The 55,218-nt window shown below is 68.1% G+C and carries 61 protein-coding genes; 24 read left to right on the forward strand and 37 right to left on the reverse strand.

Annotated features, from left to right (window positions below; all coding sequences use genetic code 11):
• The 15 genes from KME80_RS52710 to KME80_RS14440 all read right to left on the reverse strand — a co-directional run.
• A partial coding sequence (locus KME80_RS52710; protein ID WP_219505221.1) for a tetratricopeptide repeat protein occupies positions 1-2,385 on the reverse strand: 2,385 nt, incomplete at its 3' end.
• On the reverse strand, positions 2,382-2,852 hold the full coding sequence (locus KME80_RS14375) for a hypothetical protein (protein ID WP_219505223.1): 471 nt from the start codon (positions 2,850-2,852) through the stop codon (positions 2,382-2,384). The genes KME80_RS52710 and KME80_RS14375, both read right to left, overlap by 4 nt.
• 529 nt (positions 2,853-3,381) lie before the next feature.
• Entirely contained in the window at positions 3,382-3,588 is a 207-nt protein-coding gene (locus tag KME80_RS14380) for a hypothetical protein (protein ID WP_219505225.1), read from the reverse strand.
• 72 nt (positions 3,589-3,660) lie between these two features.
• Positions 3,661-4,278, reverse strand: coding sequence for a hypothetical protein (locus KME80_RS14385; protein WP_219505227.1), 618 nt, complete (start codon positions 4,276-4,278; stop codon positions 3,661-3,663).
• Positions 4,275-4,598, reverse strand: a complete 324-nt coding sequence (locus KME80_RS14390; RefSeq protein WP_219505229.1) for a DUF6011 domain-containing protein — start codon at positions 4,596-4,598, stop codon at positions 4,275-4,277. The genes KME80_RS14385 and KME80_RS14390 overlap by 4 nt, the downstream gene beginning before the upstream one ends.
• An 891-nt stretch (positions 4,599-5,489) precedes the next feature.
• A complete protein-coding gene (locus tag KME80_RS14395) occupies positions 5,490-5,903 on the reverse strand; it encodes a hypothetical protein (protein ID WP_219505230.1) in 414 nt (137 codons plus the stop codon).
• Positions 5,904-6,097: 194 nt separating this feature from the next.
• Positions 6,098-6,283, reverse strand: coding sequence for a hypothetical protein (locus KME80_RS14400; protein WP_219505233.1), 186 nt, complete (start codon positions 6,281-6,283; stop codon positions 6,098-6,100).
• A 157-nt stretch (positions 6,284-6,440) separates the two neighbouring features.
• Positions 6,441-7,511 (reverse strand): bifunctional DNA primase/polymerase, encoded by a 1,071-nt coding sequence (locus tag KME80_RS14405; protein WP_219505234.1) that lies wholly within the window; start codon positions 7,509-7,511, stop codon positions 6,441-6,443.
• A gap of 79 nt (positions 7,512-7,590) precedes the next feature.
• A complete protein-coding gene (locus KME80_RS14410; protein WP_219505236.1) occupies positions 7,591-9,480 on the reverse strand; it encodes a hypothetical protein in 1,890 nt (629 codons plus the stop codon).
• The gene (locus tag KME80_RS14415; RefSeq protein ID WP_219505238.1) at positions 9,477-10,433 is read right to left on the reverse strand and encodes an AAA family ATPase; all 957 of its coding nucleotides are present in this window, start codon (positions 10,431-10,433) and stop codon (positions 9,477-9,479) included. Before KME80_RS14415 ends, KME80_RS14410 begins: the two co-directional genes overlap by 4 nt.
• 49 nt (positions 10,434-10,482) lie before the next feature.
• The gene (locus tag KME80_RS14420) at positions 10,483-10,875 is read right to left on the reverse strand and encodes a WGR domain-containing protein (protein WP_219505240.1); all 393 of its coding nucleotides are present in this window, start codon (positions 10,873-10,875) and stop codon (positions 10,483-10,485) included.
• Between the two features lie 83 nt (positions 10,876-10,958).
• The gene (locus KME80_RS14425; RefSeq protein ID WP_219505241.1) at positions 10,959-11,996 is read right to left on the reverse strand and encodes a hypothetical protein; all 1,038 of its coding nucleotides are present in this window, start codon (positions 11,994-11,996) and stop codon (positions 10,959-10,961) included.
• Positions 11,993-12,793 carry a hypothetical protein gene (locus tag KME80_RS14430; RefSeq protein ID WP_219505243.1) on the reverse strand — a complete coding sequence of 267 codons (801 nt, stop codon included), beginning with the start codon at positions 12,791-12,793 and terminating at the stop codon, positions 11,993-11,995. Before KME80_RS14430 ends, KME80_RS14425 begins: the two co-directional genes overlap by 4 nt.
• Positions 12,790-13,236 (reverse strand): hypothetical protein, encoded by a 447-nt coding sequence (locus KME80_RS14435; RefSeq protein ID WP_219505245.1) that lies wholly within the window; start codon positions 13,234-13,236, stop codon positions 12,790-12,792. Before KME80_RS14435 ends, KME80_RS14430 begins: the two co-directional genes overlap by 4 nt.
• 481 nt (positions 13,237-13,717) lie before the next feature.
• On the reverse strand, positions 13,718-15,343 hold the full coding sequence (locus KME80_RS14440) for a hypothetical protein (protein WP_219505247.1): 1,626 nt from the start codon (positions 15,341-15,343) through the stop codon (positions 13,718-13,720).
• Positions 15,344-16,229: 886 nt separating this feature from the next.
• Between KME80_RS14440 and KME80_RS50280 the strand changes: the two genes are divergently transcribed.
• Together KME80_RS50280 and KME80_RS50285 are read left to right on the forward strand one after the other, a co-directional pair.
• On the forward strand, positions 16,230-16,430 hold the full coding sequence (locus tag KME80_RS50280; protein WP_246644966.1) for an ASCH domain-containing protein: 201 nt from the start codon (positions 16,230-16,232) through the stop codon (positions 16,428-16,430).
• A gap of 23 nt (positions 16,431-16,453) precedes the next feature.
• Positions 16,454-16,603: an ASCH domain-containing protein gene (locus tag KME80_RS50285; RefSeq protein WP_246644967.1), complete on the forward strand. Its 150-nt coding sequence runs from the start codon at positions 16,454-16,456 to the stop codon at positions 16,601-16,603.
• Positions 16,604-17,318: 715 nt separating this feature from the next.
• On the opposite strand, the gene KME80_RS14450 is transcribed toward KME80_RS50285, so the two are convergent.
• From KME80_RS14450 to KME80_RS14465, 4 genes are all read right to left on the reverse strand, one after another.
• Entirely contained in the window at positions 17,319-18,122 is an 804-nt protein-coding gene (locus KME80_RS14450; protein ID WP_219505249.1) for a hypothetical protein, read from the reverse strand.
• Between the two features lie 710 nt (positions 18,123-18,832).
• Positions 18,833-19,327 (reverse strand): single-stranded DNA-binding protein, encoded by a 495-nt coding sequence (locus KME80_RS14455; RefSeq protein ID WP_219505251.1) that lies wholly within the window; start codon positions 19,325-19,327, stop codon positions 18,833-18,835.
• 325 nt (positions 19,328-19,652) lie between these two features.
• Positions 19,653-22,745: an amino acid adenylation domain-containing protein gene (locus KME80_RS14460; RefSeq protein ID WP_219505252.1), complete on the reverse strand. Its 3,093-nt coding sequence runs from the start codon at positions 22,743-22,745 to the stop codon at positions 19,653-19,655.
• 6 nt (positions 22,746-22,751) lie between these two features.
• Positions 22,752-23,048 (reverse strand): hypothetical protein, encoded by a 297-nt coding sequence (locus KME80_RS14465; RefSeq protein WP_219505253.1) that lies wholly within the window; start codon positions 23,046-23,048, stop codon positions 22,752-22,754.
• Between the two features lie 65 nt (positions 23,049-23,113).
• Here KME80_RS14465 and KME80_RS14470 point away from each other — a divergent pair, with 65 nt between their 5' ends.
• Positions 23,114-23,284 (forward strand): hypothetical protein, encoded by a 171-nt coding sequence (locus KME80_RS14470; RefSeq protein WP_219505254.1) that lies wholly within the window; start codon positions 23,114-23,116, stop codon positions 23,282-23,284.
• Positions 23,285-23,558: 274 nt separating this feature from the next.
• Positions 23,559-23,870 carry an aminoglycoside phosphotransferase family protein gene (locus tag KME80_RS14475; protein WP_219505255.1) on the forward strand — a complete coding sequence of 104 codons (312 nt, stop codon included), beginning with the start codon at positions 23,559-23,561 and terminating at the stop codon, positions 23,868-23,870.
• 174 nt (positions 23,871-24,044) lie between these two features.
• On the opposite strand, the gene KME80_RS14480 is transcribed toward KME80_RS14475, so the two are convergent.
• Together KME80_RS14480 and KME80_RS14485 are read right to left on the reverse strand one after the other, a co-directional pair.
• Positions 24,045-24,323, reverse strand: coding sequence for a hypothetical protein (locus KME80_RS14480; RefSeq protein WP_219505256.1), 279 nt, complete (start codon positions 24,321-24,323; stop codon positions 24,045-24,047).
• 123 nt (positions 24,324-24,446) lie between these two features.
• Complete coding sequence (locus tag KME80_RS14485; protein ID WP_219505257.1) at positions 24,447-25,793, reverse strand: hypothetical protein; 1,347 nt, start codon at positions 25,791-25,793, stop codon at positions 24,447-24,449.
• A 24-nt stretch (positions 25,794-25,817) separates the two neighbouring features.
• Here KME80_RS14485 and KME80_RS50290 point away from each other — a divergent pair, with 24 nt between their 5' ends.
• From KME80_RS50290 to KME80_RS14500, 3 genes are read left to right on the forward strand one after another with little or no spacing between them, the layout of a single operon-like run.
• Positions 25,818-26,453 carry a tyrosine-type recombinase/integrase gene (locus tag KME80_RS50290; protein WP_219505258.1) on the forward strand — a complete coding sequence of 212 codons (636 nt, stop codon included), beginning with the start codon at positions 25,818-25,820 and terminating at the stop codon, positions 26,451-26,453.
• Positions 26,450-26,782: a helix-turn-helix domain-containing protein gene (locus KME80_RS14495; protein WP_219505259.1), complete on the forward strand. Its 333-nt coding sequence runs from the start codon at positions 26,450-26,452 to the stop codon at positions 26,780-26,782. Before KME80_RS50290 ends, KME80_RS14495 begins: the two co-directional genes overlap by 4 nt.
• Positions 26,779-27,450, forward strand: coding sequence for a hypothetical protein (locus tag KME80_RS14500; protein ID WP_219505261.1), 672 nt, complete (start codon positions 26,779-26,781; stop codon positions 27,448-27,450). The genes KME80_RS14495 and KME80_RS14500 overlap by 4 nt, the downstream gene beginning before the upstream one ends.
• 612 nt (positions 27,451-28,062) lie before the next feature.
• Here KME80_RS14500 and KME80_RS14505 read toward each other — a convergent pair.
• From KME80_RS14505 to KME80_RS14515, 3 genes are all read right to left on the reverse strand, one after another.
• Positions 28,063-28,209 carry a hypothetical protein gene (locus KME80_RS14505; RefSeq protein ID WP_219505263.1) on the reverse strand — a complete coding sequence of 49 codons (147 nt, stop codon included), beginning with the start codon at positions 28,207-28,209 and terminating at the stop codon, positions 28,063-28,065.
• 359 nt (positions 28,210-28,568) lie between these two features.
• On the reverse strand, positions 28,569-29,537 hold the full coding sequence (locus tag KME80_RS14510) for an SUMF1/EgtB/PvdO family nonheme iron enzyme (RefSeq protein ID WP_219505274.1): 969 nt from the start codon (positions 29,535-29,537) through the stop codon (positions 28,569-28,571).
• A 48-nt stretch (positions 29,538-29,585) separates the two neighbouring features.
• Positions 29,586-30,365, reverse strand: a complete 780-nt coding sequence (locus KME80_RS14515) for an aminotransferase class IV family protein (protein ID WP_219505276.1) — start codon at positions 30,363-30,365, stop codon at positions 29,586-29,588.
• A 117-nt stretch (positions 30,366-30,482) separates the two neighbouring features.
• On the opposite strand from KME80_RS14515, the gene KME80_RS14520 reads away from it, so the two are divergent.
• The 9 genes from KME80_RS14520 to KME80_RS14555 all read left to right on the forward strand — a co-directional run bounded on the left by KME80_RS14520 (position 30,483) and on the right by KME80_RS14555 (position 35,531).
• Positions 30,483-31,325 (forward strand): SAM-dependent methyltransferase, encoded by an 843-nt coding sequence (locus tag KME80_RS14520; protein WP_219505279.1) that lies wholly within the window; start codon positions 30,483-30,485, stop codon positions 31,323-31,325.
• Between the two features lie 187 nt (positions 31,326-31,512).
• Positions 31,513-31,812, forward strand: coding sequence for a hypothetical protein (locus KME80_RS14525; protein ID WP_219505280.1), 300 nt, complete (start codon positions 31,513-31,515; stop codon positions 31,810-31,812).
• A 247-nt stretch (positions 31,813-32,059) separates the two neighbouring features.
• On the forward strand, positions 32,060-32,194 hold the full coding sequence (locus KME80_RS51815; protein WP_281426999.1) for a hypothetical protein: 135 nt from the start codon (positions 32,060-32,062) through the stop codon (positions 32,192-32,194).
• Positions 32,187-32,552 carry a hypothetical protein gene (locus tag KME80_RS14530; protein WP_219505282.1) on the forward strand — a complete coding sequence of 122 codons (366 nt, stop codon included), beginning with the start codon at positions 32,187-32,189 and terminating at the stop codon, positions 32,550-32,552. Before KME80_RS51815 ends, KME80_RS14530 begins: the two co-directional genes overlap by 8 nt.
• Before the next feature lie 23 nt (positions 32,553-32,575).
• On the forward strand, positions 32,576-33,319 hold the full coding sequence (locus KME80_RS14535) for a hypothetical protein (protein WP_219505284.1): 744 nt from the start codon (positions 32,576-32,578) through the stop codon (positions 33,317-33,319).
• Positions 33,316-34,074, forward strand: a complete 759-nt coding sequence (locus tag KME80_RS14540) for an aKG-HExxH-type peptide beta-hydroxylase (protein ID WP_219505286.1) — start codon at positions 33,316-33,318, stop codon at positions 34,072-34,074. Before KME80_RS14535 ends, KME80_RS14540 begins: the two co-directional genes overlap by 4 nt.
• Positions 34,071-34,739, forward strand: coding sequence for a TIGR02466 family protein (locus tag KME80_RS14545; protein WP_219505288.1), 669 nt, complete (start codon positions 34,071-34,073; stop codon positions 34,737-34,739). The genes KME80_RS14540 and KME80_RS14545 overlap by 4 nt, the downstream gene beginning before the upstream one ends.
• Positions 34,736-35,311, forward strand: a complete 576-nt coding sequence (locus KME80_RS14550; protein ID WP_219505290.1) for a hypothetical protein — start codon at positions 34,736-34,738, stop codon at positions 35,309-35,311. The genes KME80_RS14545 and KME80_RS14550 overlap by 4 nt, the downstream gene beginning before the upstream one ends.
• A gap of 34 nt (positions 35,312-35,345) precedes the next feature.
• Positions 35,346-35,531, forward strand: a complete 186-nt coding sequence (locus tag KME80_RS14555; protein ID WP_219505291.1) for a hypothetical protein — start codon at positions 35,346-35,348, stop codon at positions 35,529-35,531.
• Between the two features lie 85 nt (positions 35,532-35,616).
• On the opposite strand, the gene KME80_RS14560 is transcribed toward KME80_RS14555, so the two are convergent.
• The 3 genes from KME80_RS14560 to KME80_RS14570 form a co-directional block, all read right to left on the reverse strand.
• The gene (locus KME80_RS14560) at positions 35,617-35,961 is read right to left on the reverse strand and encodes a DUF6300 family protein (protein ID WP_219505292.1); all 345 of its coding nucleotides are present in this window, start codon (positions 35,959-35,961) and stop codon (positions 35,617-35,619) included.
• Positions 35,958-39,512, reverse strand: a complete 3,555-nt coding sequence (dnaE, locus tag KME80_RS14565) for a DNA polymerase III subunit alpha (protein WP_219505293.1) — start codon at positions 39,510-39,512, stop codon at positions 35,958-35,960. The genes KME80_RS14560 and dnaE overlap by 4 nt, the downstream gene beginning before the upstream one ends.
• Positions 39,513-39,692: 180 nt before the next feature.
• On the reverse strand, positions 39,693-40,049 hold the full coding sequence (locus tag KME80_RS14570; RefSeq protein WP_219505294.1) for a hypothetical protein: 357 nt from the start codon (positions 40,047-40,049) through the stop codon (positions 39,693-39,695).
• Between the two features lie 44 nt (positions 40,050-40,093).
• On the opposite strand from KME80_RS14570, the gene KME80_RS50295 reads away from it, so the two are divergent.
• Both KME80_RS50295 and KME80_RS14585 read left to right on the forward strand, forming a co-directional pair.
• Positions 40,094-41,227 (forward strand): DUF6545 domain-containing protein, encoded by a 1,134-nt coding sequence (locus KME80_RS50295; protein ID WP_246644969.1) that lies wholly within the window; start codon positions 40,094-40,096, stop codon positions 41,225-41,227.
• Between the two features lie 374 nt (positions 41,228-41,601).
• Positions 41,602-41,886, forward strand: a complete 285-nt coding sequence (locus KME80_RS14585; protein ID WP_219505296.1) for a hypothetical protein — start codon at positions 41,602-41,604, stop codon at positions 41,884-41,886.
• 708 nt (positions 41,887-42,594) lie between these two features.
• Here KME80_RS14585 and KME80_RS14590 read toward each other — a convergent pair.
• A complete protein-coding gene (locus KME80_RS14590) occupies positions 42,595-43,458 on the reverse strand; it encodes a hypothetical protein (protein ID WP_219505297.1) in 864 nt (287 codons plus the stop codon).
• A 312-nt stretch (positions 43,459-43,770) separates the two neighbouring features.
• On the opposite strand from KME80_RS14590, the gene KME80_RS14595 reads away from it, so the two are divergent.
• Positions 43,771-44,310, forward strand: coding sequence for a hypothetical protein (locus KME80_RS14595; RefSeq protein ID WP_219505298.1), 540 nt, complete (start codon positions 43,771-43,773; stop codon positions 44,308-44,310).
• Positions 44,311-44,374: 64 nt separating this feature from the next.
• Here KME80_RS14595 and KME80_RS14600 read toward each other — a convergent pair whose 3' ends face one another.
• Both KME80_RS14600 and KME80_RS14605 read right to left on the reverse strand, forming a co-directional pair.
• A complete protein-coding gene (locus KME80_RS14600; protein ID WP_219505300.1) occupies positions 44,375-44,560 on the reverse strand; it encodes a hypothetical protein in 186 nt (61 codons plus the stop codon).
• Positions 44,557-44,913 carry a hypothetical protein gene (locus KME80_RS14605; RefSeq protein WP_219505303.1) on the reverse strand — a complete coding sequence of 119 codons (357 nt, stop codon included), beginning with the start codon at positions 44,911-44,913 and terminating at the stop codon, positions 44,557-44,559. The genes KME80_RS14600 and KME80_RS14605 overlap by 4 nt, the downstream gene beginning before the upstream one ends.
• Before the next feature lie 45 nt (positions 44,914-44,958).
• Between KME80_RS14605 and KME80_RS14610 the strand changes: the two genes are divergently transcribed.
• Positions 44,959-45,342: an NUDIX domain-containing protein gene (locus KME80_RS14610; RefSeq protein WP_246644970.1), complete on the forward strand. Its 384-nt coding sequence runs from the start codon at positions 44,959-44,961 to the stop codon at positions 45,340-45,342.
• A 328-nt stretch (positions 45,343-45,670) separates the two neighbouring features.
• Here the strand turns inward: KME80_RS14610 and KME80_RS14615 are convergent, their stop codons facing one another.
• Positions 45,671-45,976 carry a DUF4365 domain-containing protein gene (locus KME80_RS14615; protein ID WP_219505305.1) on the reverse strand — a complete coding sequence of 102 codons (306 nt, stop codon included), beginning with the start codon at positions 45,974-45,976 and terminating at the stop codon, positions 45,671-45,673.
• Positions 45,977-46,261: 285 nt separating this feature from the next.
• On the opposite strand from KME80_RS14615, the gene KME80_RS14620 reads away from it, so the two are divergent.
• Positions 46,262-46,549, forward strand: a complete 288-nt coding sequence (locus tag KME80_RS14620) for a hypothetical protein (protein WP_219505306.1) — start codon at positions 46,262-46,264, stop codon at positions 46,547-46,549.
• A 494-nt stretch (positions 46,550-47,043) separates the two neighbouring features.
• On the opposite strand, the gene KME80_RS14625 is transcribed toward KME80_RS14620, so the two are convergent.
• Positions 47,044-47,262 (reverse strand): hypothetical protein, encoded by a 219-nt coding sequence (locus KME80_RS14625; RefSeq protein WP_219505308.1) that lies wholly within the window; start codon positions 47,260-47,262, stop codon positions 47,044-47,046.
• 354 nt (positions 47,263-47,616) lie between these two features.
• On the opposite strand from KME80_RS14625, the gene KME80_RS14630 reads away from it, so the two are divergent.
• The gene (locus KME80_RS14630; protein ID WP_219505311.1) at positions 47,617-47,964 is read left to right on the forward strand and encodes a hypothetical protein; all 348 of its coding nucleotides are present in this window, start codon (positions 47,617-47,619) and stop codon (positions 47,962-47,964) included.
• Between the two features lie 132 nt (positions 47,965-48,096).
• Here the strand turns inward: KME80_RS14630 and KME80_RS14635 are convergent, their stop codons facing one another.
• From KME80_RS14635 to KME80_RS14645, 3 genes are all read right to left on the reverse strand, one after another.
• On the reverse strand, positions 48,097-48,438 hold the full coding sequence (locus KME80_RS14635; RefSeq protein ID WP_219505313.1) for a hypothetical protein: 342 nt from the start codon (positions 48,436-48,438) through the stop codon (positions 48,097-48,099).
• 193 nt (positions 48,439-48,631) lie between these two features.
• Positions 48,632-48,832 (reverse strand): hypothetical protein, encoded by a 201-nt coding sequence (locus KME80_RS14640; RefSeq protein ID WP_219505315.1) that lies wholly within the window; start codon positions 48,830-48,832, stop codon positions 48,632-48,634.
• A 244-nt stretch (positions 48,833-49,076) separates the two neighbouring features.
• Positions 49,077-49,838, reverse strand: coding sequence for a hypothetical protein (locus KME80_RS14645; RefSeq protein WP_219505316.1), 762 nt, complete (start codon positions 49,836-49,838; stop codon positions 49,077-49,079).
• Positions 49,839-50,361: 523 nt separating this feature from the next.
• Here KME80_RS14645 and KME80_RS14650 point away from each other — a divergent pair.
• A complete protein-coding gene (locus tag KME80_RS14650) occupies positions 50,362-50,523 on the forward strand; it encodes a hypothetical protein (protein ID WP_219505318.1) in 162 nt (53 codons plus the stop codon).
• A 511-nt stretch (positions 50,524-51,034) separates the two neighbouring features.
• Here KME80_RS14650 and KME80_RS14655 read toward each other — a convergent pair.
• Complete coding sequence (locus KME80_RS14655) at positions 51,035-51,355, reverse strand: hypothetical protein (protein WP_219505320.1); 321 nt, start codon at positions 51,353-51,355, stop codon at positions 51,035-51,037.
• Positions 51,356-52,147: 792 nt separating this feature from the next.
• Positions 52,148-52,627: a hypothetical protein gene (locus KME80_RS14660; RefSeq protein ID WP_219505322.1), complete on the reverse strand. Its 480-nt coding sequence runs from the start codon at positions 52,625-52,627 to the stop codon at positions 52,148-52,150.
• Positions 52,628-54,086: 1,459 nt separating this feature from the next.
• Between KME80_RS14660 and KME80_RS14665 the strand changes: the two genes are divergently transcribed.
• Positions 54,087-54,788, forward strand: coding sequence for an NPP1 family protein (locus KME80_RS14665; protein ID WP_308125758.1), 702 nt, complete (start codon positions 54,087-54,089; stop codon positions 54,786-54,788).
• Positions 54,789-55,218 lie beyond the last annotated feature (430 nt).

The raw sequence follows: 55,218 nt of genomic DNA on the forward strand, positions 1-55,218 counted from the left end.
CACTCCCGCCAGTCCGGTGGCGTGGTTGGTCATCGAGGCGGCCAGGCCAGGAAGATAGGCATCCCGGTTCAGCTCCACCAACTCCCGGTAGATGTCAACGGCTTCCTTGCTGACCCGCGCCGCGTCCTCACCTCGGCCCACTCCCGCCAGTCCGGTGGCGTGGTTGGTCATCGAGGCGGCCAGGCCAGGAAGATAGGCATCCCGGTTCAGCTCCACCAACTCCCGGTAGATGTCAACGGCTTCCTTGCTGACCCGCGCCGCGTCCTCGCGCCTGCCCACCTCCCCCAACCGGATGGCGTGATTGCTCACCGACATCGCCAGGTCGGACAGGTAGGCATCCCGGTTCAGCTCCACCAACTCCCGGCACAGGCGCACGGCTTCCTCGCCGACCGGCACCGCGTCCTCGCGCCTGCCCACCTCCCCCAACCGGATGGCGTGATTGCTCACCGAGGCGGCCAGGCCAGGGAGATAGACATCCCGGTTCAGCTCCACCAACTCCCGGCACAGGCGCACGGCTTCCTCGCTGGCCGGCACCGCGTCCTCGCGCCTGCCCACCTCCGCCAACAAGGTGGCGTGATTGGTCGCCGACATCGCCAGGCCAGGCAGATAGGCGTCCCGGCTGGCTTCGGCTAGAGAACGCCAGAGCTCGAGGGCGGTACGGTTCTCCTCCAGCGCGCGGACGTGCAGTCCGGCGTAGGACAGACGGAGAGCCAGCGAGCCGTAGATGCGGGCGCGACCAGCGGGGTCGGTGACAGTAGCCAGCCGATGCTCGGAAAGCCGGACGGCCACTGCGGCGATCCCGATGTCCAGATCGATGTGCCGGTGGGCGGGCAGCACCGATTCGATCCTCTCCAGCAGTCCCGGATCGATACCGTCCAGGCTGGCCAGCGTGGCCAGCGCGGCACCTCCGGCGTGCAGGGCCAGGCCGGGGTGGGCCGTCAGCAGTGGATACAACTGCAGCCGGGCCAGGTGCGGCCAGCGCCGGGATGCCTCGATCAGCGTGGTCAGCCCGTGCCGGGCCCACACCGGCACACCGCCGCCACTGCCGGCGGCTGGCACGCTCGCGTCGCCGGGTGTGGTCAGGAGCCGGGCGGGGGCGTCCGCGGCCCAGGGATCGGCCGGGAAATCGTAGGAGTGACCGGGGCTGGACAACGCGAGGAAGTCTTCCCCCAGCCGGTCGGGATACAGCGGCTCCAGCACCGTAACCTCACCACCTCCTGACGCCTGCGGTGCGGGCGGAGTGGCGCTGCCAGTCGCGGAGGGCGGGTAACAGACCGCGTGATCTTTCAGGAGCTGTCCGGGGTGTTCACGCGACTCGATCGCAGCGCTTCGTACTGCAGCTCCGCCGTCGGCGTAGCCGAGGCGGCCGGTCACCGTGGCCGTGTAAACGAGCTGGCCCATCGCGTCCGGCGAGGTCGCCAAGGGCCGCTCCCGGCGATCGTGCAGCGCCTCCCAGTGGTCGCGTTCGCGGGCCAGCAGCAACTGCGAGACCTGCACCGGATCGGTGGGCGGGTCCTGGCCACTGCCGGCGGTCAGGACCGCGGCCAGAGCGGCCATCTGCACGCTCAGCACCAGCCGGTAAGCCTCGTGCCGCTCCAACGCCGCCGGCGGTGCCACCTGCCGTGCGGCAGGGCGTTGCAGCAGGTCGGCGAACCGGTCGCGGGCGGCGGCGAACAGGCTCTGGCGGGTGATGCCCGCCTCGCTCTCCAGCGGTTTCAGCTCGCGCGAGGTCGCCGTCACACCCAGGTCGCGCTGGATGCGGCCGTGCAGGCTCTGCCACCAGGTGCCCGAAGGGCGGGCCAGCAGCAGCACTCGCACCGGCAGCCGCCCGCGGATCAGCGTGTCACCCAGCAAGGTCAGCAGATCGGCGGTGTCCCACCGCTCGGCGTAGTCCACCACCACCAGCACCCCGGCCGCCCGCTCCATGTCTGGGACGGCGAAAGACTTGGCGGCCGAGCGGTCACGCCGGTGGTGAGCCGACAACACGACCCACCCCTCGCCCTGCCACAGCTCGGCCAGCCTTCCGGCCACGCGGGTCTTGCCCTGCCCGCCCGGCCCGTGGATCAGCTCGACCGCGACCTCGTCCCGCCCGGCCGTCCCCGGCCCGGCCCCGTCCCGCCAGGCCCGCAGTTCCTCCAGGAGGGCGGTGCGGCCGGTGAAACTGACCACCGCTCTGGCCGCCCGCAGCAACTCGCTCGGCTGCCTCCACACCGGCGCCGCCTCTGCTGCCTGGACAGCCGGAGCCTCCGGCGCGGGCCAGGACGTCCACCGGTACGGCTCCCCGCCCTCGTACACGATCATGTCCCCGGCGGCCTGGAAGATCTGGGCCAGCCCCGTCGCGTGCGCGTGCTGGGACGGCGTACGCGGCCGCCAGGCCGCACTCACCGCCCGCTCCCGTCACCGTCAGCGGCGGCGTCGGTGGCGTCGTCAGCGTCGGCGGCGGCGTCCGCGATGACGTCCCGGCCGCCCTGACGCACCTGACTCCCATCGTCGGCTCTGGCCTGCTGCCGCACAGGGCGCGAGCCCTCACGATCCGCGCCGTCGGAGTCCAGGCCGCCGTCGCCCGCCCCCGGCCCGGGCCGCAGCGACGGGCGTTGGATGAGATCGCGGCCAGCCTGGAACGTCCGGCTGTTCCCCCTGGCCTTGGCCACCTGCCGAACGCTGCCGCCCCCGGGCCCGCCCCACAACCCGAAGATCGCCACCCCGAGCCCCGCCACCGCCACGAACAAGCCCAGCACGCTGGCCAACTGATCAGCCTGCGCCAGCCCCACCTCCGCGAAGTAGACGCCAAGCCCCGCCAGCCCGGCCACCGCGACCACGGCCCCGCCCCATACCAGCCCACGCCTGCGCATACCGGCATCTTCGACCAGCGGGTAAGGCCACGCAATGCGCTTGCGGGATCACGCACCGAACGTGCCTGAACGTCCGGAAAGGGGCCCGCTCCGGACCCATGACAGGGTGTGCTTGAGGACCCGAGCACGCCTGAAGCTCATGAGACATCGTCGGCCTGGCCAGATAGAGCCGGAACTTCCCGGCCATAGATTTGCGGATCGTACAGATCTGGACGATCCAGAGCGGGCGAACGGTTGTGTTGTGCTCGCTCAGGACGGGGTCGGCTGGACCCTTCGGGGGTGTGAGCGAGGGCCTGCCCTGTGGCCTGGTGCCGTACGGCGAGCCGCCGCCGGTCCTCCTTATCGGGGATTGGTTCGTGGCCAGGTTGTCTAGTGCGAGTGTGGGGTGGGGCGGCGACCACGATGGGGACGGTCTCGGCGGCGGGCCGGTGGCTGAGAGCGTTCATGGGGTGGTGACCTCCTCTCGGGGCGGAGGTCGGGGCTCGGTGTCATGCCGTCAGGTCGTGGGCGAAGCGGTGCCCGAGGTAGCTCATGGAGCGCCGGCAGCGGCCCAGTCGTCGATTTCGTCGGCCGTTTCGCGTTCCGCCTGGGCGGTGTCGGCGAGAATGCTGGCCGATTGGGCGAACCCCTGGTTGCTGATCAGGGATGTGTCCGCTCCTGTTGCGTGGCTGGCGCGCGCGGTTTCTGCCGCCTCGGACATGGCCTCGGCGTGGCGCCGGAGCGCGTTGGTGATCACATGCTGCCGTTGGTGAGCAGATGGTGGGCGCGCTGGGCCTGGGCAGCCATTCGGGGTCGATGTCGAGCGGGGTCATGACACCGCTCCCAGGTCGAAGGCTCGCGTGCATTCTTCTGCGATCAGGCGAGCCGTGTACTTCGGCCGAAGCCCGCCGAGAAGCACGGTTGGCGCCGGCCAGTCGGGGTCGACGTCGCGGGTGTATCGCCACGCCACCTCGCCGGCGTTCTGGCTGAAGGTGTAGGTGCGGTGGTGATAGGCCTCCGCGTACGACTCGAACCCGGCGCGCACCACCTCGTTGAGGACCTCGCACACGGCAGTCAGTCGCGACCTCGGCACGTTTTCCAGGGTCAGCGTGTAATCGGCGAGGTGGGTGTAGGGGTGGTCGGCCGGGAGGGTTACCCCGATTCGGCCCTTGGCGGCCACGTCGTAGCGCGGCAAGGCCACCTCGTGGGGCTCGCGCCACGGCACCAGTTCCGACCCGCGATCGTTGACGGTGCAGAACGTGTCGCCGACCTTGTAGCCCCGGCCGATCGGATTGAGTGCGTGACTGGTGAGGGCGACCGTGAGCCAGGGCAGGCCGTGCTGCGCGGGCTCGATCTTCGTGACCTTGACTTGGACGGCGCGCCGCGAATGCTGGGGGTTGAGCAGATAGCCAACAAGGTCTCCGACGTTGACCTCGCCGGGGATCATCGCGCGCCTCGCATCGTGCGCAGGTTGGCCAGGCACACGGGCCCGATGCCCTTCGCGACGGATTCGGGATCGCTCAGCGCCCGCCCACAGCAGGCGCAGATGCCGTGCTCGTGACCGAACGCGGCGGCCTGCTCCTCGGTGATCGCGTTGGATGAGGACAGATCCTCGACGCGAATGGGGGAGGGGCGGCGGCGCAGCTTGCCGCGCGACACCTCCAGCCTCTTGATGGTGAGCGAACCGGCGAAGCGGCGGCTCTGCTTCACTTCGTATACCTGGCCGTCCTTGGTGTAGACGCCGGGTTCCACGGTGGTGGTGGGCATGCTTGTTCCTTTATTGGTCGGGTGTCAGGGGTGACGACCCCGGGAGGGAGCCGACCGGCAACGGTGCAAGGGCGGCCGGTTCCTGCGGGACGAGCCCGGGGGCGTCGTCGAGCCGGGTAGCCGGACAGTGCGGTTGCGGGCCGTCACGCTGGTGGGGGGTCGAGGTCGTTTGGCGGGGAGTGCCTCGGCTCGCTCAGGACGGGGTCGTGGGGCGCCCCGGATCAGGAGAGGAGCCTGATCCGGGTCCCTCTCGGGCCGCGTGGTTGCGGCGAGGAGGTGTTCGGCGGCCGCGCAAGCGGCAGCACGCTGCTCGTCGGCGAAGTGCTCTGGGCACATTTCGCCGGTGCGGCGGCAGTCGGGGCATCCGCTGCGATCGCGGTACTCCGCCACGGCAGCGCGCAGTCCGGCGATGACGACGTCCAGGAGGGCCTGTGGCAGCAGGAGAGGACGCAGCCGGTCCGAGGGCGGTGAAGGCGGAAGTCTCCGTCAGAGTGGGGGCCGGTAGGGGGCGATCTCAGCGATGATCCAGTCCGGCCCTTCGTCCTGGGGGAGACCGGTGGCCATCTGGGTGGCCTGCTGGTGCAGCCCGGTGCCTTTGGAGGTGGCCGCCAGGTCCCGGTGGGCTGGAAGGTGTAGGTGAGGTGAAGCCGATCCGGCAGCAGGTAGGCGTGGAATCGGTCTCGCCGGACCAGGACCGGCTTGCCAGAGACCCGGCTTCTTCACGGCGTGGATTAGTTCGTTGGATGAGCTGGTCAGGACGGACGTGATGATCGAACGCGCCGGGTCTCCATTCCAGTGACCGTGGGGCTCACGTCGGCGAAGCGCCGCAAGCCGATCGCGGTATCGCGCAGGGAACGAGATGGATCCGAGGAGGCTTGGAGGGCCCGCTGCTCAGTGCTGCGCGAGGAGAGCGGGGCCGTCGGCAGTCTGCGTGGATAGGCCGGAGCAGACGTCGAGGCTCAGCGGCCGGCCCTGGTAGTGGCTGTGGAAGTAACGGACGAAGATTCTGACGCGGTCGTCGAGGCGGCCGAGTTCCCCGGTGAAGTACGGCGTCATGTCCTGGCCGTTGCGGCCGATGGCCGGATGTTCGGGGCCTTCCCACAGTCGTTCGCAGGCGAAGCGCACCCACGCCAGCCCTTGCCAGCGGGCTCGGGTGGTGCGGGGCCGCTCGCTCACGTCGTGGACGGTCACCGGACCGCGCGCGAGGTTGATGGAGAAGTCGGGGCGAAGCGTCCACAGGATGTCGGCCCAGCGTTTCTGCTCGCACCAGGTGGATTGCAGCCGCAGGGAGTGGGGGGTGGGCACGTGCCCGGCGCACAGCTGGCCCCGGCTGAGGTTGAGGTAGTGGACGCCTGCCTCGCGTATGGCATGTCGGCTGGTTCGGTCGGGGTGGGTCGGCGTTTCCGGGGCGGCGTCAGTGGCCGGGCCGGGTGGCTCGCCTGGCGTGGTCAGGCTGGCCCGCGTTGAGCGACTGGCGCGGCGGGGGCGGGCGCGGCGGCTCATCCGTCGCATCCGTCGTGAAGGATCTCGCCGAAGATGTTGTCGATCACCTTGACGGCTTCGTCCTCGGGCATCTCGTCGAGTTTTGCCAGAGGGGAGGTGTCGACGTTGGCGTCGGTGAGGCGCGCCAGCGTGGTGGCGATGGCGAGGACCTCTTCGGCGGTGATGTCAGGGGGGATGGACATGGTCGTCTCCTGGTGGTCGGGCAACCCCTGCTCGCCTGGCGTGCGGGGGTTTGGCAAGGCGGCGCAGCCCGGGTGGGCCGGGCTGCGGTTCGGGCCGGCTGGCTGTTGGTTCCGGCTGTGGCCGGTGCGGAGGGAGGTGTCTGTCGTCCCGCGCGTTCTAGCGGTGATGGTCGGGCTGCAGCGGGTGGCGAAGGCCTGCGTTCATGCCGGAGCGGATGATGGTTTGGATCCGTCGGCTCTGCTGCGGCCGGGCGTGGGTGGCGGTCTGGCTCAGGGCGTGTTCGGCTTCGTCGTGGCGCAGGCGTCCGGCGGCGACGAGGCCGCCGGCGGTGTAGGCGGCCCGGTTGAGCTTGTCGGCGAAGCCGGTGCCGCTGGCGGCGGCGGCGCATCCGGCCACGTCGGCCAGGAGGGTGGACAGGGCGAGCAGCCCGGCTGAGTCTGGTGTGTCCGCGCGTGGCGGGCGAGGGCCACGGGTGGGTGGAGGGTTGTCGCGGGGGCGGTGTCCGGTGCGGATCAGGTCGTGACGCAGCCAGGCTGGCAGGGCGGCGGGGTGGCGGGTCCGGCCGAGCAGGGTGTAGGGGCCGGCGCGGGTGATGATGCCGGGCGCGATGATGTAGCCGCCGTTGGCGCGCACGTCCACTTGCCAGGCCAGCGCTCGCACGGGTCTGGAGCCGCGCGAGGGGCTGGAGCCGGTGGAGCAGGCGAACTGGTCCTGTTCGTGGAGCTGGTACCAGACGTGCAGGCCGCCTGAGGGGGTGCGCACCCGCATGGTGGAGGTGTCGTGTGCGGGGCTGTTGGCGTTGCGATGGCGGGCCAGCAGGTTCAGGGCGTCGAAGCCGGTGGCCACCTCGACCGGGTCGACGTGCGCGGGCGGGATCAGGCCGGGCAGGATCTGCTTCGGCGTCGGTAGCAGGTCGGCGTGGGTGTCGATGTCGATGACGATCAGGCCGGACGGCGTCCCGCAGGCGACGCCCACCCCGAAGCGCGGATTGCGTCGCCACCACTGCTGGATGCGGGCGGTGTCGGTGGTGGCGGCGTGAAAGCCGTGGCACCAGCGTCCTTGGCGGATGCAGGGGCATTCTCGCGGGTCGTGGGCGGATTCCTGGCAGGTGCGGCAGTTGCGTGCGGGGATCTTGGCGCCGGGCGCGAGCGGGTGAACCGGCCATCCGTTGTCGGCACACCAGCGTGCGATGGTCAGCGGCGCGAGGCCAGAGGTGGTGATGGCCATAGGAGGCTCCCGGGGGTGAAGGCCGTGGTGGCGCCTCGTGGGGCCGGGGTTGAGGCGGCACCACGGCTCCCGAGGGAGGTCACCGGCCGGCCAGCCGGAGGGCCGTGGTGGCGGCCTGGCCGATCGCGCGGGCGGCGCTGACCGGATCGTGTGCTTCGACCGGCACCGCGCCGTCCAGGACGCGGGGGCGGCCGTCCAGGCAGAGCCACAGGACTGCGCAGCCGTTGCGGCGCAACCGATCGATGAGGCTCTGCGACATGACGGCGGGGTCGTCCTCGTCGTCGTCGGATCCGGTCAGCTCGCCGTCGGAGGCGATGATCAGCAGGCGGGCATCCAGGCTGCCGGGCTCTGACAGCGCCAGCGCTCCGTCCAGGGCGCGGATCGCCTCGGGCAGCACCACCGTGCCTTCGGGGGTGGAAAGGACAGGTACGTGGCTGGGTGAGGCGCCTGGCCGGATGAGCGGGGTGACGGTGCTGCCCCATGCCAGGGCCGCCGTCCGGCCGCCGATCAGGCCGACAGCTTGGGCGCAGATCCAGGCCGCGCAGGCCAACGCGTCCGCGGTGTTGCCCATGGATCCCGATACGTCGGCGGCGAACCCCATCCGCAGGAACGGCTGCGGGACGCGGGTGCGCTGCCGCCGCTGAAACGGTTTGGCGGTGACCGGCAGGCCTCGAGAACGCTGGGCCGCGGCCGCCATCGCCTGGCGCGGGTCGAGGCGGCCGGGTGGCGCGTCGTGGGGCGTCCATGCCACCGCGGCGGATCGGTGTCCGGCCAGGCGTAGCTGCTCGGCCAGGTGGGTGGCCGCGGCCTGTTCGGCCGCCGTCGGCGCGCGCAGCGCCCGCAAGGGGCCGGTGCAGGTGATGGGGTCGGCGAAGATCTGCGCTGCTTGGCGGGCGGCAGCTCGTTCGGCGGCCTCGTCAGCTTGTGCGGCGAGGATGTGCGGGTTGGGGCGGTTGGCCTGCCAGGTGGCCTCACGCTCGGCCTTGATCGCGTCGGTGGCGTCTTGGGTGACCGCTCCGGCCAGGTCGGAGATGGCGTCGAAGAGGCTGTCGCCACTGCTGCCCGGTTCAGTGCCGCCGGTCAGCCCCCCGGCCTGGCCGCCGGCTGCGCCGCCGCTGTGGCAGATGAGGCCCGGCATGGCGGGGTGATCGTCGGGCTCGTCCTGCCAGCCCATGACGTCGGCGACGCGCTGCGCGATGGCGCACAGCCCGTCGGCGTCGCCGTCCTCGAGCGTCAGCGCCTGCTGCCACAACGCGCGCAGGTCGTTCACGGTGGGCTGGCCCAGCGTGGCCACGACGATGCTCTCCACCGCGATGATGTCGCCGGGCTGCAGGACGCCGGCGTCGACGCGGGCCAGGACGAGAAGGGCGGCGACCAGGGCGCGGGCGCGCTGGTAGTCCTCATCGGCGTCCGGGTCGGTGGGGGGAAACTGCAGGATGTGCCGGGCCGCGGTGCGCAGCCAGGGAGCGGCGCCGGGGGTGGCCCGCAGCTGACCGGCCTCCGCCCATGACTCCAGCAGGTAGGTGGCGATCGCCATGACGCGAGGCGAGGGTGATCGCTCGCGTATGGCCTTCAGGTCCCACTGCGAGCGGGCGTGTCCGCCTTCGTGTGCGCACACGCCGATCAGGACCGGCTGGTCGAAGCGGCGCAGGGGGTGGGTGGGGTCGATCTGATCGGGATGAGCGTCGTTCAGGATCACCTGGTCGGCGTTGAGGGTGATCGTGGCGGTGGCGGGGTCGTACCACGCCGGTGGCGTGGTGTCCGGTGCTCCCCACACCATGGTGGCCAGGACGTCCGGGCGGCCTGTGACCGGCAGCATGATCTGGTTCAGGCGGGCGATCAGCCGGGCGCGGGCGAGGTCACGTGCTTGTTCCTCGGGCGGCTGGGCAGGCTGAGGCCGCTTGCCCCATCGGCGGCGGGTCGTCGGCGGGGCGGTGATCTGGGCGGCGGGGTCGTCGGTGAGGCTCATCGGCCGTACCTGCCGCCCAGGCGGGTGATGCCGGCCATGGGGTAGATCATTTGGATGGCTTCCAGGATTTGGTCCTGGTCCTCGGGCGCGGCTTTGGCGGCCAAGGTGCCGGCGGCGTACTCGACGCCGAACTGCGTCACCTGGTCACGGAAGGCCAGCAGGTCGCGAAGCTGCGGTGAGGCGAGCAGGCCGTTGTCTCGATCGAGACGCTGCCCGTCGAGATTGCGGGCGACCTGCACGATCTCCGGCGGCACCCCCAGCTCCAGCGCCAGGTCCCAGTCGGTGCCGGCCTGCCAATGGTGGGCGAACCGGGAGGCCAGTGCCTCGCTGAGGATCGAGCCGGGAGCGTCGGGGTTGTAGGTGGCGAACACGCAAAAGCCGGGCCGGACCGCGACCGGGGGGATGTCGGTGCCCGGCAGGAGCAGGTGCGGGCGGCCGTCCATGACGGCATACAAGGCCGACAGGACGCCCGGGTCGATGAGCGTGATCTCGTCGATGAGCAGGGGCAGGCCGTAGGCCACGGCGATGGTCAGCGGACCGTAGACGAAGGTGAAGGTGCCCGGTGCCGCTCCTGGAGTTCGGTCGGGCAGGTAGGTGCCGAGCAGGTCACCGACGGTCGTCTCGGCCGTGCCGATCAGCGTCTGCAGCCCTGGGCTGGTGGCGGGGTCGAACAGCGGGTCGAAGGCGGCCTCGACCGAGGCGGTCTTGCCGCACCCGGCCGGTCCGCCGAGCAGGACGTGCTGCCGGAGATCACGTGCGGTGCGCAGCAGGGCGAGGTCTTCGTGGCCGGCGATCTGGCGCGGATAGTACATCTCGCCGTTGCGCCGTTGCTGGGGCCCGACCTGCGGCAGGGGCGGCGGGGGAGCCTGCTGGGCGGCGGTGCCCTGGTTGAAGAAGTCGTTGTCGATCTGGCTGCGGGCGCGGGTGAACTGATCGGCGAGCGGTGTGGACATGACGAACGGACCTCCAGGAGTCGGTCAGGTAGGGGAGGTGAGGCCGGGCTCATGCCGCGGGCGTGGTTCCCGTGGGGGCAGAGGCTACGGGGGGCGAGGTGTTGAGGAACTGCGTGACGATCCGGGTGATGGCCGCGTCCTTGCGATCCTTGTCGCCATCGGTGCAGGTCAGAACATCAACACTGTCGACGTTGAACGTCACCAGGTCGCGGGAGATCGTGTAGCCCTTGCGTTCCTTGGCGGCGGCGAGGTCGCGCGCCGCGTTGATGAGGCCGCCGGCGTCAGCCTGCGGGTAGGGGTGCACCTTGGCCTGGCCTCGGGAGCGGCCGTTGTTGGGGCCGAACAGGACGATCACCGCGCCGCGCACGATGAGGACGCGATAGAACTTGTTGCTCTTGTCGTCGGTGTAGACCAGTTCCATGCCCATGGCTTTGGTTTGCATCAGCGCTCCTTCCTTGGTGTGTGCCGGGTAGCGTCACCCGCCCGGCCACGAGGCCGGACGGGTGGTGCCGCGGCGTTGAGGTCTTAGGCCGCCGGCAACGTGTAGGCGTGATGCTGAGGTGAAGGAACGTACGTGGGCAGCGGTGCCATGCCGGGCTGATGCTGCTGAGCAGCCGCTGGGTGCAGGGGTGGTGCCTGCGGCAGTGGCTGGCCGGACCAGGCTGGAGCGGGCGGCGCGGCAGGCGCGGGCGTGCCGGCAGCCGGGTAGCCCGCCGGTGCAGGCGGTGCAGGCGGTGCAGGCGGAGCGGGCGGAGCGGGCTTCTCCGGCCGAGGCTGCGCCGGGCTGGCGCTGACCGGCTGCACGCTCGGCGGGGCCGGCGCGGCGCTCCCGTCGTGGGCCGGGGGGACGTACCAGGCGGCGAAATCCTTGGGCGGCTTGGCGCCCACCTGCCTCGGCGGCAGATCTCCGACATAGGAGACGGTCAGCTTGCCGCCGATGTGCAGGAAGTCTGTCTGAGCGGCATCGACGGCAGCGCGGATGGCGTCCTTGAGGCGATAGCGGGCGTACAGGACGCGGATGCCGCGATCGTTGGCGTTGCGGAACTCCTCGATCAGCAGGACGATCTTCAGCTGCCATCGAGGGCGGCGGTCGGGCCAGTACATGGGCCTGTTCGTGCCGTACTCGGTGCGCTGCACCACCTCGGGCTTGCGCATGATCGTGCCCGTGATGGTGTACCCGACGGGGTGATCGAAGCTGACCGAGGGCCAGCCGTTCATGAGGAACTCATAGGCGTCGGGCGGCTGGTGGGACTCGGTCTCCACGGCGTGCATCGGGTAGGCGAAGTCGGAGCCGTAGACGGGTGCTCCGGTCGGGTACGGCAGTGCGGGAGCAGGCACCGTCGCGGGCGGGTGGTGAGCTCCGCCGGGCGGGTAGGCGCCGGGCACGGCGGGGTAGCCGGGCGGGTAGAACGCAGGCGCCGCCGCGGGGTAGCCGGTCGGCGGGTAGGCCGCCGCCGCACTCGCCAGGTCCGGCTGAGGGTAGGAGGGCAGCTCGCCTCCCGGCTCGGCTGGGTGGTGCGGGGTCTGCAGGAAGGCGGCCGGGTCGGGGGTGGGCATGGTCATGCCAGCTCCTTGGGTGCGGGGTGGAGGTCTGCCAGCGTGTGTGCGGGGCGGGGGAGGTCGAGATCGCCGGGGCAGGCGCGCGTCAGATCGCGGCTGCCGGGCCGGAACCAGGGGCAGAAGAAGCAGTCGTCGGCGACCGGCCGGAGGTGAGGCAGGATGGTGGGGCCCGACTGATGGACGACTGCGGATATGCCGTTGACGCGTTGGATGGCGTGGACGGAGATGGCCTCGTCGTAGGGCTCGTGCCAGAAGACCCGTCTGTCGTAGCGTTCGCTGCGCGGCAAAAAGGCGATGGCCACGCCGCGGACGGGGTAGCCGCGGCGGCGCCATCCCAGCCCGTAGGTGTGGTCCTGGACGCGGAAGCGAGGGCCGGGTCCGTGGCGTCGGTAGTGGGCCAGAGGTGTCTTGCCCACGATCTTCCAGTCGAGGACGAAGCCGGTGAGACGGTCGTAGAGGTCGCTGGTGCCTTCCAGGACGTCCGGGGCGATGTGGCCGATGTCCAGCTTCTGCTCGACCAGGAAGCGGGGAGATCCGTCGGGCAGGAGGATTCGGGAGAAGTCGTGGGCGAGTTTGATGTGCACCGCGGTGCCGATGTAGGCCTCCCACTTGGAGGGGAAGTTGCACGGCGCTACCCGGGCCAGGTGGAAGCCGAGACGCCGGTCGCAGGGGCTGCCGATGTCGGAGGGTCCCAGCTGCTGCTGCAGGGAGCGGGGCTGGTGGGTGCTGGCGTATGCGATGATGCGGTCGATGTCCGCGCACAACGCCGTGAAGGGGTCAGGTGCGGCCGGCACCGTCATGGTGAGCCGCCGGGGAAGGCGCCGGGCAGGATCTTGATGTCATAGCTCGGCTCGCTGACCGAGGTGTAGGCGTCCCGCAACCCGGCGAGGTTTTGGTGATCGCGGAAGAACTCGTCGGTCTTGAACTTGCGGGCGCCCGGCTTCAGGTAGCCGCGCACCACAGGGACGCCGTTGAAGGTGCCCACGCCGTCGGCGCCCAGGCGAGGTTGCAAGGCCACGATCACGAGGTCGATCGGCTGACGTAGCTTGTCTTCTTGTGCCTTGAGTGCTTCCTGTTCGGCCTTGAGCTCGGCTTTCAGCTCCTCGATTCTTTTGCGGCGCGGGTCGAGGGTTTGCAGGGCGAGGTGGACCGAGCGCATCAGTTCCAGGGAGGCAACGGCCTCGGCGTCGTTGGCCAGCTCGATCGTGACTGGCGCCGGCTTGGAGGGTTTCGGCCTGCTCATGGCTGGTCTTCCTGGACACGGTGCTGGCAGGCATGCTGCCTGAGCATGGCAAGGTTCCTTTCGTGACATGCTCCGAGCCCGTGGGATGCCTGCTGCTGGCGCGAAGGGCATCCCGCAGGGCAGTTGGAGCGGGCCGGCTGTGGTTTCCAGTGCGCTTGACGAGATCGGCCAGCTCGCACCGGATGACGGGGCGCAAGACGCGCAGGCGGCTCGACCGTGTCGCGTCATCGCTGCTCAGGCGTCCGTGGGACGAAGAGCCTGCTGTTGCCGGGCTCTGGGGGAGAGGCGGCCGTGCAGACGGGGGCGTTGCCGGCCCACCGGTGCAGCCGCCAAGCCTGGTAACGATGTGATCTTTCTCCGCGCGGACGGGCACTCGTGTCCAAGGGTGCGGGTCAGGAGGGTCGGCGACCTTGGCGTCTCATCTCACCCCGGGCGGCAACCCGGCATGACCACCTGACAGGGCCGTCGCCCTGTGTCTGGCTCACGTCATCGGGGTCGCGCCGGGGCCGCTCTCCAGATCTTCATCCGGGTCCGCGACAGGAGCCGGCCTCTGCTCGTCGCCCGCCAGCCCGTCGCAGACCGCTGCCTCCTCGTCGAGGTACTGGATGCCGGCGATGATGGCCTGCTCAATCGGTGCGAGCGTGTGGCCGAGTTGCTCGGCGATGCGCAACCATCGGGCGGCGTCGTGTCGGCTCGCCGCCATGCTGCGGTCCAATCGCCACAGCGAGTCGGAGTAGCGCTGGCTCATCCACCACTCCATCGTGGCGACGTATCGCCCGAACAGCCGCCAGGTCAGTTGAGCCGTACGCGCGCTGGCGATCCAGTTGTCCGCGACAGGAGCCACGAGTTCCGTGTAAATGTCCTGGGTGTGGATCTGGCCGAACTTGCTCCGCAACGGTTCGGGCATGTCGTGCTCGAGAAGATCCACCACGATACGGAGCACTCGCTGATCGGGGTCTGTTCGGCTGCGTAGCGCGCCCTTCCAGAATTTCTGGCGTTCCTCCACCGCCAGCCGGTACTCGGTGTTTCCTTGCCGGATCTTCTTCATCGGTAGTTGAGCCTTGGCCTGCGGCTGCTCGGCAGCGGGCTGATAGCCGTGCAGGGCCGGCGTCGCGCAGTAGTAGCTCGCTCTGGTCAGCGAAGGGAAGTAGGCCGCATGGCCAGGGCACTGCGCATGTTCTTCGGCGGACATCGCGTTGCCGTCGCCGTCACGCGGCAGGTGGTAGAGCTCTACGGCCCCGTCAGGCAACTGTCCGTCGGTGACCGTGATACCGGCCGCCTGATGCTCGGCCATCAGCCGCTCGAAGGTGGCCTTCTCCTGGCGTTGCCGAATGACCAGCTTCGCGGCATGCTCGGGATACATGCCGGAGTTCTTCATGTGCGCGAGCGCTTCAGCTTCCATGTCGGGGTCGTGCTGGAGCTGGCACCAGGCTTCGTAGTCGCTGAGGTCGGGGGTGTAGTTCGGCCGTACGTCGGCGATCGCGGCCTGGCTGGCCTCCGACAGCGCCCCGGCCTGGATTGCCTGGGCGACCTTCTGCGCCGACCAGCCGGTGGCCTGCTTGAGCGTCTCGCGGGTGACGCCATGTCCGTCCAGTTCGAACAGCGCGGCGGCTGTCTCCCGGTCGTTCAGCGCCTTGGCGTGGCGGCCGGTTCGCACCTGGCCCAGCAACTGTCCCACGATGTCGTGGGTCAGTTCCGTCTTGATCCTGCACGCGTAGGCCGGCTCCTGCCGCTCCCCTTCGGGTTCCCCGGGCGGCGGCTGCTGACCTGCCTCCCGCATCTCGGAGGCGATCAGCTCCTCGATGCGCTGCAGCCCGAACCAGCGGCGGTGACCGTCGTGGAGCCGGAACATGCCCGGTGTGTCCGGCGAGGGGAAGACGATGAAGTCGACCTCCGGCCCGTCGCCGTCGCGCAGCGTCTGCAGGAAGTCCTCGTTGAGGTCGTAGTCCTTGCGCTTGTTGAGTGGGTTGGGCTCGATCCGCGAGCGGGGGATCCATGCATGTGCGGGGTAGTCCGGCCCGGACAGCGGATCCTGCTCGGATGCGGCCGGAGCGTCCGGCTCGGGGGCGTGGTTGGTGCGGCGCTTGCTGGTCTGGGTTCTGGTCATCTCGAACTCCGTGATCGTGGTGCGGACCGCTGCCGGCCTTGCGGCAGCGGTGAGGGGGCAGCCGGCCACAGGAGGTGGCCTGGCATCGGTCCGCGGTGGGCTGAGCTCTTCGCGCGGGCGCTGAGCAGAGGGGCGCCGGCCGGCGGGCACGGTATGCCTGAGCCGGTTCGTCATCTGCGATGGTGTCGGTGCGGTACGCCTCGGCCTGAACGTGTCGGGTATGAGCGCTGTCTCAGCAGCGAGCTGGCCGGCGAAGATCGTGATGGCCGGATCGTTCGGTCGCCGCGCGTCGGCGGACAGGTGGTGGTGTGCCCAAGCGCTACGGTTGATTGCGGAGCCGTCTCCTGCGCGTGCGTGTGCTCAGGTCTTGATCAGCTCCGCTTTTGCCGGTGGGCGTGGGAGGTTCCTGCTGACTGATTTCGGACGGCCGCGGAACGTCGGAGTGCAGGAAGGCTCGCCCGGAGGGCGATCGCGCGTAGCGCGGCTTGGCCTTCCGGAGCGAAGAGGTTGCGCGGCATGCTCCACCTGTCAGCGGATCCATCGTCGGCGCGTGGGCCGCGGTAGCAATGAGGAAACGTGCAACGATGTTGTGCAGTGCGCAACGGCCGAAACGTCTTCCGCCGGGTCCTCCGCGATGAGTTCCCGCCGCGCAAGCTGCTGATGGCGCTGCCTAAGAAATAGGTGGACAGCACGGGATCAGGATCGGGATGGCAATCGTGACGGCTAGGTGCCGCCGCCCGACGGCCGCCCCTGGATGCGCGACATCACCATCTGGCCCGGCGACATCGGCTCCTTCGTCGCGGCCATGGTTGGGCTGGTCGGCCGCATGCTCGCCGGCCCCTAGCACTTCTACCGCAGCTACACCACCGCCGAATGGGACAGGATCATGACCGCCCGTGCGCACAGCTCCATGGGCGTGCGCGCCCGCGAGATGAACCTCTACCGCCGCTACTTCGACCTGGTCGCCGCCGGCCGCAAGACCATCGAGGTCCGCGTGCAGTACCCGAACCTCCGCAACCTCGCGGCCGGGGATCACATCCGGTTCGTCTGTGGGCGAGACGACGCCCTCACCCGGGCAAACGTGTGAGCCGGTACGCCTCGTTCGAGGAGATGCTCGATGCCGAGGGTCCGGCCAACGTCAACCCCGACAGCCCGCGCGAGCAGCAGCTGGTCACCATCCGCCGCATGTACGGCCCGGAGAAGGAAGCGCTTGGGGTGCTCGCCATCGAGATCGAACTTCTACGGGCTCCCACCGCATGATCCCAGCCCCGCTCCTGGAACGGATCGTAGGCTCGCGCGATGCGCGGGCCTTGATCACATCCCAGGAGCGGGTCCGAGGGCGGCGGGGTTCAGGCGTCACTGACTGGCCGGGACAGGCCGGTCCAGGGCGTCAGCCTGCTCCGGCAGAGTGACGAACCCGCCCTGACGGTCGAACCGGCGCGCCTGCAAGGGCAACCAGCCCAGCCAGCGCGGTGGCGAACGGGCCGGTCTGATCGGCGGGCAACGTCTTCACAGGCGGCCTCGAATCGGGCGCGCCCCTTAACAGGGGCTCTCGGCCCTGTTCCTCGGCCCGGCGTGCTGTTTCGGTGTCCTCCATCAGCGCGTGCCTGCCGGGGCGAGATTGTCCGCGGCGTGGACCTGCTCGATCGTCACCCGTTCTCGATCCACAGGGTGCGCACCGTATCGTCGGCCGCCAGGTAGTGGCCCGGCAGGTCGGGCACAGGCGGGTCACCGTCGCCGACTCGTGGCGGTCACGCTCGCGCCCTTTTGCTACCGGGTAGCGCGGCACCGGTGCACCGTAGGGGGACTTGACGCGGCAGACCGCCGTCCTGGTCAGCAACTCAGCTCCCCTCGTGCAGGGCCTCGATCAGAGGTAACGCCACCATGCGCCTTCCAAGCCGTCGTTCAGCACGTCACAAACGCCTCCTCAAAGCAAGACGCCCAAAAGCTCCCGAACAGGCCGCCGGAAACGGGATCACGGGTACTGAGAGGGCATCTTCCACGGCGCGACAGCACTGGCGATGAGGTCGTAGGCGTCGTACGGCGGCGTGGGGAGAAAGGTGTCGTTTTCGGCTAGATGTGCGGCCAGCAAGCCGGGAACGGGGTGCCATCCGGTCGGGCTCAGGTGCCAGCGGGAGTAGCTGAAGCCTGAGTCGTCCCACCGCTGGCCGTCTGCGGCGGTGCGGGCTCCCTGACCTGGCAGCCTGTCGGCGATGCCGATGACATCGCCGACGTCCAGCGGGCGTAGCCCGGACCGCTGGTACCGGCGCAGATCGTCGTCGGCGCCAGGGTCGGCGGTGAAGGCGAAGCGGGTGAGCACATCGTCCAGATCTCCGCGCGTGTCCCTGCCGTTACGCAGTGGCCGGGCGGGCAGGGTGAAGGTGAAGACTGGGGCCATGGGATGGCCAGATTGCCAGCCCAGCTGCCGGTCGGGGTGCAGGTTGTGCCACAGCGTGACGGGGACGCCGCCACTACCGGTGCCTTCCCGGCTGGCGTCTGCGTGCGGGGGGAGAGCCCCGCTTGCCCGTTTGCGGCGGCTACGCAGGAAACCGAGAATGGCCATGGCTTTCGCGGCACTGCTCGTGGGCAGCGGCGGCAGGTTCTCGGGGAGATGGGACGCGGCGAGAACGCTGAGGCAAAGCAGCGCGGCGCCGAGGATGAACACCCCCGTCAGGACGCGAGACCATGGGTGTTCCATGAGACGGGCGGCCATGAACAGCCGGCGCATGACCAGGGCGATCTCGAGCTTCGAGACGCCGAGTTCTTGTTCTTCGCTCATGCAGGCACATCTCCTTCACAGGGCGGGGAGGGGGACGCTGGCCGCCCAAGGAGGGGCAGGCATGCGGAAGGGCTCACTGCAGGTGGGTCGTGCCCCAGCGTGTTTGTGGCTGCGGCGAGGTCGTCATCGAGCGGGTCTGCGTAAGGTCATGTCGCCACGCTGGTGCGGGGGACGGCGACCAGGGACGGAGCTGGGTCGGCCGCGAAGCCCTGGTCGTGGGCACGACGGCGTTGCCTGGACGGGTAGAAGCGCTCAGCGGCCTGGTCGCGGAAGCGGGATGGATGGGCTACCGACTGCGTGGTCCGTCCGCGGGCCGTATCCGTCGATCGCGGGAGGCGCCGGGCAACTGGCCGGGCACCTCCCGGCGATCTGGCCGGTGGCGTGATGGGCCGCTCGGCATAGGGGATGCCAGGTGACGAGCTGAAGTCCGAGGTGATGCGTTGCGACGTGCCGGGCGGATCGTGCCCCCGGCCCGGGCTGGTGTGGACTCGCGCCGGGGTGCCGTCGGGGAGGGGAGGGGAGGGCCTCGCGTGTGCGGTGGTTCATCGAGCGTCATCACGCTGCCTGCTGGGGCGCAGGCGGAGACGGGCGCGCACCGGACGCGCACTGGGCGCTGCTGAGCTGCTGGGGGACAGCAGGTTCGCACGTCATGGGCCGACGAGCTCCGCCACGCGAATCCGCCGGCCCTTCCCGGACCCCTCCCAGGAGGGCTAGAAGGGGGGCTCCTCCTCCGGGAAGTCTCCGTTGCCGGGCGCGGAGCCCTCCGCCGTGCTGGAGGCGCCAGGGCGCTGCGGGGACGCGGAGGTCCATACGTCGTCGCCCGGGCCGCTGCCCTGGCGGGAGGTGCGGGTGACCTTGGCGGTGGCGTTGCGCAGGGACGGGCCTACCTCGTCGACCTCGACCTCGTAGACGGTGCGCTTCTCGCCTTCCTTGGTCTCGTAAGAGCGCTGCTTGAGCCGCCCCTGAACGATGACCCGCATGCCGCGCTGGAGGCTTTCGGCGGCGTTCTCCGCCGCCTGCCGCCACACGTTGCAGGTCAGGAAGAGGCTTTCGCCGTCCTTCCACTCGTTGGTCTGACGATCCATGAACCGCGGAGTGGACGCGATGCGGAATCGGGCCACCGCTTGCCCCGTCGGGGTGAAGCGCAGCTCCGGGTCGTCGACAAGGTTGCCGACGATGGTGATGACGGTGTCGCCTGCTGCCACGGGTGCCTCCTTGTTGTCGCGGCCCCGTCCTCACCTGGTGGTGGCTGGGGGCCGTTCCGGCGTGGCATGGTGGGACACTCCAAGCGAGTTGGCTGGTCAACCCCGGCTGCGGGATGTTTTGGGCGGGGTGGTCGAGGAACGAGTACCACCCCGCCCAAAAGATCTTGCGTTTAGCCGGGGTTGACCAGCCGGCCGCGGGGTGTCTCATGCCCTCGTGCCGGGATGGTCGTTCCCAGCTAGAACCTCTTTGTTGTCCTGCTTGTTGTCCTGTTTGTTGTCCTGGGGGTGGTGAGGCGCGTGCCTGCACCCTGACGTCGGTCGCAGGTCAGCGGCGCGGGGTGTTGGCCTGGCTGGTGTCGGCTCGGCGCCTGGCAGGGCCGGTGGGCGCGTTGGCGGGGTTCGGTGGGGCCTGGCGGGGCTGGCCGTTGCTGGTCGTGGAGCTGAGAGCGGCCGCGGCGGTGCGGGCGGAGGCTTGATGGTCGGCGATGAGTTTCCGCGCTCGGTCGAGGCGGGGGTTACCTGTCGTGGACAGAGGGCTGCGCATGGCCTCGATCTCACGCTTTCCGAGCGTGCGCTGCCACGTGGCGGCGTCGAGGTTCGGGTTGTTCCATAGCTCTGCGACCGCCGGGGACAGCGGTTGATAGGTCCGGGGGGTGTTCTTGGACGCGTGGTCTCTTCGTCCGGCCTGTTGATCGTGCAGCCGCTCGGCCAGCTGGGTGTCGCTGTCGGTCCGTTCTGCGGAGGCGAGTTTGGCGGCTACTTCGTCGAGGAAGCCCGCCACCGTGTCCTGCGGCACCCACAACGCTAGAGCTGGCTGATTGTTGCGGGCGATGCGCCAGTCCAGCCATTGCCGGTCGTCGTCGGGCGGCCAGGCTATGTCGCGAGGGTCTGTTCCCCTTCGGGTGGCTTGGTGGGCTATGTGGCTCGCGTCCGGAGCCGGGCGCATGGCCAGCCGCGGCTCGACGGCTGCACGGGTCAGGCTCGCGTCCATGGTGTCGAGTGGGACGGCGATGGGGCGCTGGCCTTCGATGTGGACCTGTACCTGGTCGGGGCGGTCGGCCCGGTGCGTCAGCGTCACCATCACCGAAGGCGCGTCGGGATGGCGCTCGGTGGTGTGTGGGCGCGGCCGGATGTGGTGCTCGGTGTCGACGAGGTGCTCGGCGGCGCCCCACACGTCGCGCAAGGACATGCGCCGGTTGCCTTCCAGCCGGGACAGGTAGTCCTGGCTGCGTTTGCGTAGTTGTTGGGTGAGCCGGTCCTGTGCGTCGGGATCATTGTGCGGCGCGATGTCGTACAGGGCGATGCCGGGGCGTGAGTCTGGGTCGAGGCTGCCGTCGATGGTCGTGGAGGCCGAGGGGCGCGTGGCCGGGGCCGGGCCGTGGCCGGGCTTGGCGAGGTCTGGGTGGAAGCGGCGGTGCAGGAGCTTGCCGTCGGCCAGCAGGGTGGGGTCGTTGACGCTCTGGGCCACCTGGTGGACGGCCTGCAGGAACGCCAACCGGCGGTCGGCGCTGATCGCGTCGTCCCTCACCATCGCAAACAGCGCCTCGGCTTGCCGTTTGAGGCCGTCATCGCCGCGCCGGTGGCCCAGCTGCCACACGTCCCGGGTGAACGTTCGCGCTGCGATGGGGAAGAACCGGTAGGGGTCGGTCTCAGGAAGCATCTGGCGCTGTACGGACACGACTTCGCCGTAGCCGGTGACCAGTTCGCCCCGTCGTATGCGCGCCACGGTGGCGTGGGTGACCCCGTACACGAGGTGGAAGGTGCCGTGCGGTGTGTCGATGGGCCGTGAGCGTAGTGCGGGCACGTGGACGGGAGAGTCGGCCGCTGGAGGGGTGGCCGGGGTCAGCGGGTGTTCGATGTCGCGGTCCAGGTCGGGCCCGTCGGCGGCGAGCGCGCGGATTTCCGCGGCGACGCGTTGGCGGAGCTCTGGCGGCAGGGCGTTGAGCCGGGCAGCGAAATCAACGCTGGGCGGGTAAAGATCGTAGCGGCGGCGAGCGTCCAGGGTGACGGGATCGGCTCCCGGGACATGCCGCGGGGCAGCGGGCTGTGCGGCGGCTGTTCGATCCTGCGGTGGGGGAGCAGGGGTGTTCCCGTTGACATGGGCGGCGGGTGGGCGGGTGGCGACTCTGACGACCTTTCGCCGGTGCTGGTTGGTCTCGATCAGGGCGAGCCGTTGCGCGAGGTGGCGGTGTTCGGGGTCCGGCTCGGTGCGGATGGCCGCGATGTGTATGGCGGCGTGGCGGGTGGGCGATTTCCGGCCGCCGACGGTCTTGTAGATGATCTCGCCTTGGGTGACCGGCGTGATGCGCTGCTGCAGTTGGTCGCGTAAAGGCTTGAAATGCTCACCGTGGAGTTTGACGATGTGGCTGTGGCGGGCTTCTTTGACGCCCGCAGCCTTCTCCGCCGCTTCGACGTGGTCGGCGACGCGTTCCCAGGTGCGGACGATGCGATGGAGACCTACCTGCTCCTCCACCTTTGCGGCAATGGTCCCCGTGTCGGCGGTGAGCACGCCGGCCGGGAGAGCAGGCGCTATCTCCGCGGCTGCGGCGGCGATGCGTTCAGCGGCCTCGGGTGGCCGGTCGCGCACCGCGAGGTTGAATTCCAGATCGTCGGTCACGGCGAGGACTTCGATGGCAGGGCGACCGGGCGGCCGATCCAGCACCAGTGGCGACTCGTCTTTGTCGTAGGAGGCCTGAGTCGCCGCGTACGTGGTGGGCCAGCGCCGAAACACCAATGCATGCTCCAGGCCGATCGGGACCGCGTAGATCTGCCGATCACTTCCAGGGACGGTCACTTTGGCCATCAAGCCCAAACCCGCAAGACGGTTCAGCCCGGTGCCGCCACCAGGAATCGTGGTGATGTCGTGCAGGACGTCCAGCGCCCCGGTCATCTCGTCAGCAGGCAGTCGCGAGAAGTCGGCCAGGACTCCCCGCACTGGTTCGATGGAGGTGTGCGCCCGGGCCAGACCGTGGGTGGGTGCGCTTCTGGCGATCATCTCCTGGTTGAGCTGGTGGCTGAAGGCCAGCCGTACCGTCTCTGCGGGAGAGGGAGTGCGGGTGGCGAAGGGAGCGGCCTGCCAGGTGCCATGAATGATGGGGCCGCCGCTTCCCTGCTGGCCGTAGACGAGCGAACGCAGGGCGAAGACCGCTTGCTCTTGGTCCGCAGGCGTGAGCTGGCGCAGGTCTGCGAGCGCGCCGTCTTCGAAGACGACGTCGAACTTGGGCCTGTCAGCTGGGACGGCGGCGGGCCGCACCCTGCTGGTTCGGTCGCCTATGACAGATTCAGCCTGCCGGAACTGGCGGACGTCGTCGTCGACGTCTGTACGCCTCAGCCCGATCAGCGGCGCATTGGGAACTTCGTCTGCCCACGCCCGCTCGTTGCTGTTCGCCTTAGCGCTGACATTGCGTTCACCGGCCATGACGGCTCACGCCGGCGGGTTGGGAGTCGGGCGGGTCACCTCAGGTTCGGGCGCGTTGGGGGGTTGGGCTAGGAAGTCCTCCAGTTCGGCGGTGGTCAGGGGCCGCTGGGTGGTTGTGGCCTGCTGCAGGACGAGCTCGTTCAGCAGGCGAGCTTGTTCGGTGCTGATGAGCATCGCCCGTGCGCCGTCGCGGTTGATGACGCGTACGGGGGAGGCGAGAAACCCCGCAGCGGCGATTGTGTCAACGACGTCGCTGAGCGTGCCGTTCACCAGGATTGACTGTGTTTCTTCAAAATCGCCCATGTTCTGTTATAGCGTCGCGCCTGCACCATTCGTCAACATTCTCAACAACTGTTTGTCATATTGCCTTGTTGAGTCCGGGCGGCTCACACCACCAGATCGCCGCCACCGACCCGACCGCCTACCACCTGCACACCGACGCCACACTTCCGGGCCAGCTGACCGACCACCTCACCGACCTGATCCACGCCATGGGCCAGACAGCCGACGAGCGGCGGGCGTCGCTGGCCCACACCTGACAGTCCCTGGGCGGTCTGCGGCGACCTCGCCGAGCACCCCGATGCTCCCCGCGCACCGCGATAGCGTGACCTCAACCCCAGCATCGAGCCGGGGGATCGAGCGCATCGTCACTGCGGGGAGCACGGCTATGGCCGCCGCCCTGTACCGGCTGCACCGGATCCCGACCCGTGTGGTGGAAGCCGTCGAACCCGTTCCGTGGGGGCCCGCCCACGCCCCTGGACACGACCAGGGCTTGGACCGACAAGCAGCCCAACCTCGGCGACGACCCCTCTCGTGCAGGAGGCATTCCACGCAGGAGCCGCGTGGCTGGCCTCCACCGCCCCCGACCAGCTCCTGGTGAACCCGCTGCCGCCCGTCCTCGGCCTGGCGGGCGGGAACCGGGCGAACTATCTGTGGGCCGGCGAAGAGGGGTGCGTTCGGCTGATCGACTGGGAGGACTCAGGCGGCAGCGACCGCGCCTTCGAACTTGGCGAGCTCTGCGAGCACATCTCCCGCCACGACGGCGCCCTGGAGGCCCACCAACTGCGGCCCCATCTCGATCTGCCCCTGGGGAAGCCGATCGGGTGCGCGACTTTCGCCGCTTGATCGCACTGGGCTGGTCCCTCCAGGTCGGCCCCAACGGCCCGGCGGCAACCTCCTGCGTCCTGCCCACGTGCGGGGAATGGTACAGATGGCGGCTGGTCGGGCCATCCTCTCCGGCAGGCTCAGACCTGGCGGAGGTCACCGTTCCCCTCCTGTGTCACGTTCGCTCAGCAGCCGTCAGGGCACGGCCGTCCAGTGCCAAGGACGAGGCCCGCGATCGCCGCGCAGACACGCCAGCCGTAGCACGATTTCGTCGTGGCGGGCCGGGTTCTCACCCGCGACCTGGGCGGCCATACAGGTCATCCGGAATTCGCGAATGTCTCGCAGCGTCTCGAACCCCGCCCAGGCGGTCACGTCGTGCCCGTACTCCCGCACGAACACCTCGCCGAACGGAAATGGTTCGAGAGTCAGACCGTTACCAGGAGCACCGAGCGGATGAATCAGGGTCTCCCTCAAACTGGGATCGCTTCACGACGAGACCTCGGTCTCGAGTGAGTCCTGGGCCGCGGTCCCTTGGGGGAGACCTTGGTGTGCCCTGGAGCCGCCCAGTGCATGGCAACAGAAGGTGATAACGCTTCGCTATATCAACGGCGGATTGTAGGGATTGAATCCATCGAGATGCGGGATGAGCTCGTAGGGATCTACGGCCCTGTCCTGTGGAAACCGCGGAGGCTCAGTGAGGGGGTCGACCGTGTCCGCATAGGACTTTATCCAGTCGATCCAGTCAGCCAGTGACTGACGATGGCCTTCGTCTGTGATCATGCACCGCGCGGAGGCCAGCTCGTCGGCGTACTGGCGTATAGTCCGTGCCCGCTGCCAGCCGTCCATTTCGGCAGCCAGCACCTGAAGGCGGTCTTGGGTGAGGACACGCTCCCGAGCGTGGGCCCTGGCAGTTTCCCATTCCCGGCGGAGCTGGTCCCGCTCCCGCTGCCGCTCCTCGGGGGAGCGGCCGCCGTCTATCATCGCCACTGCGTGGCAGATTTCCCTGGTGGCCTTCTCCATGTGGACGATGACCTGCCACAACTGCGACTCTAGCGTCACTCCGTCGCCGTCATACCAGTCGCAGCTTCCACGGCCGGGCCACTGCCAGAGCCGCAGACGCAGCTGTTGGGCAGGAGGAACATCGATGTCGTCAGGACTCTTCCGGGTGCTGCTGGACTGAGCTGCAAGACGCGTCGCCAGCTCTTGCCTCTGGAGCGCGACGGCCCAGCCCTCGTCACCGATGACGACCTCAAGGTGTCCGCCCTTGTAATCGCCGGGTCTCCGAACCTTGTAGCAGCAGCGAGTGGCCTCGTCCGCGATCGCCTGGAACAGCCGGAGGCCCCGCTGGCGGGCGGAGCCTTCGAGCGCGAAGGCCAGGTGGTCGTCACGTAGCTCGGCCACCACGGGATGTAGGTCCTGCAGATGCTGTGGGACATGTATGGGCCGCCGGTCCTTGGGGCGGGAGCGCATGTGCCGCTGGTGAGGTCCGCCTGTCTTGAGGCGAATTTCCAGGTCGCCTTGGTCACGTCCTTTGAAAGTGAGGTGGTAACCATCGGGGATCAAACCGTCCCGACGGGCGGCCTGGGTGGCCCCCCACCACTGGCGGCGAGCCGCCTCGTCCGGGCCGCTGATCCGTAACATGCCGCCCGCGTCAATGAGCTGCCTGAGAAAGTCTTCGGGGTCGATGGCCGGTTCATCCTTATTCGGCTCGTTGGCGTGCGCCGCTGGAAGGTGATTCCCGTTTTCCAGGTAGAGCCGACCGGATTCAGTCAGGACGGCGCTCCAGAAGCCCTTCGTTCGGGTCAGTACCACGAGCTTCCGGTCCTGTAGAGCGTAGACGGTCTTCGTCAGGCGTGATTCCCGTGATGTCACGGGCTTCACGCCCAACGCGATGCGGACAAGGATCGATAGCTCACGTTCGTCAAGCGCGTTCGGAGGCTGCATGCTGTCACTGCACACCCTGGGACGGTGGCCCGCAACCGAGGAATCATCTCCGAACTGGAGCAGGCGAACGGGCAGCGCATCGTCGTACCGACGCTCGGTGGCGAGCCAAGGAACACGACTTCGACCCGCGACGCGAAGCCCCGTCGTCTGCAGGATGCCGTCGATTTCGGCCGCAACCTCGACGGGCCGGAGTTCGGCGAGTACGGCGTGCTCTACGTCCGGCACGGCAAGGCCAAGAAGGGCTCTCCGCCCAAGCGCCGCAGCGTACTGACCGTCTGGGACTGGTCGGCGGAGATCCTGCAGGAATGGATCGACGACATCCGCCCGCTGTTTCCTACAGCAGGGACATCGGCATGCTGGCCCTCTGAGCGCGGCCCGCGCATCGGGCTGAGCGCGATCAACACCCGTCTGGCGGCCTACCGAGACGAACTCGGCCTGGATCCCGTGCTCGACTTCCATTCGCTGCGTCGCTCCTATATCACTCACCTCATCGAAGGTGGCTGGGACGCCCGTTTCGACCAGGAACAAGCAGGCCACGACCACGCCAGCTCCACCTCCGTCTACACCTGCGTGTCCTCCGACTTCCGCACCCGCACCCTGCGCCGGGCTCTGGACGCCACTATCGAGGCCGAACTCAAGCCGGCCAGGAGAGCACGATGAAACGACACGTCAGCTATCAATGGCGCCTGCGCGAGATGATGGCCGCGGCCGGCATGTTCGCCGCCACCGACCTCGAACCGCTCCTGCACGACCGAGGCATCAAGCTGTCCTCGGTGCAGGTCTGGCGCCTGGTCACCCAAACTCCCGAACGCCTGTCGCTGCCGGTGCTCGCGGCGCTCTGCGACATCTTCGACTGCACCCCGGCCCAGCTCATCGCCACCAAGGCGGAGAACGCCGCGTCCCGCAAGACCGCCACCGACGACGCCGGCGTCGCCGAGCTGCCCACGACCCTGCGACCCAAGCGCGCCCGCATCCGTCCCGAGGCATGACCGCCACGCCCCTGACCTGCGACGGCTGCGGCCAGGATGGACGCCGCTACCGACGCGGGCTCTGCGGCACCTGCGCCCTGACCGAGGACCTGCAGGCCGCCCTCGACGACGGCCACGGAAGCATCCGGCCCGAACTCCTGCCGCTGTTCGAGGGCATGCGCCAGATGGACAACCCACGAGCGGGAGTGAGCTGGTTACGCCGCCCACACGTCGCTGAGATGCTCCGCACCCTGGCCAACCCGGACACGGCGATCACCCACGAGACCGTCGACGCCATGACTCCCTGGCGATCAGCCGCCTACCTGCGGGACCTGCTCATGCACCACGGCGTGCTGCCCGCCGTCGACCGGCACCTGCTGCTGTTTCAGCGATGGCTGGCCGAATGGCTCACCGGCATCGACGACGTCGCGCACCGGCGCCTGCTCGAACGCTTCGCCACCTGGCACCTGCTGCGCAAGCTCCGCACGATCGTCAACCGGCAACCCCTCGGCATGAAGCGCAACCAGGACGCCCGCCGTGTCCTCGTCCAGGCCGCCGCCTTCCTGACCTGGCTGAACGATCACCACGCCCGCCTCGGCGGCTGCACCCAGGCCGACCTGGACGCCTGGCACACGCCGCCGCCTTCCTGGCCCGGCGGCCCGCCCAGGCGTTCCTGCGCTGGTGCATGACAGCTGGCCACATGCCCCAACCGGCCATCCCAACGCGCAGCACCCTCAACCCGGCCCCGATCAGCCAGCGGCAACGACTCGCCCTGATCCGCAAGGCCCTCAGCGACGAGAGCATCCCCGACCGGGTCACGCCCTGCTCGTCCTGCTCTATGCCCAGCCCATCAGCCGCATCCTCCGGCTCACCCTGACGACCTCACCCACGACGACGGCCAAGTTCTTCTGTGTCTCGGCGATCCGCCCTCACCCGTCCCCGAACCCTTCGCCGGACTCCTGCTCGGCTACACCCCGGCCAGACCGAACACCACCACGGCAACCAACCGGGACAGCCACTGGCTGTTCCCCGGCCGCCGCGGCGGGCAACCGCTGGACCCCACGACCATCCAGTTACGCCTGAGCAAGCTCGGCATCCTCGCCGGCCCGGGACGCTCGGCAGCGATCCGCCAGCTCGTCCTGCAGACCCCCGCCCCCGTGGTCGCACGCATGCTCGGCTACGACGGAGACACCGCAGCCCGACTCGCCACCGCAGCCGGAAGTCCATGGAGCCGTTACGCCCCCGGCGACCACGAACAGTGACACCTCTCAGGCGATCAGGCAGGAACTCAGAACACTCGATCATTGGCCCCTGCCAGTGCCGCCGGGGGCGGGGAAGTAGGCGCCCAGCTCGACGGCCAGCTCGTCATACAGCAGCTCCCACACCCGCATCGAGCATGGCTGTTCGGCGATGGCGACGGCCTCGGTCAGCGGGATGGTGTACCGCATGAACCCGGTAAGGTGCCCGTCCCGCACCTTGTGGGGGGGAGCCGGGGCCGCGGATCTGCCCGGCCGGGTTGGACATGGGGCCCTTGTCGATAATGGGGAAGCAGGCGGCGAGTGCGCACGCCACCTGATAAAGCTGAAGCCGAGCTTCTTCCACACCCGCGTGGCGTGCTCGTAGACCGGCTATGAGTGGTGGACTGCAAACCGGCCGCCGAGGGCCTGGCCGCCCGGCGAGAGGTGGCAAGAAACACAGCGTTCGATTCATGACCGAGGGGCCGGACAGTATCGGATTCCGAATCCCGAAAGGGAGATCTTCAGGCCGACACGCCGAGCGATTCTCGAAGAGTTCCGAGATGCTCAACTCACCCAGACATCTTGAGCAGAGCGCGTAGCGTCTCCGCTGGGGTGACACACCGGAAGCCCGTGTCGTCGTCGAGCATGTCGACGGCGGCGTCGTTGAAGGTGGACGGCGTTGCCCGGCTGAACGGGCTGGTGAAGGCGCTGCCCTTCAGCTCGTGACGGCCGGGTTCGGACTCAGTAGACAACCATTCCCAGGTGTTGCCGCACATGTCGTACACCCCGTAGGGGCTGACTCCGCTGTGATACCGGTCGACGGGAGTCGTCTGCCGTAGGCCGGACTCGCGGACGTTGCACTTGGCGGGCGTGAGCTGCGAACCCCACGGGTAGGTGTCGCCACGCAGCCCGCGGGCTGCCTTCTCCCACTGGTGACTGCTCGGCAGCACCTTGGCCGCCCATTCGGCGTACGCGGCAGCGTCACGCCAGGTGACGAACACGACCGGATGGTCGATGAGATGCGGTGGTGGGCCGCCTTCTCTACTCCAATGCTGAGGCCGGCGGTGGGCTGTCGCGGCGACGAAGCGAGCGTAATCGCCGTTGGTCGTCGGGTAGACGTCGATGTAGTAGCCGGGCAGGTAGACCGGCTGGTCTTCCGGGCCGTACAGGAACACGCCTTCCGCGACGAGCGTCATGAGCTTGCCGTCGATGGGGTGGCGAACCTGGTGGCCACCCAGCAGGAGAGTGGCGCCGGCAACGGGGGCTGCGACGCTCGCCTCCACCGCGGATGGCGCTGGGCCAAGGCCGAGCAGGTCGGCGAACCTGGCGTGCACCTCCTCCGGCGAGTTGGCGAGGCAGGTGTCCAGCGCCTCCTGGTTGACCGGCCGGGGATGTAGTTTCTCGCCTCCGGCTTCCCATTTCGAGATCAGCCGTTCGCCGACGCCCAGGTGCCCGGCGAACTGGCTGATGCTCATGCGTTTCGCGTCTCGGAGCGCTCGGATCTCGCGTCCGGACCAGAGTTTGATCGTGACCGCCATTCGGCTCTCTTCTTGGGGGTGGAAGGGGCTCACGCGGATTCGTCTGGTCTAGATGCTCTCTGCCGGGATCTCCTCGTACTCCTTGCGCAGGATCTCGAAGATGGGATGGTCGCCGGGTAGGGCGACGTCGTCGATCCCGTTGATCGGCCGGACCCCGATGGAGGTGTTGGTGGCGAACGCGGCGTGCATCGAGGCGATGTCGCCGACGTTGACGGGCACGTGGACTGTTCGATCGTGGACCTGCTGGAGCAGCCGCATGGTGACGCCGGGCAGGACATCACCACTCGGCCAGACAACCCGCTCACCGTCGTAGAAGCCGACGTTCCACGTCGCTCCCTCGGTGATGAACGAGGTGTTGTCGACGAACAGCGCGTCGTCGAAGCCGGCGAGCTGGGCTTTACGGCGGCCGCGAAGCGCGCCGAACAATCCCACGTGCTTCGCGGCCGGCAGGTCGCGCTGGTAGCCGACTGTTTGCACCCGCATGGGTGAGGGCGGCAGGGGAGCGGCTGGCCTGGTGGTCACCAGGACGCGCGGATGCGTGTCGCCGGCTGGGTGCGCGAGTTCCAAGGCCGGATCGTAGATGGTGACCCGGACGATGATCGCGCCTTGCACGTCACGTAGAGCATGGCGGACGTAGTCGCGTACCCTCTCGCGATCGAGCTCCGCAGCGAAGATCAGTCGACAATCCCGAACGAGACGGTCGAGATGGTGAGAGAGGCCACGGATGCGTTGATCTTCGACGCGCATCGAGGTGAAATGACCGTAGTTGACGAGCCCCAAGGCTTGGAGCGCATCTGGGGGCACGGGCGCCCCGTCGAGTTCCGCCATGCTTCCAAGTCTGGCACCGCCGTACCTGGGCGGACAGTGCGATGGGCAGTGAAAGGGCAGTGCTGAGGCAGGGGTAGGGCGTGGGAAGGGACAGGCCATGTGCTGAAACCTGAGGTCATGACCTCGCGTCCGACTCCTTCCGCCACCCCGCCCCCCGGCAGCGTCTTCAAGCCGAACGAGGCCGCCCCGGCCCGCACCTACGCAGAGCTGCGTGGAGCGGGCAAGGAGGCGTTCGCGTCCGACAGGGAGGCTGCCAGCGAACTGCGAACCGCGATCGACCAGGTGGACCAGGTCATGCAGGAGAACGCCGCCGCGCTGGTCCGAGTCGTCGCCCACTTGGCGCTCGAAGGCTACGAGCAGTTCGCAGATCTAGGCTGTGGAAAGCCCTTGGTGGGTGGCGACATCCGCAAACTTCCGGACCTTGCCGATGTCGCGGGCGGCATCCAGCCTGGTCGTCTGTGGTTCGCGATGGACTGTGACGAGTTGGTGGCCACGGCCTGCCGGGCGCTGCTGCGCGGGCCGGGCGTGAAGTTCGTCCAGGGGGACCTGCGGCACACGGCGGCCGTGCTCGACGCCATGGCCGCGCACCTCGACCTGGCCAAGCCGGTTGCGGTCATGCTCGGCGCCGTAATCCACTACCTCGACGACCACGAGGCCGAACAGCTCATGACGGCGCTCCGAGAGCACCTGGTGCCCGCCAGCGCGGTTCTCGTAACGAGCGTGACCCGCACCGGCCACGACCCGGACATGGTGGCCAGGGGGAAGACCGCTTACGAGCGGAAGCACGGCGTCACCATCTACATCCGCACGGCCGACGAGATCGCCGGCCTGGTGGACGGCTTCGACATCGAGGAACCCGGCTTGGTGCCCAAGATCGACTTCCTGCCCGGCGAGCAGGGCTCACTCCCCGTTCGTGAGGCGCCACACTTCCTGATGGTCCTCGCGAAGCGCCCGGTCTGATGGTCATGGCGTGGCAGCGGTCTGGAGCAGCGCACCCCCGCCCGGGGCGCTGCGCTGCCGCGCCGTGCGGGCGGCCCGGTGTCTTCTCCCCGCCGCACCGCACCCCAGGGCGCAGGCCGGCGGCACCGCCGACACCCCAAGCCCCGACCTGCGCCCTCTCCTACCCGACTCGACTACGGAGAAGGACATGCTTGCCGAGCGTGACGTCAGCACCGACCGCAGATGGGCCGACCGGTTCGAGCTGGAGACCGGCTTCTGGTGGCGCGTCTTTCGCGTGGAGCAGCACGTCACCGTGTTCTACCGGGGATACTCTGCCGAGCGCGGTGTCTACCACATGGGGGACTGCTACGACCCCGAGCCGTTGTGGGCGAGCATCTGCGAAACCCAGGACGAGAGCCGCCGCTGGGCCATCCGTAACGGCGTCCGCCCGCTGCCTCCCGTTCTGAGCAGCCAGCTCCCCGTCGCGCTGAGGAGCGTGGACGGGTAATGAGGCGAGAGGTCGACGGGCGGCCGGGCCTGGCAGGCCCACAGCCCTTCCACATCTCGGCGCCGTCGTGGCAGGCCACGACCGATCGCGCGCTCCGGCGCGGGCCCATCATCCTGACCCCGACCGGGTCGCCCGCGCCGTCCGGCCTCGCCGTCCACGGCAGGGCTCGACACCTGCCGTGGACGGCGAGTTCCACCAGGGCCACTCGCCGCCGATGCGGCAGGCCAGACCGAGCAGGGTGGGCGTGATGGACTACACCTTCCTCGCCCACCTCAACCACAACAGCCTGAACCCTCGCGCCCGCACCGCTTCCGACCCGGCAACGGCCCACCGCCCATCCGCCGACCCGGAACCATGCGCGGAGGAGGCAGAAGATGGCTGACATCGAATGGGAGATCTACCGGCGGCCCGAAACAGAACCCATCCGCATCGCCGACACCTCATGCTGCGGCGCCTACGAGTTCGCGTCCCAAGGCGGCCAATACCTGGTGCTGCGCCGCCGTCCGGGAGGAGGATACGAGGAGGCCGGGCGGGGACTTCACCGCCAGGCCCAAGCGGTGTGGGATCTCCTGGTCACCGAGCACAGCGGCAGTCACCGGCGCTCACCGGACGAGATCAACGCCGCAGCCGTGTACCGGGGCGGCGCCGACCGCGCCCCGGCCTCCGTTCAGGAGGCCGCCCAGCACCAGGAGCTCAACCGACAGACCCGCCCCGGACCCGCCCCGGAAGCGGCCCCCTGACAGAGCACAGCCTGGAGGCATCGATGGAGCCTACGCCGCACCACCAGCTCACCGGCCGGCAGAAAGCCCATGTAGAGAACACTCTCCGCATCTTCTACACCACCGTCCGGGCCGGGCAGATCGGCCTGTCGGACGGCGGCGGCCCGTTCGGGTTCGACATCACCGTGGCGTTGCTCGTCGACGAGTTGCTGCGCGACTTCGCGTGCGACGCGATCGTCGAGACGGGATGCTTCCTCGGCGACACCACCGACTACCTCGCCCACCGCTACCCCGATCTGCCCGTCCGCTCCTGCGACGTCGTCCCCGAGCATGCCGAGTTCACCAGGAATCGCCTGGCCGGCATGGGCAACGCGATCGTGACCTGTGAAGACTCGCCGCTTCTGGTTGCTGACGCCCAGCGCACCTATCGGCAGCCCTTCTACTTTCTGGACGCCCACTGGGCCCAAAGCTGGCCGCTGGAACGCGAACTGGCTGCGGTCGAACACGGCCTGGTCCTGATTCATGACTTCGACGTGGGTCACGAGCGCTTCAGCTACGACACCTACAACGGGCTGGTGTGTGGGCCTGCCGTGCTGGCGCGCATGCAGGACCCGCCGAAGGTGTATTTCACTCCGGACCCGCGCGCCGGGTGGCCCTTGCCGTGTCTGCAGACCGGGCGGCGCGCGGGCGTCGGAATCCTGGCGATCGGATTGGACACCGGCCCGCTGGTCGACCATCCGCAGCTCCTTACCCACCACCTATCCGCCGAGATGGTGACGAACCTGTGAAGACGACGCTGAAGGATCCCATCACCACGCTGGCCGGGATGCCGTTCCTGGACGACGGCTTCGACTCGGGCCAACTCCTGGCGGCCGTAGCGGCGGTCCGCCACGTCCGGGCGGAGAACCTCGGCATCGACGGCGCCAGCCACGCCGACCTCGGGGCATGGCTCGGGCCCGGTCACGCCCTGCTCCTGCAGAAGAACCCGACGCCCATGCCCGGCGTGCCGCTGTCTCCGGACCGGCAGACCGCGATCGGCCAGGTCCTCGACGGCCTGGTCGAGACGATACCGGCGTGGCAGCCGCTCGTGCGCCTGCCCTCACGGTTCCTGCTCCTGGACAGCGACGACGGGGCGATCTCGGCGTCGTGCCGGGACTGGCCCCAGTACGTGCTGCTCGCCCCGGCCGCGTTCGCTCACCGGCGGGAACTACGGGAGCAGGTGACCCACGAGCTGTGCCACCAATGGCTGTACATGATCCAGGAAGTGTGGCGGCTGGCCGAGGAAGGCGCCGAGGACCTGATCCTGCCCTCGGGGACCGCGGACCGCACACCCAGCGAGGTGCTGGGTGCGGCGCACGTCGCGGCGGCGCTGGTCCGTCTGCACCGCACTGACCCGGCCGGCGCCCACCCGCAGACCACCGCCGACCACATCCGCTACCTGCTCGATTACGGGCGCGGATGCCTGTCCCTGCTCGACGGCATCGGCAGCGACTTGACCGAGGCCGGGCGAGCGATCGCCCAACGGCTCAAGGAGGCCCTGTGACACAGACGGCGACCCGTCCCCCCACCGTCGTGCTGACGACCTGGGAGACGCCCATCTACCAGGCGGGGCTGGCCGACCCGGATGCAGCGGACGGCGGGGTTCTCGCGCGGGAGATGATCGGCACGCTGCGCGACCTCATCCTGGAGGCCGAGGGCCACGACAGCGGCGCGCACACCTTCGGCGTCATCGGCGCCCAGAAGTCCAGCATGGACATCCTGAAGTGGAGCCATCCGGCGGTGGCGTGGCTGCGCTCGCAGATCCGCGATGCCGTCTCGGCGATGACCCACGACGTGCTGGCCGAGCGCGCGCCGGAGGTCGAGAACAAGTACCCGGTGATCGCCGAGGCGTGGGCGGTCGTCTACCGGTCGGGAGGTTCCCACCGGCTGCACACCCACCACGACTCTATCTACTCCGGCACCATCTACATCGAGTGCGGCGGGGTCAGCGCCACCTCCGGCAACCTGCAACTGTTCGACCCCCGCCCGGCCGCGATCGCCCGCGGCGTCACCCCCGGCGTGCTGTCGCTGCAGCCGCGCCCCGGGCTGCTGGTCGCCTTCCCGTCCTGGCTGCCGCACTCCGTGCAGGCCACCCAGCACACCGACAGCGGGCTGCGCATCTGCATCGCGTTCAACGCCTCCTACAGCCAGACGGGAGGACAGGCGTGACCGCCACCGACGAGCGCACCCCCGCGGGCGCGGTGACCCGCCACTGGGGGACCGCCTCCACCGTCCGGCAGATCGACCTGACCGGCATCGCCCACAGCAACCTCCTCGACCGATACCCGGCAGAGGATCCGTTCACCGCCGTACCGCTCGACGACGCCCTCGCCGCCGCCGAAGCCCTCACGCACGCGTTCGTGGTCGACATGAACGCCCTCAGCGAGCGCGGCGCGCGGGGCGGCACCTGCGGCCGGTACGTCGCCGACGTCGAGCTGCAGGTGCAGATCTGGCGTGGCGGCTACGAGAAGCCGATGTTCGCCACCGGCAGCGACTACCTGGGCTGGTGCTTCCTCGAAGTGGTCGCGCCGCGCGAGGCCGACGCCGGCACGATCGCGGTGTTCGACCCGCGCGCGGGCAGCGCCATGACGGCTATGCCCGGCCTGCCCTGGGGCCGCCAGCTCACCATCGCACCGGTTTCCGGCTCGCTGGCCGTGGTCCCCGGCTGGCTCACCTGTTCCATCGTCCCCGTTGAGAAAGGAGAGGCCATCGTCGTCGTGGTCGCCCAGTCGATCACGTAGTTTCGCGTACCGAATCTCCGAAGGAGAACAGGCAATGGAAAGCACCACCAACGTGGGTCTCGGCCTGAACGCGCCGGGCCTCGGCGTCACGGTCGACCCCGACCTGGCGCAGACCTACCTCGACCTCGCCCACCGGGGCGCGATCGTGTCCGACTCCAACAACTGCGGCGCGGTGCAGAACAACTTCGCGCTCACCTCGGAGACGACGGCCACGCTGTAGCGGGCCGAACCACCGCAGAGACAAGGCTGGCCCCCGCCGCGTACACCGGCGGGGGCCAGCCCCTTTTCTATCGCGCGTCGGGCGGCTACAGGTCGCCGCGCCGCCACATCTCGATCTCCGTGTCCAGCCGCTGCTCGTCCAGCGGCGGCACCGCCACCTGCTCGGCCCACGCCACCAGGAGCCGGGCGAACTCCTCGCTGTCTTGTTCCTGTGCCTGGCCGTGCACGTGGAACCAGGTGATCAGCGGGGCCGCGCCTGGCGCGTCAGCGTCACACCCCGCGCACAGCACTACCCCGGTCCGTCCCTCCACCGCGCCGCCGGCGGCATTCGCCCACCCGTGCGGCACCCGGGCCCACAGCAGGCCCTCGGCCCCGCAGCGAGGGCACAGGGGTGGCTCCTGCGTGGTCATCACGTCGATACGCCGTTTCACAGGGCGATCGCTTCTGGCCCGAGTAGCGCCTTCACATCGGCGGCGAAGCTGGGTTCGGCGTTGACGGGGAAGTCCGGCAGCTCCATCACCAGCGTCTTTCCGGCAGGCCGCTTCAGGTTGATGTGCAACGGCACCTTGCCCTCGTGCAGCTTCAGTACGTGCCGGAGCTCCTCCAGCAGTTGCGGGGTGACGCGCTCCTCGCGCAGGATGAGGGTGATCGGGGCGCCGGTGTCGCTGTTGACTCCGGACACGTCGATCAGGGAGAGGTCCGTGGCGAAGATGCTGATGGCGCCGTCGCGGTTGTTGATCTGCCCGCGCACCGACACCACGATGTCCTCGCGCAGCGCGTCGGCGTACAGCACGTAGCTCTTGGGGAAGAACAAGCACTCCACGGCGGCGTCCATGTCCTCGACCGTGGCGATCGCCCACAGGTTGCCCGCCTTGTTGACCCGCTTGTCCACCTTCGTGATCAGCCCGGACACCGTTACTTCGGCGCGGTCGTCGCGGCCGGAGTCGAGCAGGTCAGCGATCGTGGTGTCCCGGTTGCGGGCCAGCAGCCGCTCCGCGCCGGCCAGCGGGTGGTCCGACACGTACAGGCCAAGCATCTCGCGTTCGAAGTCGAGCTTGGTCTTGCGGTCCCACTCCATGTCGGCGACGGTGACGGTGAACGCCTCGTCGGCGTTGTCGTCGGCCAGGCCGCCGAACAGCGAGTCCTGACCGTGCGCCTCCTGCTTCTTGATGCTGGTGACCTGCTCGACGGCCTGCTCGTGGACCATGAGCAGGCCCTTGCGCGGGTGGTTGAGCGAGTCGAACGCGCCCGCCTTGATCAGCGATTCGATGACCCGCTTGTTGCAGGCGGTCAGCGGGATCTTGGCGAGGAAGTCGTTGAAGTCGGTGAACAGGCCCTTCTCCTTGCGGGCCTTCACGATCGCCTCGACGACGTTCTCACCCACGTTGCGGACCGCGCCCATGCCGAACCGCACCTGGGTGTCGCCGACCGCGACGAAGTCGAGCTGGCTGTCGTTGACGTCGGGCGGCAGCACCTGGATGCCCATCTTGCGGCATTCGGCCAGGTAGACGGCGGCCTTGTCCTTGTCGTCGCCGACCGAGGTGAGCAGGGCGGCCATGTACTCGGCGGGGTAGTTGGCCTTCAGGTAGGCGGTCCAGTAGGCGACCAGGCCGTAGCCGGCGGTGTGGGACTTGTTGAACGCGTACCCGGAGAACGGCAGCATGACGTCCCACAGCGCTTGGATCGCCTCGTCGCTGTAGCCGTTGCCGCGCATGCCCTTCTGGAAGTTGGCGAACTCCGCGTCCAGGATCTCCTTCTTCTTCTTGCCCATGGCGCGGCGAAGAAGGTCGGCGCCGCCGAGCGTGTACCCGGCGAGTTCCCGGGCGACGGCCATGATCTGCTCCTGGTAGACGAGCAGGTGGAACGTCGGGCCGAGGATGGGTTCGAGGGCTTCCTTCAGCTCGGGGTGGATGGGTTCGATGTCCTGGCGGCCGTTCTTGCGGTGCGCGTAGTTGGTGTGCGCGTTGGCCGCCATCGGACCGGGCCGGTACAGGGCGAGCACGGCGGCGATGTCCTCGAACCGGGTCGGTTCCATCAGCTTCAGGAGCTGGCGCATGGGACCGCCGTCGAGCTGGAACACGCCGAGGGTGTCGCCGCGGGCCATGAGCTCGTAGGTTTTGGCGTCATCCAGCGGCATCGTCAGGGTGTCGAGCGTGATGCCCCGGTTCTGTTCGATGATCTTGATGGCGTGGTCGATGATGCCCAGGTTCCGCAGCCCCAGGAAGTCCATCTTGACCAGGCCCATGTCTTCGCACGACGGGTAGTCGAACCCGGTGATGATCACCTTGTCCTTGTCCCGCATGTGCAAGGGGATCAGGTCCAGCAGCGGCGTCGAGGACAGGATGACCGCGGCCGCGTGCACGCCGGTGCCACGGATCAGCCCCTCGATGCCGCGCCCGGTGTCGATGACCTTCTTCACGTCCGGGTCGCTCTCGTACAGAGCCCGGATCTCGACGCCCTCGTTGTAGCGCGGGTGGTCCTCGTTGAACAGGTCCGCGAGGGGGACGCCCTTGCCCATGACGTCCGGCGGCATCGCCTTGGTGATCTTGTCGCCGACGGCGAACGGGTAGCCGAGGATGCGCGAGGCGTCCTTGACGGCAGCCTTGGCCTTGATCGTGCCGAACGTGTTGACCTGCGCGGTCATCGCGCTGCCGTACTTTTCGGTGACGTAGTTGACCATCCGGTCGCGGTGGCGGTCGTCGAAGTCGAGGTCGACGTCGGGCGGGTTGATCCGCTCAGGGTTGAGGAACCGCTCGAACAGCAGACCGTGCTCCAGCGGGTCGAGCTCGGTGATGCGGGTGGCGTAGGCGACGATCGAGCCGGTGGCCGATCCTCGGCCGGGTCCGACCGGGATGCCGTTCTCGCGCGCGTACCGGCAGATGTCGGCCACCACGAGGAAGTAGGAGGAGAATCCCATCGGGCCGATGACCTTCATCTCGGTCTCGTAGCGCTCCAGCACCTCGGCCGGGACGGGGTCGCCGTACCTCATGACCAGGCCGCGCTCGACCTCCTTGCGCAGCCACGACTCCTGTGTCTCACCCTCGGGCACGTCCGGGTAGTCGGGCATCCGGTCGACGTGCTTGAACACGTCGCTGTAGTCGCCGATCATCTCGGCGACGAGCAGCGTGTTGTCGCACGCCTCCGGCAACTCGGGGAATAGCGCGTACATCTCGTCAGCGGACTTCAGGTAGTAGCCGGAGCCGTTGAACCGGAATCGGTTGGGGTCGGCCTTGTTCTTGCCGACGCCGACGCACAGCAGGCTGTCGTGCGCGTCCGCCTGGTCCTCGGTCACGTAGTGGCTGTCGTTGGTGACCAGGAGCGGGATGTTGAGCTGCTTGGCCAGCCGCAGCAGGTCGGCCCGCACCTCCCGCTCGATGTCGATCCCGTGGTCCATCAGCTCCAGGAAGTAGTTCTCCCGGCCGAAAATCTCCTGGTATTCGCCGGCGACCTTGACCGCCTCGTCGTACTGGCCAAGCCGAAGCCGCGTCTGCACCGCGCCGGACGGGCAGCCCGTGGTGGCGATGATCCCGGCCGCGTGCTCGGAGATCAGGTCCTGGTCCATGCGGGGCTTGCCGTAGTAGCCCTCGATCGAGGCGAGAGACGACAGCCGGAACAAGTTCCGCAGCCCGTCAGCGTCCTTCGCCCACATGGTCATGTGCGTGAACCGGCCGCCACCGGAGACGTCCTTGCCGCCCTCACCGTCCGCGACGCCGGTCTCGGCGCGCTGCCCCCAAAAGACCTGCTTCTTGACGAACCGGCTGTGCGGTGCCACGTACGCTTCAATGCCGATGATCGGCTTGACCGGGGAGTCCTTCGCGACCTTCTGAAACTCGTACGCCCCGAACATGTTGCCGTGATCGGACATCGCGATCGCCGGCATGCCGAGCCGCCCGGCCTCCTTGAACAGCGGCTTCATCTTGGCCGCCCCGTCCAACATGCTGTACTCGGTGTGCACGTGCAGATGCACGAAGGACTTGCTCACCCGTTTCCCTTCACCCGTCGCCCGGCCAGACTTATCGCACGAGCCTATTCCGTCTCACGGGCCAGTTGGGGCATCGCACGCAACCGCTCTACACCTTGTTGCCAGCCTGTTGCCCACGCTCCGTACACGATCAGAACCCTCACACTGACCTGCGGAAACCCTGCCGGGGAGGTGTGTTCCTCACCGGCAGGCGAGTTGGCGCGCGGGTATGGACAGCTCGACCTCGACCCACTCCCAGGGTGCCCCCAACTCCACCAGCTCCGGCGGCACCTCCCGACGGGTGAGCGCCCCCAACGTGTAGAACGTCGGCTCCGCGAAGTACCGGTACGTCGTGGTGGGCAGTTCCACCGGCACGCAGCCCTCTTCGGCCACCTTGCCGAGCAGCTGCGCCCGCATGCGCCGCTCGATCCCCTTACGGACTGGCGTGTCTTCCCACATCTGCCGGTGCAGGTTCGGCTCCCCGTACGTGATGACGGTGTCGTGGGCGGCGAGCGTCACGTCGACCATCCGGTGGACCAGGGCCGGGTTCAGGAACACCGGAGTGCCCAGGTGCAGGACCGCCCCTGCTACGGCTCGGCCTGGTGCTGTCCACGCTCGGCATGCTGGCCGGGGTGATCAACCGGGCGCACGTCATGACCATCAACGCGGTCACGCTGCTCGACCCGGCCACGGCCCTGCGGGAGATCCCGGTCCTCGGCCAGGTCACGCTCCTGCTCTGCATCGTCGGCATCACGCTCGGCACCTCGATCCCGGCCTACCGCATGGGCGTGGCCAAGCTGCGCGACCGAACGGCGCTGCGCGAGCTGCAGCCGCTGTGGGACACGCTCACGGCGCATTATCCGGACCTGCCGCTGCCGATGGAGGCGAACCTCCGGGCTCGGGTGCTGCGGCGGGTGCTGGAGATCCGCGACTGCATGCTCAGCCTGACGTCGATCATCGAGCCGCAGCCGAGCGACAACCCAGCCGAGGTCGCCCGATGGGTCGCCCAAGCGCTGGACGCGGCCAGCCGCGGCCGCCCGGCCGGAACACCGTCCGGGCAGATCCCGGGCCCCGATTTCGCAGGTGACATGCACAAGAGACAGCGTGGCTGCGACAGGTTGCGAAGAAGTTCAAACAGCTCGACGGCCAGGCGGTCGCCTCGCGCGTCTGATCACGGACGTGTTCGCCCCGATGTGGATCGTGATCAGCCTGCCCCTGGTGGTGAGCGCGGTCACGTCAGGGTGGGCCGGGTCGGCTGGGGTGCGCTCGCCGCCGGCCTGTGCGGCGGCATCCCCGCCGTGGTCATCTTCGGCGGCGTCCGCAAGGGCTGGTTCGGGGACTGGCACATCGGCGAGCGGTCCCAGCGGCCCAAGCTTGTCGCGGTCATCGTCGCCCTGGTGGTGCTCGCCCTGGCCCTGCTCGTGGTGCTCGGCGCACCTCGAGTAATGGTCGCCTGCGTGACCATCATGCTCGCCACGCTCGCCGTGATCGGCCCGATCCCTGCACTGGAAGATCTCGTTCCACACCGCCGTGGCGGCCGGGTCGGTGGTGATGCTCGCGTGGGTGCTGCCGATGCCCGCCGGGGTGCTCGCGACCGGCGCCGTGGTCGTGGCGCTGATCGGGTGGGCCCGCGCCGTGCTGCGCGACCACACGCCCGCCCAGGCGCTCGCGGGCACCGCCGCCGGAGCAGCTGCTACGGCGGCCACGCTGGTGCTGATGCTGTAGCCACCCTATGAGGCAGAGCCATCGAGGGGTTGCAGGCGTGCACGCTTGCAAGCCCAGATCGCCTACATCAGGATCGCCGAGCTCCATGACCCACCCACCCGTTCATCGCCCACGCAGACGCGCAGGTCGTGGCCCTGTCTACGTGAGCGACAGTTACTCTGCGCCGTATCAAGGGCATGGGGACGTGCCACACGGGGCTGCAATAGCCCTAGGGGGAACGAAACCGAAGCTAACAGTCTGTAGACGTGAAGGACTACCGTTGAATACGACGAAGGGGCCTGAGCCGTTGCACCGGCTCAAAGCCCCCATCGTCGCCAACCGGCCGGGCCTCCGGAGAGGCGCTGACCTGCGTGGTGGTCTAACTTCCTAACTCCAGGCTACCCACGTGGGCGAGGTGCTGCAACGACAGGCGTTGCGCTCTCCCGAGACCAGCCTGACGAGAAAGGCCACGATGGCCAGGAATCGAAAGGTCCGGCGGGCGCCGGACAGGCAGTGCTCTGCAGTCGAGCAGGGCGAACGTACGCCGAAGGAGCGCGACGCAGCGCTCTCTACTGGCGTGAACGGCGGGCTGTCGCTCGTCGCGATCGGCATCGCCGCGTGGTTCACGGCGCGCGGGATCGACGTCGAGGCGTTCCTCATCGGGATCACCGCGCTGCTGTCGAGGCGCTGACGCGCTGGGCGGGCTGCCCTTCCGGGCGGCCCGCCCTCGGGTGTTACTGCCGAATGCCGAGGTCGCGTTCGAGCTGATCGGTGGGCCCGCGCGGTCCTGCGCGATCCGACGCCGCCCATGCGCTCGCGGGCGCCATCGCTGGGGCCGCCGCCACGGCGGTCACCTTAGCCGTAATGCTGTAGCGCCCGGCACATGCGCCATCGGCTGATGGAGTTCCAGAGTGTACGGCCCGCATCACCCGCTTGGTGGCCTCCAGCTCACCGGCGGTCGGCTGCCTTCAGACATCTCGGCTCAACCCTCGTGTGTCTGGAGTCACAGTGGTGGCGCTCGAAAGCGTGTTCGCTTAGGGCGAAATTTCCTGGACAATCCAGGACGAAAAGGGCGAAGCCAACAAAGCGAAAAGTGTTCTGACCTGCCGCCATTACCCCACGTGTTCGCTCGGTATATCTCCGCAAGGAATGCTACCGAATCGCCGCTCATACGTTCGAGGGCCGGGCCGCTAATCTTAGACAGAACAAAAGCTCGACCGTTGGCGCGGTCGAGCTGGCGTTCTGTAAGACACGTCAGACCCCAGGAAGCCCCGGGGCAGTTAAGTACATGCGAAGTTTTCCCTGGCTCGTACTGTACTTTCTGCTGACGGGCATTTGCAACACAACCCGTGGTGCACTACCTCCTGGGGCTGGCGAGACTAACAAGAAGGTTAGATTGTCAGCGCTCCCTCAGTCGGCCCACGGGCCGGACGAAACCGCCCACGTCGATGGCGGCGAGCACCAGCGGCCCGGCCTCACGATGTCCGACAAGGCCATCGAGGTCCTGGCCAAGGCTCACAAGGAAGTCAACGAAGCCCGCGCGAGGGTGCGCAAAGCGATCGGCGTGGTCGCCGTCATCGTGGGCGGCTGCATCGTGCTCGTCGCGTTGAAGTACGACCCTGTCGTGCTGATCGAGTCGATCATGAGCCGCCTGCCGAAGCAGCAGCTCTAGCCCGCTAGTAATGGCGGCCGTCCCTGCAAGGCGGCCGCCATTGGCACGTCTATCACTTTGCCGCGGCCTCCTGGCTGGTCCGCCACGTGGTCCTGTCCACGGTGCCGGTGACGAGATCTTGAGCTTGGCCTGGAGCTTCTTGGTGGCGGCGGTGGAGCCGGGCCCGTGCAGGCCGTCGACGTCGACGTCGTAGCCGAGCTCGTCGAGGCGGGCCTGCCACGCTTCGACGTCGGCGCCCTGCATGTACGGCTTGCCCTTCTTGTAGACGAGGGTGCGCGACCAGGTGGCGGGCTTGGCCGGCTTGCCGTCCACCTCGGCCTTCACGAGGGCGAGGAACTTGTCCCACGGGAAGCCCTTGCCGGGGTCGGTGTGGGAGCCGGTGCCCGGGTAAGCGCGGGTGACGTCCCAGTGCGCGCAGAACCTCTTCTGCCCGGCGCGGACCTGGGCGGGGGTAAGGTGCCGGATCGGGATGTTGTACTTCCGCACCCAGGCCGCGGTGACCTCGGCGGCGTTCTTCAGGGTGGCCATGCTGAAGGCGTCGAGCCACTGGGCGCGACTCTGCCGGGCGTACGAGTTGCTGTCGACGCACACGTGCGCGGAGGTTTTCGGGCTGCTGGTGGCGAACCAGTTGTCGACCGCCTCGGCCGTGGTGGGCTTTCTCGGGGGCCTCCATGGAGTGCATGACGAGCAGCTTGATCGGGCTGATGCGGCCATTGTGGTAGTAGCGGGCCTGGATCTTCTTCATCGCTCCCCCGTGGGCGGGTTGGTGGTGGTTGCCGGGGGAGGATGCCGGGTTGAGGCGCTAACGTCGCGTCGGCCAGATCGTGGCCGTTCACCAGCGCGGGGGGCCGGCTGCCCGCTACGCTCGCTCTCTTCGATCAGGTGGTGCGGGAGAGGGCTGGCGTGAACTTGGAGCCGGTGCTGGTGGCGGCGGCGGTCTCGCTGGTCGTCACGTTGGGTATCGAGTACGTGGCCAAGCCCCGGCTTGAGGCGCGAAAGGAACGCATCCTGGAAGCGATGCGGGCCCGCAGAGACCTGCTCTCCCGAGTGGCAGTCGTCGCGATGACGGCCACCGCGGCGGCCGCCGACATACCGGACGAGGCGAGCAGCGAAGTGCAGGACAAGATCCGCGCCGAGCAGGCGCGGCAGTTCGACCGGCTTGAGGGCGAGGTGCTAGGGCTGGCCGACGACGCCGGCCGCTACCTGTCCACGTTCGCGGGGCCGGTGCGGACGCTTATCGGCGACTACCTGTTCGTGCAGCGCGGGGTGCTCATGTCGGAGCGTTCGCGGTCGGAGCAGTGCGCCCAGGTGCTGGAGCTGGCGGGGCAGATGGCCTTGGTGTTGGGCGGGCCGCGCTGGCGGTTCTGGATTCGCCTGAAGGGGTGGCAGGCGTTGACTCAGACTCTGGCCGGGTTGAAGGGCGCCGGAGAGCCAGTGACGTAGGCAGGCAGGCAGGCAAGGGAAGGGCGCCCGCCAGAGTGGTGGGCGCCCTTCCATTTGAGGCCGGTCAGTAGGGGCGGGCGGCGAGTTCGGCCTTGGAGGTGAGCCGGGCGGGCCCGATCAGGGTGAGTCCGCGCTGTGCGGCCTCGGCCTCCAGCTCCTTCAGGCCCTTGTCGGTGTAGACGTGGCCGAACACCTCGTACTCGCCGCTGGCCGGGTCCTGGACGATGATGACCCTCTTGCCGCCGGTCACGCCATGGCCTCCTTCACGATGCGGAGGTTGCTCATCGGGTCCTCACAGTCGTCGTCGGGCGCGGAGAAGTCGGAGTGGTCGATCTCCTCGTACCAGTCCATGTTGCCGCGCAGGACCTGGCGCACCTCGCCCGGGTCGTCGGCGGGCTCGTTCGGCACGATGATGCGCGTGGCCGCGCCGAAGACGCAGGTCTCCTCGAAGTCGAACGTGACCTTGAGGGCGACGTACCCAGGCTCGATCTCCTCGGCCTCGTCGTGGGCGGGGGCGTGCGCGTCGAGACGGGCCGCGAGGTTGTCGAGGGCGGCCTTCTGGGCCTCGTTGAGGATGTCGTCGTCGCCGTAGTGCAGCCACATGATCGCGGCGCGCGGGCGTGGCTGGAGCAGGCGCAGCGTCGCCCGATGGAGCCGCTGGCGGCGGACGTCTGGGTGACTGATCCCGGCTTCAGTCACCTCCTGCTGATCAAGCATCGGGTGCGCGGCTGGGTGCCCCCCGGTTGCAAGGTCGAGCTGGGAGAGGCGCCCCGCGCGGCCGCAGCACGCGAACTGCTCGAAAAGACGGGGCTGCGCGCGGAGCTTATGGACGTGCCAGCTGCCGTCTGTGTGCGTTCCTACCGCGCGGACTGGTCGCCGACGCTTGGCCTGTCGTACGCCGCGATCGTCGGTCTTGATGCGCCGCTGGGCGGGGAAAGCGGGCAGCCGCCAGGTTGGGTCGCCCTCACCGAGGAGTGGGGGTCGGTGCTCCCGAGGATCGCGACCGGATCCGGGCGCACGCGGCCCGCCTGATGGCTGCCCGCGCTGTCGAAGCGCGCTGACCACCAGGCCATGGGCATCGTTGATCTCCTCGTCGACCCTGTCGAGGAGATCAACTGCTCTCGGCTGAGCGCAAGCGGCTGCGTCACGGCCTGCCCTCGGGCTGCTGAGCGACGACGACGAGCCAGCTCGTGACGGGTCGGTGCGTCGGGGCTGGTCTGGGCATACGCCTTGGCGAAGATGTCCGTGCGTTGTGCGTGAGTGAGCTTGCCCTCCGGACGGGCGAAAACGGGGATGGACAGCCACGCCTTCTTCTCCGCCAAAGTGCCGTGCTCAGCTGTGGCCTCGGCGTCCACTACGATCAGCCCGGCGGCAGCCAGCCGCTCAGTGATGGCCTCCAGCGACAGCTTGGGACCGTCCCGGTCTGCCGAAGGCGGCGGGGTGTGCCGTAGTCGCGCGCGGCGATCTCCAGGTGAGTGTCGACGCCGTAGTCGTCTTCCGGCTGTTTACGAAAGATCCATTTCAGGCTGGACTCCCCACCCACGCGTGCGGCCAGTACGCTCTGCCCGCCGATCTTGTGGGCTTCGCTGAGAATGGGAGCACAGGGTCGTCCATCCAGGCACTCTCGCGCGAAATCCGTTGTGATGTCGCCGGCCGCGACAGCCAAGCCACACACGAACACCTTGATCCGGACGAGCTGGCGGAGGAAGCGATTCCTAGGGCGAGCAAGCTGTCCGGCGGCGCCTCATCACCCTGCCGCGCCGGTGCCGTCATCGTTGCCGGCAGAACCACCGACAGTTACAGCGGCGAGCATAGTGTGGTGTGGGTGGGAGAGCGCACACCAGCTGCCCTTCGCGCGCAGGACGTTCGCCGTAGCAGGCGAAGCCGAGGAGCATGACGCTAAGCTGGGCGCCAGACAGCCGATGCCACAGCGTGAGGAGGGGCGGCCGCAATGACTGCAGCCTCGCTCGACTTCCCGGCCGATGGGCCTGTTGTGCCCAAGACTGCGGACGGCATCGCGGCGGCGCTGTCTCCCGCCCGGCGCATGGAGTTCTATCGCCAGCTCGGTACGGCGCCGTTGGGTCAGGTGGAGGCGGTGCTGCGCCGCTGGTGGTGTGAGGCTGTGCTTGACGCTGATCCCCGGGCTGAGCACGTGTACCATGCCGCGATCAGCGGCAACCTTGCCAAGACGACACTCGACGAGATCACGGCGCGCCGCGCTGAGCGGCAGGGCGGATAGTGCCCGAGGCGGGCGCGGAGGAGTGGCCGTGCTACTGCTCCGACGAAGTGGGTGAACTCATGGCCGACCCGCAGACGAGTGCCGAGCTCTTTTCGGCGATCGCGGCTCTGTCGGTGCGCATCAATGAGAGCCGCAGTGAACTGCCGGACGCCACCGCCTCGGACCGATGGCCGCAGCAACGGCGGGTGGCGTTGGGCGAGCACGGCGTTCTCGGGGTTGCCGAGTACGTCATCAACGCCGATGCGCCCGAGCCGCACTGTCTGATCACCCGCGTCCAGCCCTTTAGGCGCGGGCGCTGCAGGGGCGGTAGCCGGGGGCAATCGGAGCGCGCTCGATCGGATCATGCTCGTGGGGGTGTGTCCTAGTCCCTCACTCTTCGAGAAGGTGATCCACCGTGGCAAAGATGGCACCGGCGATCGAGCGCCTGGTCCGGCTGATGGTCTTCCTTCCCGAGAACTCCAAGCACCCGCTGTAGGAGAGCGTTACAGCTCCGTCTACGGGATCGGCCGGGCGAACAGCACGTGCACGTGCCGCCCGCCGTTGGGGCAGACGTCCGTGATGACGCGGCCCCCGCGCCACTCCACCAGGGCCGCCACGACGGGGGCCTCGGTGGCGACCCGGGCGACGGGGTCGGCGACGCCGAGCGCACGGGCCTGGCCCACGTCGTGGTCGAGCACCAGCAGCCGGCCTGTCCCGGTGCGCTGGTCGAACACCGCCACCGTCGTGGGGCGGCGGCGAGTTTGGCGATCCGTCCATCCGCGCCCCCTGGGACGAAGACGACGACAGCGACGGTGCTGGGGAGGACGAGATGGCGAAGCTGGAGGCGTCGGCCTACCAGGAGCTGCGGCGTCTGGCCTCGCTGCCCGCAAGCTGGTTCCGGGAGCCGACGGAGCAGGAGCTGCCGCCCGGCTCCGGCGGTGTCCACTACGCCGACGGCCGTATCTACGGGTGGGTGGCCCAGCGCGGGGTTCCGGTTCGGCACGAGGGGTTCCCCGGCAAGAACCTGACGATCGAGAGCTTGGGGGAGATCGACACCACGGCGTTCCTGCGCGCCCGGTTGCAGCTCGATGACGGGCAGCCTGGTCAAGGTGGGGGCGTTCACCATGAACGTGAGCCACCACAGGGACGGCGCCGAGTGCGAGACGGCCGCCTGCCAGTTCGACGACACGCCCACGGTCGCCGGGATCGTGACCGTGGGGATGAACGCGGGCGGCATGTGGTTCTCCAGCGCCGCCGCACGATGGCTGTCGGAGTGGGACCGGATGGTGTTCGCCGCCTGCCAGCCGTCGTATCACATGCGGCAGGAGTGGGGCGGCCGCTGGGCGCTGCGCACGGTCCTGTCGGTGCCGGTGCCGGGGCATCCGTCCCGGCTGGCCGCCTCCGCGGGAGCCGGCCGCCAATGCGTGAGTCGCTGAGACTCCGCCGCTGAGAAGGGACTCGCGGCCTGATCCGGCGGCGGACAGGACAGGCCCTCGGACCCCCTCCGGACCGGGGCCTGCCTGATGCCCGCGCCTTGGCGCCGGGGCGGATGACGGGTTGGCCGGTTGCTAGCCGGAGAGCACGTCGTAGACGTAGCCGTCGCCGATTCGGTAGGGGTAGTTGCCGCGGCAGACGGCCATGGAGGCCTGGGTGGGGCCCTTGGCGATCCCTCCGTAGATGCGCGTGCGGTCGGAGTCGCTGTTGTTGCGCTCGTAGCACCAGGTGCCGACCTGGAACGTCCATCTGGTGGTGCACTTCAGAGCGACCGTGCCGTATTCGCCGGTCCTGTTGGTGGTGGTGTAGCAGGACGAGGCGCTGCTGTGCGCGGCGGCGCTGGCTGGTGCGGCGGCCGTGGTGGCCGCCAGGGCGACGGATGCGGCGAGGTAGGCGAAGGTGCGAGGGCGAGGCATCTGATCTCCTGGTGGTGAACCGGGTTCGGATGAGGCCATCGAACCTCGGAGCGCTTTTGGCAGGCTTTCGACCTGCTATGCCCCCGAGGGTGGGCAGGAGTCAGAGGCGGGCAGTTCACCCCAGCTATGCTCGACCAGCTCGACCAGGCCGAAGCCAACATCCTCTTCCTCCAGCAGTGCGCCCACGCCCTGCTCAAAAAGGCTGACGAATACGCGCGCTCGTCACCGAATACGAGCAAGCCGTCGCGGCCGGGGACCGGCCCGCCACCGCCCGCAGGCTCGTACTCATCCAGCACGCCGCCGCCAGCGCCATCGAATCCAGGAACGCGGCCGCCGACGCCTGCCCCAGCCAATAGGCGAACCAGAACAGCGTGTCGTGCACCAGCACCGGCATCTGCCGGCGCTGAATGAGGCGCAGGCACCGCCGGCAGGTGACCGGAGCCAGCGACACGCGCAGACGGCGCGGGTCCCATCCTGGACGGTGCGCGAGCCCTCGACGCGCACAGCGGGCGCCGCCTGTCCGGCGGCGGACCGGTCGACAATGGCTCCGGTCAGCACGGGCGCGTTCAAGGCTTTAGCCTTCATATGAAAAACAATACCAAGATCGATATTGGTTGTGGTGACTATCTGCCCGTTTGTCACCGCTTCAGCTTTCGGGCCCACCAGACGAGATTGCGGCGCATTGTCCGGTCGCGTAATGCTTGATGTCTCTCGGCTTCCGAGCGCTCTGCCAGCGCGCGTGTCACCTGCTGGGCAACCTGTGCCGCTACGTGAGCGCTGTTCAAGGTCTCCGTTGACTCCCGACGGCTCATGCGTGCAGCCCACAAGGCCTCGCATGCCCACACAAACAGCGATGTCGCAAGGCCGATCCACAGGCCGGACCAGAACGTCGATCGGCTGACTGTCTTCTCCGCCCGAATATCAGTGAACGTTCCATACTGGGCAGGCAATGCTTTCCACGTGGTGCCTGGGGCTTCGCGGGTGGCGCTCCACTCGAGATCGGGGCCGGTGTAGCGTTCCGAGACTGATTCCGCCTTGAACGGGCCATGGTCTGCTGCTGCCTCAACGAGCCAGGACGCCGATAATCCTGACGGCGCTGATCTATCTCCGAACAGAGAGATCCCGGGCAAGCGTACATCCATGGTCGAGCCAGCTCGGGCGGCCAGCCTGTCATGTAGGAACACTCGCAATTCCAGGTCGCGATACGCTCCGGTGCCGCACGCATCTATATTCACCCTGTATAGCCCATCGGCGCCTCGCTGCTGGGGGGCCCTGAAGGTACGGTTGGTCCGCTCGTGATAGATCTTGCTGAATGGCACGCCATGGAAGTCCAGGGCCGCTTGCACACAGGAGAAAGTGGTGCCTGCGTCCGGCGCTTCCGTATGGATCGACAGCAACATCTCATCACCAGTAGGGCTCACCGTTCCCACAACGTCCACCGGGTGTGGCTTCCCCCCAATTGCAAGATAAATTTCGCCGGGAAAGGCAGCCTCAGTGAAAGAGGGAACGGCATCGTTGTATTGAGCCAACCCGAGCGCTCCCGTGAGGCCCGCTGCCAGAAAAAGTGGTACGCACAACGAACTGGAACGGCTGTAACGAGGCTCGGGCCGTTCTTCCTGAAGGTTCCTCTCGCTCCGCCGAAGGGCACAACGGAGTATTCGCCGGGGATGAAGGGGGATGAGTCGCACATAAGCGATCATGCCGCAGCACTATGGGGCCTGTCCCCGGAACTGTAGTCCTGGAGCCGCGTCATGATCGCTGCAGCATGGTGGTGCCGCGTCGACGCTGACGTGGCAGGCGCTTGGCCACAAGACCAACGACGCGTTGTCCCGCGATCAGCGCAGGCCGGTGCGCTAACATCGGGATCATCATTGCCGCTGGTTATGGGCCGGGCTCTCCACTCTCGACCGGAGAGAGAGTCTCATGGACAAGTTCGAGGTCCCAGCGGACATCACCCAGCTCAGCGACAACGAGCTCGCCGACCTCCTGGACGGCGCCGTCACCACCTTCCAGACCCTGAGGGCGTACAGGTGGTTCCATAGGCGGCTAAAGAGGCGGCTTGGAACTATACCGGACAGAATATGAATACTGATTGGTATCGTGGCCCATGCTGCCGAGCCGACGTGGCGGCCAGTCGCCGCCCACGACGACGGCCACACTGGCATGCTGTGCCAGACCCCTCGTGACGATCTAGTCGGGCGAAGGGAGGATGAGAATAGATCCAGCTGCTGATCTCAAAGAGTGCGTCGAGCTCAGGCTGCAGCTCAATCGGTCGTCTCCGCCTCGATGCCCACAACTGGTACAGGCCAGTCTCCTATCGTATGAGCAGTCGTCTTACGGCCACGCACGATCTAGACTGGGTGATCATCGTGCAGGTTGACCAGTCTTGTCTCGAGGTAGTAGGCCAGCCGTATCCTCACATGCCTATGCCCGCCGTGGCGTTGTTCGCCCACCGGTCGATGGTCTGCAGGTATTCGTGCTCCGCGGCCCCCGTTTAGATGAGCGCCGAGGCGTCAGAACCCACGAGAGATGCCACAAACTGGAATGCCGACATGGGGGAGAGTCGCTGGCCCGAAATGGAGCGCTACACGCGCCCTTAGCGCCCGCAAACGTGCTTCCATGTCGCCTCGGCGTATCGCTTCGCCGCATCCGCCGGCTTGATGCCGAGCTTGTCCATGTTCTCTCGTGACTGGCCATTGGCCAGTCCGATCTGCACCAATGAGGCGACACCCTCCGGATCATCCGACTCGCACATGGACTTGGCCTTCTTGAACATGGACTCGTAGCTGTCACTAGCGATGAACCCGGCCGCCTTCACCTCCTCGATCCACTGCGCCTGCGCATCGTCGCCCGAGCAGCCGACCAGAAAGGCCGTGAGAGCGAGCGCAGAAGCGAAGCCGAGAAGGGAATGGCGCATAGGAGAGTCATTTCGAGGAAGAGGGTCGACACCACGTCGATGCGAAGCTCGGTGACCATCCCAGCACGCCTGAGGGCCTATGCCTCGCCGTCGCCACCAGTTCGATCGTGCCGCAGCCAGAGAATCGCAAGCGGACGACACAGCGTTACAGTCCGCGCAGGAGGCACCGCCAGGCGGGCCCCGTGAGCAACGTCCCCTAACTCCCTGCAGGCCCAGAGCCGCCTACGCGATCGTGTCCAACACCTCTACATCCGTGACAGGGGTACGCCACCGCCAATGCCCCTCGTTGTCGAAGTGGGGTCGACCCACGGTCTGTCCCACATCTCAACGTCGTCCGTCTCGCCTGGCGGCCAGAACTCGAACTCAAGCTCTCCGGTGAAGGTTCTGGACGATCTGCTCCGGGCTCCAGCGCTTGTGCAGGTGCTTCTTTTGTAGGCCTGTAATGCAGGGCCGCTACGAGCACCTCGGGAAGGACTGGCCGCTTCCCGTTTGGCGCTCGCGCGAACTTTGAGGCGTGAGCCGTCGGCAAGCCGGTAGATGCCCGGCGGCAGCAGCCGCCCGTCGTACGTTGGGCGCGTCACTCCCGCACACGCCACGGTACTGGGCACAGACTCGTATCCGCGGTTCAAAGAGCTGGCTCGCCTGGCACGGGAGCCCGGCTCGGCTTATCCGCACGAACGCAAAGAAGCGGTGGCGCCGCGCGATGCCGGCGCCACCGCTCCGGAGCTGTACTGCAACCCTGCTGGACCTCAGAGTGAACTACGTGCCTGTTCCGTCTGCTCGGCGCCTGAGTCAGCAGATGACGGTCTTCTTACAGAACCACCCCCACAACAGCGCCTTCACTGCTGGCGTGATGTGGCCATGCTGTAGTTCGCGGGCGACCTGCTTCGGCCACCATCGGTAGCACCGGACGGCGATGCAGGCGCGGATGGCCGGACCGAGCCACAAGGGATCAGCAGTGATGCCGTACGTGTAGGTGCCACTTCGGTGCTCCACGACCTGCACCAGAGTCGTTCCCAATGTCTCGTAGCGCGTCGGCACCGCACGGCCGAGCGCATCTCGCGCCCAGGGCTTAGCGAAGCCGCCGATGAGGTTGTTCTTCCTGTCGTAGGCGGCCACCGAACCGTCGGCGTTGCGTATGAGGCGGGCGATGTCTCCCTGCAGCCGGAACTCGTAGCGCTCTGGTGCAGTGACGCTGTCGATGTTGATAAGGGTACGAACACCGCCAGGGACGAGCTGTATCGCGATGTCAGCTTCGTCCGTCCCTCTCACGTCATAGAGCGTGGTAGAACCCGTTGTTCTTGGACGGCCGGTGGCTGGGAGATGGAGATTTGCTTCGGGAGCTGCGCCCATGCCCTGCTCGAGGGAAAGCGGCTGCCCGCCTTCCGAGGGCATTTTGAGAGACAGTGGGATCGGTTGTGGCTCAGTGGCGTCTGATGCGACTGCTTGGTGGATTTCGCGAAGTGTGACCGAATTGTCATCTGAAGCTTCGACACCTTCATGTATGAGGCCGACAGTAATGAGAATGACAAGGAAAGCGCTTATCGTCCGAGCCGGGTAAGTTACGGATGTTCGGAAGAGCATAAGAAGCGCACCTTTCTGATGATTTACCCCTTGGCAGGGCTATGGACATTCGGAAGAATGACTGCCGGCTTGTCCGGTGCATAGACAAAACGGGAAACCGGAACTCCGGACTGGCTCTGACCTGCCGATATATCAACTGGCGAACGGGAACGGGAAGAGATGCCCATGCCAGCAGAAGGAACGGAGCTCCGGCAAGCGATCAAGGAGCTGACTCAGAGAACGGGCAAATCCACTCAAGACGCCCAAGCCAGGAAGCTAGGAATATCAGATACTTCGCTGGGCGCTTACCTCGCCGGGACACAGATCCCGCGGGAAAGCACCATGATCAAGATGCTGGTAGGCGCGGGGATCCCTACTGGAGAACATGCGAAATATCTAGAAACCCGCAGAAGGGCGGAAGATGCGCCGCGCGGGCAGCACGCTCACACAAACAGACAATCAACCCATACCTCGCCCCTCTTGGACGAGAAGCCACCGCCTGCAGCGAGAACTGCTCACTCGACGTCGGGGATTGTGCGAGAAAGCTTCGGCTCATGGGTCTGGGTCATGTTGTCACTCCTCGTCCTCGTGTCACTGGCCCTGCTCGTGTTCCTGCAGTCCCGATCTCCGTCGGCACCCCCGGTGGCCATGCCGGCGCCGCTACAGGCGGGAGCCACCACCGACCTGCGATGCAGTCTCGTAGACGTCGCATCGTCACCCGTCTACGCAGAGATAGGCGACGGCGAGCCGGTCAAGTTCAAGGGATTCGGGGACCGCGTTCGGCTGCTCCCTTTTCCCCAAAGGACGGGCTCCGACGGAACGGCCTATCAAGCGGTTGCACTACCAGATCCGCGCGACAGCGTGAACGGCGTCGGCTGGATGCGCACGGTAGATCTCAAGTCAGATCCGCGGGAGTGCGCCGGTCTGGGCAAGCGTCCCTGATCTGAAGCAGGTACGAAGGCCCCTGTTCGGTCCGGAAGCCTCAGGTCAAGGTGGCCAGGAATTCCGGTTTCCCGTTTGCCCTGTCCCGTGGGTTGTGCCCCGTGGAGGGTTCGACACATTCGGCGTTTTCACACGCCTTCGCCTCAAGAAAGGAATCTCCATGCCCGACCGTCGACTGTTACCGAGGCTCCGCAGGCTCTCTCTCGCTCCAGGTGTGGCACTCGCTGTGATCAGCGCCTCCGCGGGCAGCGCGCTGGCGGCCCCACCACAGGCGCTGCCGTCCCGTGTCGATCGCCTGGCATGGACCTTCCAGCCCGCGTACGACTACGACAAGGACGGCTGCTACCCCACACCAGCGATCGGCCGTGACGGGACGATAGCTCCCGGCCTGGATCTAGGCGGCGCATCCAACGGCCATTGCCGTGATCCTCAGGACCTGCACAACACCAATGGCTATGCCCGCTACAAGTGCAACAACGGCTGGTGCGCGATCATGTATGCGCTCTACTTCGAAAAGGACCAGGCCAACATCGCGTTCGGGCACCGCCACGACTGGGAGCACGTCGTGGTGTGGGTCAGGAACGGCCAAGCCTTGTTCGTCTCAACCTCCGTGCACAAGAGGTTTGACGTCTATCGCCGCAGCCAGATCCAGTGGGCCGGAACCCATCCTAAGATCGTCTACCATAAGGATGGGGCGGGCACGCACGCCTTCCGACCGGCGACCGTCAACGACGAACCGCCGGAGAATCACCGCCGAGGATGGCAGTTCCCCAGTCTGGTCGGCTGGAACGGCTATCCGCCGGGCATCCGCGACAGGCTCACCGGAGCCGACTTTGGCAGCGCGGTCTTCGGCCTAAAGGATGGTGCCTTCGCCTCGCACCTCGAAAAGGCTAAGCCGCAGAGCATCACCTTCAACCCGCGCGCCTGACGTGGACAGATAGGGGAAGGCGTGCCCCGCCTCCCCCTACGCTTGACCGGCGATCGCGTCAAAGACAGTTTCGGGGGTGGGGGTGATCGTACCGCCCGCGGCGCCAGGCCCTCGCCCTTGCCGGCCGCGATGCGGCGTTCACCCCCTCCCCTCCCGCCGTCCCTGAATGCTTGATAACGGCTCTTATGTCAAGTAATGTGGCTGCCTGCCGCTCGCCTGCTCGCCGTCCGGTCGATTCGCCGGCCGACGTCGCCATCTCCTCCGCAGTGAGCTACCAGCTCCTCCGCAGTGAGCTACCAGGCCGTGATTGCGCAATCGGCTATCCGCGTACTTGCCCCGGGGCCAGTGCCGCTGAGTGGCCCGCCCCGCTCCTGCGCGCCGGGACGGGCGGGGCGATCACTCCGGGGACTGCGACTCCACTTCTTGACAC

It is taken from the genome of Nonomuraea ceibae (assembly GCF_019396325.1).
In the GTDB taxonomy this organism is placed as follows: Bacteria; Actinomycetota; Actinomycetes; order Streptosporangiales; family Streptosporangiaceae; genus Nonomuraea; species Nonomuraea ceibae.

Excerpts from the sequence above, each read along its gene's own strand:
- KME80_RS14515 (WP_219505276.1), bottom strand. The coding sequence starts at position 30,365 with ATGGCGGAACTCGACGGGGCGCCCGTGCCCCCAGATGCGCTCCAAGCC.
- KME80_RS14505 (WP_219505263.1), bottom strand. The coding sequence starts at position 28,209 with ATGCGGTACACCATCCCGCTGACCGAGGCCGTCGCCATCGCCGAACAG.
- KME80_RS14375 (WP_219505223.1), bottom strand. The coding sequence starts at position 2,852 with ATGCGCAGGCGTGGGCTGGTATGGGGCGGGGCCGTGGTCGCGGTGGCC.
- KME80_RS14460 (WP_219505252.1), bottom strand. The coding sequence starts at position 22,745 with ATGGCCGGTGAACGCAATGTCAGCGCTAAGGCGAACAGCAACGAGCGG.
- KME80_RS14655 (WP_219505320.1), bottom strand. The coding sequence starts at position 51,355 with ATGCGCCATTCCCTTCTCGGCTTCGCTTCTGCGCTCGCTCTCACGGCC.
- KME80_RS14435 (WP_219505245.1), bottom strand. The coding sequence starts at position 13,236 with ATGAGCAGGCCGAAACCCTCCAAGCCGGCGCCAGTCACGATCGAGCTG.
- KME80_RS14640 (WP_219505315.1), bottom strand. The coding sequence starts at position 48,832 with ATGCCGGTGCTGGTGCACGACACGCTGTTCTGGTTCGCCTATTGGCTG.
- KME80_RS14555 (WP_219505291.1), top strand. The coding sequence starts at position 35,346 with ATGGAAAGCACCACCAACGTGGGTCTCGGCCTGAACGCGCCGGGCCTC.
- KME80_RS14440 (WP_219505247.1), bottom strand. The coding sequence starts at position 15,343 with ATGACCAGAACCCAGACCAGCAAGCGCCGCACCAACCACGCCCCCGAG.
- KME80_RS14410 (WP_219505236.1), bottom strand. The coding sequence starts at position 9,480 with ATGAGCCTCACCGACGACCCCGCCGCCCAGATCACCGCCCCGCCGACG.
- KME80_RS14385 (WP_219505227.1), bottom strand. The coding sequence starts at position 4,278 with ATGATCCCCGGCGAGGTCAACGTCGGAGACCTTGTTGGCTATCTGCTC.
- KME80_RS14620 (WP_219505306.1), top strand. The coding sequence starts at position 46,262 with ATGACTGCAGCCTCGCTCGACTTCCCGGCCGATGGGCCTGTTGTGCCC.
- KME80_RS14430 (WP_219505243.1), bottom strand. The coding sequence starts at position 12,793 with ATGACGGTGCCGGCCGCACCTGACCCCTTCACGGCGTTGTGCGCGGAC.
- KME80_RS51815 (WP_281426999.1), top strand. The coding sequence starts at position 32,060 with ATGGACTACACCTTCCTCGCCCACCTCAACCACAACAGCCTGAACCCT.
- KME80_RS14510 (WP_219505274.1), bottom strand. The coding sequence starts at position 29,537 with ATGGCGGTCACGATCAAACTCTGGTCCGGACGCGAGATCCGAGCGCTC.
- KME80_RS14650 (WP_219505318.1), top strand. The coding sequence starts at position 50,362 with ATGGACAAGTTCGAGGTCCCAGCGGACATCACCCAGCTCAGCGACAAC.
- KME80_RS14610 (WP_246644970.1), top strand. The coding sequence starts at position 44,959 with ATGGAGCCGCTGGCGGCGGACGTCTGGGTGACTGATCCCGGCTTCAGT.
- KME80_RS14500 (WP_219505261.1), top strand. The coding sequence starts at position 26,779 with ATGACCGCCACGCCCCTGACCTGCGACGGCTGCGGCCAGGATGGACGC.
- KME80_RS14525 (WP_219505280.1), top strand. The coding sequence starts at position 31,513 with ATGCTTGCCGAGCGTGACGTCAGCACCGACCGCAGATGGGCCGACCGG.
- KME80_RS50285 (WP_246644967.1), top strand. The coding sequence starts at position 16,454 with ATGCTCGATGCCGAGGGTCCGGCCAACGTCAACCCCGACAGCCCGCGC.
- KME80_RS14635 (WP_219505313.1), bottom strand. The coding sequence starts at position 48,438 with ATGCCTCGCCCTCGCACCTTCGCCTACCTCGCCGCATCCGTCGCCCTG.
- KME80_RS14425 (WP_219505241.1), bottom strand. The coding sequence starts at position 11,996 with ATGACCATGCCCACCCCCGACCCGGCCGCCTTCCTGCAGACCCCGCAC.
- KME80_RS50280 (WP_246644966.1), top strand. The coding sequence starts at position 16,230 with ATGACCGCCCGTGCGCACAGCTCCATGGGCGTGCGCGCCCGCGAGATG.
- KME80_RS14415 (WP_219505238.1), bottom strand. The coding sequence starts at position 10,433 with ATGTCCACACCGCTCGCCGATCAGTTCACCCGCGCCCGCAGCCAGATC.
- KME80_RS14605 (WP_219505303.1), bottom strand. The coding sequence starts at position 44,913 with ATGTGGCTGCACTACGGCGACGACGACATCCTCAACGAGGCCCAGAAG.
- KME80_RS14485 (WP_219505257.1), bottom strand. The coding sequence starts at position 25,793 with ATGCAGCCTCCGAACGCGCTTGACGAACGTGAGCTATCGATCCTTGTC.
- KME80_RS14630 (WP_219505311.1), top strand. The coding sequence starts at position 47,617 with ATGACGGGCAGCCTGGTCAAGGTGGGGGCGTTCACCATGAACGTGAGC.
- KME80_RS14530 (WP_219505282.1), top strand. The coding sequence starts at position 32,187 with ATGGCTGACATCGAATGGGAGATCTACCGGCGGCCCGAAACAGAACCC.
- KME80_RS14420 (WP_219505240.1), bottom strand. The coding sequence starts at position 10,875 with ATGCAAACCAAAGCCATGGGCATGGAACTGGTCTACACCGACGACAAG.
- KME80_RS14450 (WP_219505249.1), bottom strand. The coding sequence starts at position 18,122 with ATGAGCGAAGAACAAGAACTCGGCGTCTCGAAGCTCGAGATCGCCCTG.
- KME80_RS14520 (WP_219505279.1), top strand. The coding sequence starts at position 30,483 with ATGACCTCGCGTCCGACTCCTTCCGCCACCCCGCCCCCCGGCAGCGTC.
- KME80_RS14390 (WP_219505229.1), bottom strand. The coding sequence starts at position 4,598 with ATGCCCACCACCACCGTGGAACCCGGCGTCTACACCAAGGACGGCCAG.
- KME80_RS14535 (WP_219505284.1), top strand. The coding sequence starts at position 32,576 with ATGGAGCCTACGCCGCACCACCAGCTCACCGGCCGGCAGAAAGCCCAT.
- KME80_RS14645 (WP_219505316.1), bottom strand. The coding sequence starts at position 49,838 with ATGTTGCTGTCGATCCATACGGAAGCGCCGGACGCAGGCACCACTTTC.
- KME80_RS14465 (WP_219505253.1), bottom strand. The coding sequence starts at position 23,048 with ATGGGCGATTTTGAAGAAACACAGTCAATCCTGGTGAACGGCACGCTC.
- KME80_RS14400 (WP_219505233.1), bottom strand. The coding sequence starts at position 6,283 with ATGTCCATCCCCCCTGACATCACCGCCGAAGAGGTCCTCGCCATCGCC.
- KME80_RS14405 (WP_219505234.1), bottom strand. The coding sequence starts at position 7,511 with ATGGCCATCACCACCTCTGGCCTCGCGCCGCTGACCATCGCACGCTGG.
- KME80_RS14495 (WP_219505259.1), top strand. The coding sequence starts at position 26,450 with ATGAAACGACACGTCAGCTATCAATGGCGCCTGCGCGAGATGATGGCC.